Raw genomic sequence first — 57001 nt, 5'->3', positions numbered from 1 at the left:
CTGGCCCAGGACTGCCAGGACGGCCATGCCTTCGAGGACGTCCAGGTGGGCGCAATCCAGGCCGTCCAGCGCTCGCAGAACGGACATCTGCGTACTGGCGCGGGCCGCGAGGGCGGCGAAATCGGGGACCGGAGGGTGGCACAGGTCCGGGCGCAGCGAGAACAGCCGCTCCAGGCGATGGTCCGGCCACCCGGAGAGGTGGTCCGTCAGCGTGGCGGCCCTCATGCGCACCGGGGCCGGTTCAGGCGCGGCGTCTCAGGACGGCCTTGGCCACCACGTAGGTGAGCATCAGGACGAAACCGAGGGGGAGGCCGTAGAGACCGAACCAGTAGAAGAGGGGCCAGGCCGTGACATCGAGGAAGTAGGAGACCAGCAGCAACACCGTGGCCGCGAAGGAGACCGCGGTCAGGGTGGCACCCACGATCAACAGGGCCCTCAGCCAGAGCGAGGTCTCCGTGGTGGACGGGGCCGCGGTGGTGGGGGAGCCGTGGACACGGGCGTCGGGGGAGACGATGGGGCGAACGGACATGGCCGCCAGTCTACGCCGGGTGCGCGCCGAGGCCCTCTTGAGGGGAGGCCGCGGGAGAATTCCGGGGGTGAGAGGGTATCCTGAAGGGGTTACAGACTTTCCCTTCCGACCGGTACGGGCCGCGGCACAGTGGGGTAGGGCCGCCCGGACCACGAACGTCCGAGGACAGGACCACCCCGCGAGCCGGCAGCGCAGCCAGGGCTCGGGGGTCTGCCGGACCACGAGGGTCCGCGGCCACCGAAGTGGCCCGGGGCGCTGATCCGACCGGGCGGCCACGGCACGCCGACAGGGCCGGAAGGGGTACCCAGGAGAGATAAGGACATCAAGAATGCCGACCGGCAAAGTAAAGTTCTACGATTCGACCAAGGGCTTCGGCTTCATCCACACGGATGAGGGACACGAGGTCCACCTGCCCGCCTCCGCACTGCCGGAGGGCGTGACCGAGGTCCGGGCCGGCACCCGCCTGGAGTTCGGTGTGGCCGAGGGCCGCCGTGGCCCCCAGGCCCTGAGCGCCCGCATCCTCAGCGATGGTCCGTCCGTGGTCCGGGCGACCCGCCGCAAGCCGCAGGACATGGCCGTGGTGGTCGAGGACCTCATCAAGTGGATGGACATGGCCTCCAACAGCCTGCGCAAGGGCAAGTACCCGCAGAAGGCCCAGGCCGAGAAGATCGCCATGGCCCTGCGCAAGGTGGCCGATGAACTTGAAGCCTGAGACCTCCGCCCCTGAGGACGCCGGGGCTGCTGCCGCCGAGCAGGTGGCCACCGACACCGTGCAGTCCGCGGGCCGGTCCGTGCGGATCCCGCCGAAGCCGACGCGGGCCCCGCGCAAGCGCACCCCGAAGCTGGACGACCTGCTGGCTGCGGCCGTGGCCGAGGCCCGGGCGGCGCTGGAGGGCCTGGCCGAGGACGGGGACATCGGTGAGCACGTGGGCGCCGTGGCGGACGACGACCGCCTGGTCACCCATCGCTTTGCCGCGACCCTGTCCGGCTACGGCGGCTGGGAGTGGTTCGCCACCCTGTCCCGGGCACCCCGCAGCAAGGTCGTCACCGTGTGCGAGACCGGACTGCTGCCCGGGGCGACGGCGATTCTGGCCCCCGATTGGCTGCCGTGGTCCGAGCGCGTGAGCCAGGAGGAGAAGATCCGCCTGGACGCGATCGCCGCCGGGGAGGACCCGGAGAAGGCCGTGGCCCGCGCCCAGGGCGAGCTACAGGACGAGCAACAGCAGCAGGACCAGCAGGACGAGCCCCGGGACGAGAACTCCGCACCGCAGGGCTGAGGGCCGCAGAACCGGCCCGAAGGACAACGACGGCGGCGCACCCGGGTGGGTGCGCCGCCGTCGTTCTCTGTCAGATGTGACTGTCAGGTGCGGCTCAGGCCCAGGGCGCTCAGGAGAGGCGCTCGACGACGTGGTCGATGCAGGCCAGCAGGGCCGTGACGTCATCCGGGTCGATGGCGGCGAAGGTCGCGATGCGCAGCTGGTTGCGGCCGAGCTTGCGGTACGGCTCCACGTCCACCACGCCGTTGGCCCGCAGGACGGTGGCCACGGCGGCGGCGTCGACGCTGTCGTCGAAGTCGACCGTGGTGATCACGGCGGACCGGTCCTCGGGGCGGGTGACGAACGGGGTGGCGAAGCTCGAGCCCTCGGCCCAGGAGTAGACCCGGTGGGAGGAGTCCGCGGTGCGGGCCGTTGCGAAGTCCAGGCCGCCGTTGGAGTTCATCCACTGGATCTGATTGTCCAGCATCACCAGGGTGGCCAGGGCCGGGGTGTTGTAGGTCTGATTCTTGACCGAGTTGTCCACGGCGGTCTTCAGGTCCAGGAAGTCCGGGATCCAGCGACCGGAGGCCTTGATCTCCTCCACCCGGGCCAGCGCCGCGGGGGAGAAGAGCGCCAGCCAGAGGCCGCCGTCCGAGGCGAAGTTCTTCTGCGGGGCGAAGTAGTAGGCGTCGGCCTGGGACACGTCCACCGGCAGGCCACCTGCGGCGGACGTCGCGTCCACGAGCACCAGGGCGTCATCCGCGGCGCCGGACACGCGCTGCACGGGAGTAGCCACGCCGGTCGAGGTCTCGTTCTGCGGCCAGGCGTAGACGTCCACGCCGTCCTCGGCCTGCGGCTCGGGGCGGGTGCCCGGCTCCGAGGTGAGGATGGAGGAAGCCTCCAGGAACGGGGCCTGGTCCGTGGCCTTGGCGAACTTGGAACCGAACTCCCCGAAGGACAGGTGCTGGGCCTTGCTGCGCACCAGGCCGAAGCTGGCGGCATCCCAGAAGGCGGTGGAGCCGCCCACGCCGAGGATGACCTCGTAGCCTTCCGGGGCGGAGAACAGCTGCGTCAGGCCCTGGCGGACGCTGCCGACCAGGTTCTTGACCGGCGCCTGGCGGTGGGAGGTGCCCAGCAGCTTCGGGCCGGCTGCCACCAGGGCCTGCACCTGGTCCGCGCGCACCTTGGACGGGCCGGCACCGAACCGTCCATCCTGCGGCAGCAGGTTCTGGGGGATGGTCACCTCGGGTGTGCTCATGGGATCTCCTGACGTGTCGGTAGGTCTCGGCCGGGCCGCGAAAGGCCATTCTCCCGCACCGCGGGGCCCGGGGGCGCCACGTGTCGAGGAGGGCCTGCTCGGCCCGTGGCGGAACCCACCCCCCCGATCGCGGCCGCACGACTAGGATGGATGGTGGACTTCCCGTGTCCGCGCCCGCCATGGTCGGTGGGCAGTGACGGACACGACGCAACGTTGGGGACCTGGAGAGGAACATCAGCCGTGACGGACCTGATCGATACCACCGAGATGTATCTGCGCACCATCCTCGAGCTCGAGGAGGAGAGCATCGTTCCGCTGCGCGCCCGCATCGCCGAGCGCCTGGACCACTCCGGTCCCACCGTGTCCCAGACCGTCGCCCGCATGGAACGTGATGGCCTGGTGCACGTCCGCAACGACCGGCACCTGGAATTGACCGAGGACGGCCGCGAGAAGGCTGTGGGCGTGATGCGCAAGCACCGCCTCGCCGAACGCCTGCTGGCCGACGTCATCGGCCTGGACTGGGCCTATGTGCACGAGGAGGCCTGCCGCTGGGAGCACGTCATGAGCGAGCAGGTCGAACTGCGCCTGCTCGAGCTGCTCCACAACCCGGCGGAGTCGCCCTACGGTAACCCGATCCCGGGTCTGGGCCACCTCCAGGTCCCGGCGCCGGGTCACGGCTCCCCGTTCGACCGAGGCGAGCGGCTCTCGGTCGTGTCAAGCCAGCCTGGCCGCTATACCGTGGTGCGCCTGACCGAGGCCATCCAGACGGACCCTGAGCTGTTGGGAGAACTGGCGCTGGCCGGCGTCCGCCCCAACCAGGACATCGAGATCGTGGCCAGTGACGGATATGTCACAGTCCGGCCCGCGGAGGCTGTCGAGGGCGGGGTGGCTCTCGAGGTGAACGGGGAGACCGCCTCTCACATCATCGTGGAGCGTCGCCAGCTCTGAACCGCGGTGGCCGCCGGGTCAATTGCGGATGACCAGCGGCGTTGTGGCATGATGTGAGGCGGTGCAGGCCGCGCCAGGCCTCGGCCGGCGGCGCAGCAATGAAGATTCCGGTTGGTGGACCGGTGTGGCAACCACGCCGACGGACCACCGGAATCCCTTGAAGAAGGCACTGGCGTTACAGCTTCTGCACCGATTCGTGATCTGACATTGATCTAAGAATCCGCGGAATCACGCGGCTCTCAGCCCGATTTCCCGAGTTTTCCCCACGCGCCGTGACCTCAGCGTGACATCTATAAACTTTTGATATACCTTGGATCCAGCGCTTCGGACAGTCCTGATCGAAGCGACAGACCGTTGGTTTGCCATTCCCCCCGCGACCACGGTGCACACAGCAGTCGTCAATCATGGCGGGGGCGGGCTCTGTCCGGAGGCACGTGAGAGAGGTAATTTACGTGTCGAAGCGCAGCTCCGCAGCACGCCACCGCGCCGTTCCGGCTAACTCCAACCCGCTGGAGGCCATCTCCAAGGCCGTCTCGTCGAATGCCGGGACCGTCGGTCGCCAGGCCGCCGTCGTGGCCGCCGCCTCCGGGCTCGTGCTGTCGATCGGTATGCCGGCCCAGGGTGCGGCCCCGGCCGTCCGCGAGACCACCAGCATCCCGGCCCCGGGCCTGGACATCGAGCGCGCCGCGGTGACCACCGTTAACGTCGCCGCTGCCAAGGACGCGAAGGTCGAGCTCGACCGTGCCCCGGTCACGTCCAAGCCTGCACCGGAGCCCGAGCCGGCTCCGGAGCCGGAGCCGGAATACACCGCAGCCTCGCAGAGCGAGTCCATCGAGCAGAGCGAGCAGACCGAACGGTCCACCTCCTCGGAGTCTTCTACTTCTTCTTCCCGCGAGTCCGCCGAGGAATCCTCGCAGGAGTCCTCCGCGACCCAGGTGGCCGCCGCAGAGCCGGCCCCGGCCGCGCAGAGCTCCAGCGTGGGCGGCGTCGTGGGTGCTGCCTACGCCGGCGTGGGTGTGCCGTACGTCTACGGCGGCAAGACCACTTCCGGCTGGGACTGCTCGGGCTTCGTGTCCTGGGCCTACCGCCAGGCCGGGATCAACATCCCCTCCTCGACGTCCGCCATCCGTGGCTCCGGGCTCTTCGTCCAGACGTCCAACCCGAAGCCGGGCGACCTGGTGTTCCAGAACGGTGGCGGCCACGTCGGCATCTACGTCGGCAACGGCCAGATGATCGGCGCCCAGAACCCCTCCGTGGGCACCTTCCAGCACTCCGTGACCCGGAACCCGCTGATGGGGTACTACACCTACGTCGGCTGACCACCGACTGCATGACCCGGCCCCGAGGGCCGGTGAATGACGACTGCTACGAGGACCCCTCCGCACGGAGGGGTCCTCGGTCGTTTCCACCGTGAAGGGGACGTGAAGGCCCCGTGAACACTCTCGGCGACACGCCCGGCAGCGGGGGTGCCTGAGCCGCAGGGGGTCTCGGCGGCGCGTATCCTGAGTCTGATCGTCAACCCGATTCATCCCCGCAGACGCCGGATGGCCGGGTCGGTACCCGGTGGACGGTCCGGCGCCCGCGGCACAGACGAAGCCGCGAGGTACGTCCCATGCGCACTCTGGTCCTGAATGCCGGCTACGAGCCGCTGTCCGTCGTCAGCTACCGGCGCGCCATCCTGCTGGTGGGCACCGGCAAGGCGAGCGTGCTCGCCGATGGCGGGGATCCCGTCGTCGGACCCTCCACCACCGTGCGCCGGCCAGCCGTCATCCTGCTCACCCGGTACGTCCGCATCCCGCACTCCGATTCGACGCCCGTGTCCCGCCGCGGGGTACTGCGCCGCGACGGTCATCTCTGCGCCTACTGCGGACGGACCGCCACCACGGTGGACCACGTCCACCCGCGGTCCCGCGGCGGCGAGGATTCCTGGGAGAACCTGGTGGCCTGTTGCCTCACCTGCAACAACGCGAAGGGGGACCGCACCCTGGCCCAGATCGGCTGGGTCCTGCGCGTCACGCCGGCCCGCCCGCGCGGCGCCCAGTGGAGGATCCGCGAGCTGGAGAAGCCCGCCGAGCAGTGGACGGACTTCCTCGCGGCAGTGGCCTGATCCGGCTGTGTCTGGAGCTTTGGTAAGGCTGTCCACACCGGCTCCGCAAAGCGCCCGGACCTAGACTGGTGCGGTGTCCGAGACCCAGCCTGCCGGCCCCACCCCATGAGCATGGAACGCGCGGCCATGCAGGCCATGCGCCGAGCCAGCCACGGTGACCCCTCCGGCGGACGGCGGCTCCAGCCGGGCACCATCCGGCGCACCCTGGACTTCGTCCGCCGGTACAAGGGCAAGCTGGTCTTCTACCTGATGCTCTCCGTGGTCGGTGCGGTCCTGGGTGTGGCCTCGCCGATCCTGGCCGGCGACGTGGTGGACGCGATCGTGGGCGGCGGGAACGCCGACCGCGTCGTCCAGTTGGCCCTGCTGATCGCCACCGTGGCCGTCCTGGATGCCGTCCTGGCCGTGGTGACCCGCTGGCTGTCCTCAGACCTGGGTGAGCGGATCATCTACGACCTGCGTACGGCGGTGTTCGACCACGTGCAGAAGATGCCGATCGCGTTCTTCATGCGGACCCGGACCGGTGCGCTGGTCTCGCGGCTCAACAACGACGTGATCGGTGCCCAGACGGCGATCTCGAGGACCCTGTCCGGCGTGGTGATGAACTTCGTCTCCGTGGTGCTCACCCTGATCGTCATGCTGACCACCTCGTGGCAGATCACCCTCGTCTCGCTGGTGCTGCTGCCGCTGTTCTTCATCCCCGCCCGCGTGATGGGTGGCAAGATCGCCGAACTCAGCCGCAGCCAGGCGCACCGCAACGCGGCGATGGGCGATCAGATGACCGAGCGCTTCTCCGCCCCCGGCGCCACGCTGGTCAAGCTCTTCGGTCAGCCGCAGCGCGAATCGGCCGAGTTCGCGTCACGGGCGGACCGGGTGCGGGCCACCGGCGTGGGGATCTCCGTGCGCCAGTCCGTGTTCATGACCGCACTGACGTTGGTCTCGGCGTTGGCCTTGGCCGCCGTGTACGGCGTCGGCGGGCTGCAGGCCCTGGCGGGCCAGCTCAACGCCGGCGATGTGGTCACCCTCGCCCTGCTGCTGACGCGCCTGTACGGCCCGCTGACCGGCCTGGCGAGTGCACGTGTGGAGATCATGGGCGCCCTGGTCTCCTTCGACCGGATCTTCGAGGTCCTCGACCTGGAACCGCTCATCCGCGAGAAGCCCGAGGCGCGGGCCATCCCGGCCGGGCCCGTCACCCTCGAGGTGCAGGACGTCCGCTTCGCCTACCCGAGTGCGGACCAGGTCTCCCTGGCCTCCCTCGAGGACGTCGCGGTCTTGGACCGCCGGGGCGGCTCCGAGGTGTTGCACGGCATCTCCTTCACCGTGCAGCCCGGCCAGACCTACGCCCTGGTCGGCACCTCCGGTGCCGGCAAGTCCACCATCGCCTCCCTGCTCGCCCGGCTGTACGACGTCGGCTCCGGCACCATCCGCTACAACGGCACCGACCTGAGGGAGACCACGTTCGCGTCGCTGAAGGAGACGGTCGGGATGGTCACCCAGGACGGGCACCTCTTCCATGACACGATCCGCGGGAACCTGTCCCTGGCCCGGCCTGAGGTCGGCGATGCCGAGATCTGGGACGCGATCGACCGGGCCCGGCTGCGCGGAGTCGTCGAGTCCCTGCCGGACGGCCTGGACACCGTGGTGGGGGAGCGCGGCTACCGTCTCTCCGGCGGCGAGCGCCAGCGCATGACCATCGCCCGCCTGCTGCTGGCGGCACCGCGCGTCGTGCTGCTGGACGAGGCCACCGCAGCCCTGGACTCCACGTCGGAGAAAGCCGTGCAGGCCGCCCTCGCGGAGGCCCTGGAGGGGCGCACCGCCGTGGTGATCGCCCACCGGCTCTCCACCATCCGCTCCGCCGACCGCATCCTCGTCGTGGAGGGCGGGCGCGTGGTGGAGGAGGGCCCGCACGAGGCGCTGCTGGCCGCAGGCGGACGCTATGCGGAGTTGTACCGGACGCAGTTCGACGATCCGTCCACGGACACGCCACGGTGATGTGGTGCCCCCGACTGGATTCGAACCAGCGACCTGCCCTTTAGGAGAGGGCCGCTCTATCCTGCTGAGCTACGGGGGCCAGGGACCGTGGACGCCGGGCTGTCAGCCCGGAGCGCCGGTCCACCAGAACATCCTACGCAACGATCACGCTAGCGCGGCTTCGGCGACCCGGCCGCGATCTGCGCCTTGCGCTCGGCAACCGCACGACGGACCTTGCCGAGGATCATCAGCACCACCCAGAGGGCGATGGCCACCAGCAGCACCCACCGGGCCGAGGTGAAGGCCGAGGCCAACACGGCCCCCTCTCCACCGGCGTCCAGCGCCGACTCGATGAGCATGTTCTCCGCGATGTCCACCACGGCGAAGACGGCGCCGGCGGCGTACGAGAGCCAGCGGCCCGCGCCCCGCGGCAGGCACCAGGCAGCCACGGCGGAAACGCAGAGGAAGACGAACAGCGGGAAGATCACCCCGGCGGTCTTGTGCACCCAGTTCAGCTGGCCGTGCGCGGCCTCGTTCATCGCCCCGTCGAGCTGCGCGAGGGCCGCCACGTCATAGGTGAAGCGGTGATCCGGCATCGGCAGCCCCCCGGACAGGGCGGACATCTGCGGCAACACCATGATGTGCAGGTAAAAGAACATGAACAGCGTCGCGCCGATCAGCGCGATGACGAGCATGCCCGGACTGCCCTGTTGCTGGCCCGAGGCCTGCAGGTCCTGCTTCACCTGGCTGACGGACATCTTGGGGTGCCGGACGGGCCCGACGCCGGCTCGGCCGTCGTGATCCTGGCCCTTCGTCGGGCGCTGGGCGTCGGCCTGGGCCCGGGTCGGATGGCCGACGGGGCCCTTCTTCTGGTTCTTCTTCTGCGACACGGTGAACCTCCAGCCTCGATTATCCCAGCTGTCCGGGACGTCCGTGGCCAGTCTCAGCCGCCGTGGGCCGGGGCGGCCCGGAAAAAACTTCTCCGCGCACCCATCCGCACCGGGTGTGACTCCGAACACCCTGTATCGGAACAACAACGAGGAGAACGTCATGCGTAAGAAAATGCTCTTGGCCCCGGTGATCGCGCTGGGTGCCCTGACCCTGACCGCGTCCCCCGCCCTGGCCCACAGTGGCCATGGTGGTGAGGGCGGCGCCGCCGCCACCACGAGTACCCATGAGGGCTCGTGGTCGGGCCAGGCCACCCTCGACCCCTTGAACGGCAGCGGCACCACCGGGCAGGCCATGATCGAGCTGGACGGCAACGAGGCCACGGTCACGGTCAATGTCTCCGGGGCCGCGGAGACCTTCATGGACGGCCCGTTCCCGCACGCCCAGCACATCCACATCGACGGCCAGGGCGTCTGCCCCACTCCGGAGGCGGACACCGACGGTGACGGTGCCATCAGCGTCCCGGAGGGCCATCCCTTTTACGGGGACATCGGCACCTCCCTGACCACCGAGGGTGACACGAGTGCCGACTCGGCGCTCGCGGTCGAGCGGTTCCCGGGCGGATCTGCCTACAACTACGAGCGCACCTTCGAGCTCAATGACGCCACCGCCGCCTCCCTGGCGGACGGCACCGCCGTGGTGGTGGTGCACGGCGTGGACCCGGCCGAGCTGAGCGCGGAGGCGCAGGAGAAGCCGAGTGAACTCGACCCGTCCCTGCCCCTGGCGGCCACTCTGCCGGCTGCCTGCGGCACGGTGAACGTCTCGCAGATGGGCCAGATGCCGGAGGGTGGTGCTGATACCGGATCGCCGGTCCAGCAGTCTGACACCTCGGGGATCTTCCTGGGCGTCGGTGCCCTCGCCGTGGCAGCCCTGGGTGGCGGCGCGTGGGCGGTCAGCCGCCGGTCGAGCCGGGCCTGAGCGACCGGAGGCAGTCCACACCATGAAGTTCCCTACTACCGGTCGCCGCGCAGTCCTGGCGGGCTGCGCGGCGACCATCCTTCTGCTCATTGCCTCCTGCTCGGCACCGCAGGGCCCGTCCGGTGCGGAATCTGCCGGGCCGGGAGAATCCTCAACGAGCGCTGTGGCCGGACCTTCCGCGACGGCGTCTCCGACGCAGACGCAAACGCCGGCGCCGACGACGTCGCCCTCGGCCACCGCCGGTGGGCCCGCGGCCACGACTGACCCGCCGGAGCCCGAGCCGGAGGCCCTGCCCGCCTCGAAGCCGGTCACGATCTCCGTGCCGGGGATCGACGTCGAGTCCGAGGTGATGCAACTCGGCCTGCAGGACAACGGGGTGATCGAGGTCCCGCCCTACAACCTGGGCTCCCCGGCCGGGTGGTTCATCCACTCGCCGACCCCCGGGGAGGTCGGGCCCTCCGTCATCCTGGGTCACCGCAACGGCATCGAGGGCGGTCCGGGGATCTTCGCCGACCTCCCGCAGACCGAGGTGGGGGACTCCGTCGAGGTCACCCGGCAGGACGGCTCGGTCGCCACCTTCACCGTCTACCGCACTGAATTGTTCCGCAAGGACGAGGGTTTCCCCACCCTGGAGGTCTACGGCAACACCGAGGGACCGGAGATCCGGCTGATCACCTGCGACGGGCTGAATCAGGAGACGGGGATGCTGGAGGACAACTTCATCGTCTATGCGACCCTGGACACCTGAGGTCCCACCTGCGACGCCAGGGAAGGAGCATCGGCGGCAGCCGGCCGCTGTGGACGGACCCCTCGGGCGTCCGGCCCGCTCGGTAGACTGGACGCCACCATGCCCCAGAATTTCCAGACCTCCCTGCCCGGCCTGTTCACCTCCCGCACCACCGAGCCAGTCGGCGCGGATCCGGAGGCCTTCACCTCTGCTGCCCCGGTGCACCGCGCCCCCACGGCCGACGAGTTGCTGGAGGGGCTGAACGAACAGCAGAAGCAGGCCGTGGTCCATACCGGCGGCCCGCTGCTGATCGTCGCGGGCGCCGGTTCGGGCAAGACGCGCGTACTGACGCACCGCATCGCCTACGCCCTGGCCACCGGACGGGCCCGGCCGCACGAGATCCTGGCGATCACCTTCACCAACAAGGCCGCCGCGGAGATGCGCGAACGCATCTCCGCCCTGATCGGTCCGGCGGCCCAGAAGATGTGGATCTCCACCTTCCACTCCTCGAGCGTGCGCATCCTGCGCCGAGAGGCCGCCACGGTGGGCCTGAAGTCCAACTTCTCGATCTACGATTCCGCGGATTCCCTGCGCCTGGTCACCTCGATCGTCAAGGCACATGACCTGGAACCCAAGAAGTTCACGCCCAAGTCGCTGCTCAACAAGATCAGTGCGCTGAAGAACGAGCTCGTGGATGCCGAGGAGCACTCCTCGACCGTCTCGGAGTCGGACCCGTTCGCCCAGGCGGTCTCCACCGTGTACCTCGAGTACACCCAGCGGCTGCGCCAGGCCAACGCCATGGACTTCGACGACCTCATCGGCATGACGGTCAACATCTTCGAGGCGTTCCCCGCCGTGCTGGACAACTACCGCCGCCGTTTCCGGCACGTGCTGGTGGACGAGTACCAGGACACCAACCACGCCCAGTACCGCCTCGTCCGCCTCCTGACGGGTCCGGCCCACGAGCCGGAAGGAGTCGAGACAGCCGGCGGTGAGCTGACCGTGGTGGGCGACTCGGACCAGTCCATCTACGCGTTCCGCGGCGCGGACATCCGCAACATCGTGGAGTTCGAGCAGGACTACACCCAGGCCACCACCATCAAGCTCGAGCAGAACTACCGTTCCTCGCAGACCATCCTGGACGCGGCCAACGCGGTGATCTCCAAGAACCCGAAGCGCCGGCCCAAGAACCTGTGGACCGCGGAGGGGGCGGGGGAGAAGATCATCGGCTACGCGGCCGAGAACGAGTCCGCCGAGGCGGAGTGGATCGCCACCACCATCGACCGCCTGCAGGACGAGGACGGGATTCGGCCTGCCGACGTCGCCGTGTTCTACCGGACCAACGCGCAGTCCCGTTCGCTGGAGGAGCGCCTTGTCACCAAGGGCATCCCGTACCGGGTCATCGGAGGCACGCGGTTCTACGACCGCAAGGAGATCAAGGACGCGCTCGCCTACCTGCGCGTGCTGGAGAATCCCGACGACGACGTGAACCTGCGCCGCATCCTCAACGAACCCAAGCGCGGGATCGGGGATCGCGCCGAGGGCGCGGTGGCGGCCCTGCAGGCGCGCCACCGGTCGACCTTCTTCGAGGCCCTCCGGCAGGCGGACCAGGCGCCCGCGATGGCCAGCCGATCGGTGAAGGCGGTCAATGGATTCGTCCAGATGATGGACGACCTGTCCCAGGTGGCCGCCACCTCGAGTGCCGCCACCGTACTGGAAGCGGTGCTGGAGCAGACCGGCATGCTCACGGCCCTGCGCTCCTCCGAGGACCTGCAGGACGAGTCCCGGGCGGACAACCTCGGCGAATTGGTGGCCGTGGTCCGGGAGTTCGAGAAGAACAACCCCGGCGGGACGCTGGGGGACTTCCTCGAACAGGTGGCGCTGGTGGCCGATGCCGACCAGCTGCCGGACGCCTCGGACGAGGAGGGGGCGGAACTGGCCGAACAGCTCGGCCAGGTCACGCTCATGACCCTGCACACAGCCAAGGGCCTCGAGTTCCCGGTGGTGTTCCTGACCGGCATGGAGCACGGCGTGTTCCCGCACTCGCGGTCCATGACGGACGAGAAGGAGCTGGCCGAGGAGCGCCGGCTGGCCTACGTGGGGCTGACCCGGGCACGGAAACGCCTGTTCGTCTCCCGTGCGGAGGCCCGGTCCCTGTGGGGGCAGCATCAGTTCAATCCGCCCAGCCAGTTCCTGGGAGAGATCCCGGAGACCCTGCTGGACTGGGAACGTGAGGGCTCCGCGCGCCCCGCAGGTTTCGCCGGAGGGGTGTCAGGTGGATGGGGTGGCGGTTCCATCGGCGGCCACGGCGGGCAGTACGGCCAGTCCGGCTCTCAGTCTCGCTATCCTCAGCGGTTCTCCGGCTCCCACTGGGGAGCCGGCGGACCGACCTCCAACCGGCCCGCCCGCGCGTCGGGCAGCTATGCGGAGGACGCGGAGCTGAAGGTCCCCCAGCGTGGGGCCGCCCGCACCCGGGTGCAGCCGCAGAAGGAGATGATCTCGCTGAGTCCCGGCGACCATGTGGAACACGGGACCTTCGGCCGCGGCACCGTCCTGAGCCTCGAGGGTCAGGGGGACAAGATCGTGGCCAAGGTGAGCTTCAGCGGCACGGAGAAACGGCTACTGCTGAGGTACGCCCCGTTGAGCAAGGTCGAGTGACCGCCCGGCGGAATAACCGACCGGGCCTGCCGTGGACTAAGGTATGGGATGGAACGCCCGGGGAATCCCTGGGCTTCCGGCCGGCTTCCGCCGTGCCGGACATGCTTCGGTCGATGTCAGGGGTGGAAACGCCCTTCGTCACTGCACTGTGGTGTGCCTGATGCCGCTCGCGGAATCCGACCGTCCCCGTTTTCGACGTAGAAGGACTGCAACCCGTGGACCTGTATGAATACCAGGCGCGCGATCTGTTCGAGGCACACGGCGTTCCCGTGCTGGCTGGCATCGTGGCGCAGACCCCGGAAGAGGCCAAGGCGGCCGCTGAGAAGATTGGCGGCGTGACCGTCGTCAAGGCCCAGGTGAAGGTCGGTGGCCGCGGCAAGGCCGGCGGCGTGAAGGTCGCCAAGACCGCCGATGAGGCCTTCCAGTACGCCAAGGACATCCTGGGCATGGACATCAAGGGCCACACGGTCCACCAGGTCATGATCGCCCAGGGCGCCGACATCGCCGAGGAGTACTACTTCTCCGTGTTGCTGGACCGCTCCAACCGCACCTACCTGGCCATGTGCTCGGTCGAGGGTGGCATGGAGATCGAGCAGCTCGCCGTCGAGCGTCCCGAGGCCCTGGCCAAGGTTCCCGTCTCCGCGCTGACCGGCATCGATGCCGAGACTGCCGCCACCATCGTGGCGGAGGCCAACTTCCCCGAGGAGCTGCGCGGCAAGGTCGCGGACGTCCTGGTGAAGCTGTGGGACGTCTTCGAGAAGGAAGACGCCACCCTCGTGGAGGTCAACCCGCTGGTCAAGACCGGTGCCGGTGACATCGTCGCCCTCGACGGCAAGGTCACCCTGGACGAGAACGCCGAGTTCCGCCAGGAGGGTCATGCAGCACTGGTGGACAAGCGCACCGAGGACCCGCTGGAGGCCAAGGCCAAGGCCAACGACCTCAACTACGTCAAGCTGGACGGCCAGGTCGGCATCATCGGCAACGGCGCCGGCCTCGTGATGTCCACGCTGGACGTGGTGGCCTACGCCGGTGAGAACCACGGCAACGTCAAGCCCGCCAACTTCCTGGACATCGGCGGTGGCGCCTCGGCCGAGGTCATGGCCAACGGCCTGGACGTCATCCTGAACGATGAGCAGGTCAAGTCCGTGTTCGTGAACGTCTTCGGTGGCATCACCTCCTGTGACGCGGTGGCCCACGGCATCGTCAAGGCCCTCGAGATCCTGGGCGAGGCCGCCACCAAGCCGCTCGTGGTGCGCCTGGACGGCAACAACGTCGAGGAGGGCCGCCGGATCCTCTCCGACGCCAACCACCCGCTGGTGACCCTCGCCACCACCATGGACGAAGGCGCCGACAAGGCCGCTGAACTCGCCAACACCGCGCTGGCTGACAAGTAAGGACCCCTCAACTCATGTCGATCTACCTGAACAAGGATTCCAAGGTCATCGTCCAGGGCATCACCGGCGGCGAAGGCACCAAGCACACCGCCCTGATGCTCAAGGCCGGCACCAACATCGTGGGCGGCGTGAATGCCCGCAAGGCCGGCACTACCGTGACGCACAGCCGTGCGGATGGCTCCGAGGTCGAACTGCCCGTCTTCGGTTCCGTGGCCGAGGCCATGGAGAAGACCGGCGCCGATGTCTCCGTGGCCTTCGTGCCGCCGAAGTTCGCCAAGGACGCCGCCATCGAGGCCGTCGAGGCCAAGATGCCGCTGCTCGTGGTCATCACCGAGGGCATCCCGGTGCAGGACACCGCCGAGTTCTACGCGCTGGCCGAGTCCCGCACCGACGCCGACGGCAAGCCGACCACCACGATCATCGGCCCGAACTGCCCCGGCGTCATCACCCCCGGCGAGGCGCTGGCCGGCATCACCCCGGCCAACATCACCTCCAAGGGTCCGATCGGGCTGGTCTCCAAGTCCGGCACCCTGACCTACCAGATGATGTACGAACTGCGTGACCTCGGCTTCTCCACCGCCATCGGCATCGGCGGCGACCCGGTCATCGGTACCACCCACATCGATGCCCTCGCGGCGTTCGAGGCGGACCCGGAGACCAAGGCCATCGTGATGATCGGCGAGATCGGCGGCGACGCCGAGGAGCGTGCGGCCGACTTCATCAAGGCCAACGTCACCAAGCCCGTCGTCGGCTACGTGGCGGGCTTCACCGCCCCAGAGGGCAAGACCATGGGCCACGCCGGCGCCATCGTCTCCGGCTCCTCCGGCACCGCACAGGCCAAGAAGGAGGCCCTCGAGGCCGCCGGCGTCAAGGTGGGCAAGACTCCCTCCGAGACCGCCGACCTGATGCGGCAGCTCCTGAACGGCTGAACCGACACCTCATCAACGACGCCGGCCCCCTCCTTCCGCTGGAAGGAGGGGGCCGGTGTTGGTCTACTGAAGGGCCCGACTCTCAGAGAGCCGAGACGATCCAGATGATCAGGGCGATCGCGACCAGGATGCCCACGATGGTCCAGACAAGGTTGCTTCCACGCATGTTGCTACCTCCGTTCTTGTAGATCCTTCTCGTTCATCCTTGCACGGGAAGCGCCCACGTCAAACAGCGGAGCTTCAGTGGGTCCAGTGCGGCGGCGAATGCGGCAGACTGCGGGGCTACGCGAGGTTGGCGCCGAACAGCAGGCCCAGCAGGTAGGTGACGGCGGCGGCGCCGAAACCGATGAGCAGTTGGCGCAGGCCCCGCTTGAAGGGCGAGGCCCCGGAGAGCAGTCCGACCACGCCGCCGGTGCACAGCAGGGCCAGACCCACGAGCACCGCGGACAGTGCCACGGCGGGGAGCCCGCCCATCCCGAACAGATAGGGGATGACCGGGATGATGGCGCCGGAGGCGAAGAAGCAGAAGCTGGAGAAGGCGGCACTCCACGGGCTGCCGATGGCCTCATGGTCGTCAGAGTAGTCCACCGGACCCTGGGATCCGTCCGGGTGGGCGGAGAAGGACGGATTGCAGTCACAGCTGAAGTAGCCGAGCCGTTCCTGGGCGCGGTGGACGGCGTCCTCCTCGTCCATGCCGCGGGCCCGGTAGACGAGGACCAGTTCGTTCTGGTCCAGGTCGAGGTGCTCGGCGGCCTCGAGCGTCACCTGGGTGGGGGAGGACGCCTCCAGCAGTTCACGCTGCGACCGCACGGACACGAACTCGCCGGCGGCCATGGACAGGGCCCCGGCCAACAAGCCGGCGATGCCGGTGAACAGCACCACCGAGTTCGCCACCCCGGTGGCCCCGATGCCCATCACGAGGGCGAGGTTGGACACCAGGCCGTCATTGGCGCCGAAGACAGCAGCCCGGAAGTTCCCGGCGAGCTGCTCGCGTCCCCGGGACGCCAGCCCGCGGACGACCTCCTCGTGGATGGCCTCGTCCGCGACCATGGCCGGCGTGGCGTGCTGGTCCTTGGCATAGGGCGAATCGGATTCGGCGCGCTGGGCCAGGGCGAGGATGAACACCGAGCCGAAGACCTTGGCCAGCCACCGCAGCAGGATCCGGTGCGGGGACGGTCGCGGCGGATTCTGGGCGTACTCACCGAGCAGCAGCCGCCAGTGGTCCTCGTGGCGTTTCTCCGCCGTGGCCAGCCCGAGGAGGATCTCCCGCTCCGGGCTCTCCTTGCGCCGGGCGATGACCCGGTAGATCTCCGCCTCGGCGATCTCGTCCGCCAGGTAACGGCGCCACCGCCGGATCTGATCCCGGGTGGGCTCGGCCTCTACCGTGCCGGGCCGGGAGCCGGGGCGGGGGGAGGACGATGCTTCGGGCATGGGAAACGAGGCTCCAGTCAGCGCAGGTGGGTGCCGGATTGCCGGCCCGTCCAGTCTACTCTGGGGGCATGGCAACACCAGAGCGTCCAGACCAGCCCGCGCGCGGTGCGGTGGCACAGAAGATCCTCAGCGGCGGCCGGGAACCCGACCCTCGATTCACGCTCGCGAATGAGCGCACCTTCCTGGCCTGGATCCGTACCTCCCTGGCGCTGCTGGCGGGCGGCATCGCGGTGGAGGCGTTCACCGGTTCCGTCTTCGACCCGCTGACGCGCACGGTGCTCGGGACGGTGCTGCTGGGACTGGCCGCCCTCTTGGCCCTGACCGCCGGATTCCGCTGGGTCCGCGTGGAGCGCGCCATGAGGCACAGCCGGCCGCTGCCTCTGCCGCTCATCGTGCCGGTGCTGGCCACCGGGGGTGCGGCGGCCGCCGTCGTGCTGCTGGTGTTCCTGCTCATCCGGCCGGCCTGAGCCGTGCGCCGGCCTCCCGCCCGGCCGCCTGCCGCGGCCCTGCACCAGGATCCCGGGCTGCAGCCCGAGCGGACCGTGATGAGTTGGGACCGGACCCTGCTCGCACTGTTCGTGGCGGCGGCGATGTTCCTGCGCTGGTACGCCACGGTCGGCCTCGCGGCACTGGCACCCGCCGGGCTGTGTGGGCTGGCTGCGATGGCCATCCATCTCACCCAGCGTCGGCGGTACGGGCAGCAGTCCCGCGGCGTGGCCCGGGAACGGGTCGAGGCCGATGTCTTCTCCGTGCTGTGGATGGTGGTCCTCGTGGTGGCCCTCGCCGTGCTCGGGGTCCTCGCGATCTGGGTGATCTGACCCCTCAGCGGTGGCCGGAGTGTTGTTGGTCACCATCGTCGCGGTTTACGGTGAGCCCATGGTTACCGTCAGGCAATCTCGGTGTCGTTGGACTGCGCCAGTGGAATGGGACCCTTCTCCATGCCATGGAGCATGGCCATCGATCCGAAAGAGCCTGACATGCTCAACATCCCCCGAGTGACGGAGAACGGCCGTCTCGGACCGGTGAATTCAGCCGTGGTGCCCCGCTACAGTGGCGCCCCGACCTTCGCCCTGCTGCCGCGACTCGATGAGGTCGAGGGGGCCGGCCGGCAGGCCGACGTCAAGGTCGTCGGGGTGCCTTTCGACTCCGGCGTCTCCTACCGTCCCGGCGCCCGGTTCGGGCCGGGACACGTTCGGCAGTCCTCCCGCCTGCTCCGCCCGTACAACCCCGCCACCGACACCTCGCCCTTCGCACAAGTTCAGGTGGCCGACGCGGGGGATCTGGCGGTCAACCCCTTCGATATCCAGGAGGCGATCAAGGCCATCCAGGCCGACGCGCTGGAGCTGACCGAGGACGGGGCGTTGCTGATGACGCTCGGCGGGGACCACACGATCGCCCTGCCGTTGCTGCGGGCTGCCGCCGAACGCGCGGGATCCCCGGTGGCCCTGTTGCACTTCGACGCCCATCTGGACACCTGGGACACGTACTTCGGGGCCGAGTACACGCACGGCACACCCTTCCGGCGTGCTGTGGAGGAGGGGATCCTGGACACCGACGCCATCAGCCACGTGGGCACCCGCGGCCCCCTGTACGGGAGGAAGGACCTGGAGGAGGACCGGCGCTTCGGCTTCGGGATCATGACCAGTTCGGATGTGTACCGCCTCGGCGTGGACGAGATCGTCGCCCGGCTGCGTGCCCGTGTGGCGGGCCGGCCCCTGTACATCTCCGTGGACATCGACGTCCTGGACCCGGCTCACGCGCCGGGCACCGGCACCCCGGAGGCCGGGGGCATGACCAGCCGGGAGCTGCTGGAGATCCTGCGCGGCCTGCGCGGCCTCGAGGTGGTGGGAGCCGACGTCGTGGAGGTGTCCCCGGCCTACGACCACGCTGAGCTGACCGGGATCGCCGCCGCCCACGTGGCCTATGACCTGATCGGCCTGCTGGGGGAACGGGCGTGACCGACCGGAACCGCTCTCGTCGCAACGGCGGCGACCTCGTGATCGAGACCTTGCGGGCCCTCGGCGCCCGCACCGTCTTCGGGATCCCCGGCCAGCACGCGCTCGGACTCTTCGACGCCCTCTCCCGCTCGGAGCTGCGCTACGTCTCCTCCCGGGTGGAGAACAACGCCGCCTTCGCCGCGGACGGGTATGCCCGGGCCACCGGCGAGGTCGGGGTGCTGTTCCTCTCCACCGGGCCCGGGGCCCTGACCTCCCTGTCAGGGCTGCAGGAGGCGTACGCGACCGCGGTCCCGATGGTCGTCGTCGCCTCCCAGATCCCGCTGTCCGGACTGGGAGCCCGCCGCAAGGGCATGCTGCACCAGCTCGATGACCAGAAGGCCTCGGCGCAGAACGTGACCAAGACGCAGTTCAGCGTGCACCACCCCTCCGGGATCCCGTCGGCCATCCAGGACGCCTGGGCCGCGGCCATCACGGTGCCGCAGGGTCCCGTGTGGGTGGAGGTACCGCAGGACGTACTGCTCCGCGAGGTCATGGTCCCGCCCGTGAAGGACGCGCTGGCCGTGCCCTACGACCACCCGCCCCGGCAGGAGCTGATCGAGGAGGCCGTGCGGTGGCTGGCCACCTCCCGCCGGACCGCGATCGTCGCCGGGGGAGGGGTGCGCCGCTCCACCGCGGACGCGTGCCGCCACCTGCTGCGCGTCGCCGAGTTGCTGGACGCCCCCGTGGTCTGCACCCCCGGCGGCAATTCGGTCTTTCCCCACGATCACCCGTTGTCCCTCGGCTCCTGGGTGGAGGACCGTCACGTCACCGACCTGCTCGAGGACGCCGAGGTGCTGCTCGTCGTCGGCTCCTCGCTGGGGGAGGTCACCTCCAACTACTTCACCCTCGAACCTCGCGGCCGGCTCATCCAGGTCGACGCCGAACCCCGGGTCCTCGAGTCCAACTTCCCCACGCTCGGCGTCAGGGCCGACGCCGGCCAGGCTCTGGCCAGCATCTCTGCCAACATCTCGGCCGTGCTCGCCGGGGCCGAGGACTCGGCGCACGCCGACTGGCACGGCCGCAGCGCCGCCGAGGTGGTGGCCGAGACCAACCGCAGGGTCGAGTCCCGGCTGGACGGGCAGGACCTGTGCCGCGAGCGGAGGTTCCTGGCGGACATCAGAGCCGCCGTCCCCGCGGAGATGCAGACGTACTGGGACATGACGATCGCCGCGTACTGGGGATGGAACTGCTGGGACGCGCAGTCGGGCGAATTCCACTCCGCCCAGGGTGCCGGCGGTCTGGGCTACGCCTTTCCGGCCGCGATCGGCGGAGCAGTTGGACTGGCCGACCTGGCCGACGCGCCGGAGGCCGGCGCGGAGGAGGTCGCGCCCCGGGTGCTGGCGGTCGCCGGGGACGGCTCGGCCATGTACTCGATCGCCGAACTGGCATCGGCGCAACAACACGGAGCGAACGTGACCTGGCTGATCGTGGACGACGGCGGCTACGGGATCCTGCGCGACTACATGAAGGGAGCCTTCGGCCAGGCCACGGCCACGGAGCTGTACCGGCCGGACTTCGTGGCCCTGGCCCGGTCCTTCGGGGTCCCGGCCGAGGAGGTGCCCGTGGAGGAGGTCGGCCCGGCACTCACCCGGGCGTTCGAGCGGCCGGGACCGGCCGTCGTCGTGGTCAGGACCCTGTTGAGGATGTGGGCGCCCAGCCACCTGGGGTAGCCGCCCACCACGCAACTGATCCCCGGCGATGCGTCAGCTGCCGGGGATCAGTTGTTGCGGTGTGCGTCCTGCTGCTAGTCGAAGCGCTCGGGATGCTCACCGAAGATGAAGTGCCGACCGGTGACCCGGTTGACCGTGACCTCTACGAAGAAATCCTTATACGTGGGGACCCAGGGGTCAATAGCCAGTGACTCGGCGAACTCGATCTCTTCCTCCAGTTCCAGCACGCGGGCGGTGCCGCGGGCCAGAACCGACCATGCCTGGTCCGAGAGGATGCCGTCCGCCTCGAAGATGACCTTGGGGTTGATGGTCAGCTCGGCCAGCTTGTTGCCGGGTGCCGTGCGGAAGTAGACCTTACGGTCCGCGGTCTTGAAGTTCACCGGCACCAGGTCCAGCTCGTCGTTCACCCGCAAGCCCAGCCGCCCGTGGCGCGTGTTCTCCAGCAACTGCCAGCACTGGTCCTCGTCCAGGACGAGGATCGCCTCGTCATCCGGGTGTTCGAACATCATGGCCCGTCCTCCTTCATCCCCTGCGGGGTGCCGTGCCCGGGCCGGGACCGTGGGTCGGAACGGGGAGATCCCGGTCAGCGGGCACTTTCATTGTCCCGTGCCGAGAGGGTTCCTGCCAGGGATGGCTCCGGTGAACCTCACCATGAGCATCATCGACGTGGCCGGAGAGCGGGCAGGAGGGGCATCATCGCCGGTAGCCGGCGGCCCGGCGGGCGGTCACGGTCTCCTCCAGCACGCGGACCGCCGTCGGCGCAGCCCGCCCCGGGGCCACGGCCACGTAGCAGGGGGCCAGGTGGGCGGGCCGGCGTTCGGGGCCGCCCGTGTCATAGAACAGGGCAAGGTAGTGGCCGCCGGCCCGGCGCACCAGCAACTGGCCGACGCCGACGTCCCAGGGGTTGGTGTCCACCCCGAGCGTCACGTCCGCCCAGCCGATCGCCGTGAAGGCCAGTTCCAGGGCGCCGGAGACGGTCCGGCGGACGGTGGCATAGGAATCGACCAGGCGGCCGAAGCGTTCGAGCGCCACGGAACCGTCCAATTCCAGGGCCTCGGCGGAGGGATAGGAGGTCACGAGGTTCATGGCAGCCTCGGCGGGAGCCTCGACAGCGTCCACGGCCTCGGCCCCGAAGCGCACGCCGTTGAGGTATGCCCCGGCATCGTCGGCGGAGAACTCGAGCCCGTTCACCGGGTCCAGCACCACGCCGGCCACGACCTCGCCGTCCACGGCCGCGGCGATGGAGACGGAGAACATGGCGAATCCGTGGGCGAAGTTGGCGGTGCCGTCGATCGGGTCGATGATCCATTCGAGGCGGTGCGCGTCGGCGTCGGGCGCGGGATCGAGGCCTCGGATGCCACCCTCCTCGCCGATGAAGCGGCTGCCCGGCACGGCCTCGCCGAGCAGCCGGACCAGTTCGTCCTCGGTGGCCCGGTCATGCACCGTGACCAGGTCATGCGAGGAGCGCTTGGTGGCCAGGTTGAGGTCGGCAGGGGTGGAGCGGAAGGCGCGGACCAGGCGGGGGGCGCAGGCGGCCGCTGCGGTGATGGCGATGCGGCGCAGTTCGCAGGGTGCTGGAAGGGCGCTCGACATGAGACCAGCCTATCCGCCGGGTCTGGCCACCGGGTCTGGCCACCGGGTCTCTCCGCCAGGCCCCGCCATCGGGTCCAGGGACCTGCGCCGGGAGCGGACACTGCGGGACCCGGTGTGAACTCCGCCCGTGACGTGGTGAATACTGGGAGCATGGCTGACCGGATTCCCGCACCGCACGCTGCTGCCGAGGACGCTCCGCCGTCCCCCCTGGTGGAAGAACGGGAACCGCTCATCACCGAGCACGTGGCCACCATGCTCCAGGACCGGTGGCACGCCTTCCGTCGCAAGTCCGCCGTGCGGCGAGGACTGATGCCCACCGTCATGTCCTTCACCGGCTACGGGACCACTGGCTGGATCCGGGTCCTCTCCCGCGTGGTGATGGCCCCGGACGAGGCGTTCGAGAACGGGCGCCGCCTGGCCAAGATGGTCGAGGACGGCATGCGCGGCTGGCACAACTTCACCTCACCTCCCGTGCCCTATGCCCTCGTGCAGATCACCGCCGGCGGCCAGAGCTTCACCGTCCGCGCGGACCGCGGCGGCCTGGTGGACGCCGTCGTCGAGATCCAGCTCGAACCGGGCTGGCAGACCGTCACCCTGCAGTCCAACGGCAGTGAGCCCGCCACGAGCGACGTGTACATCGTGGACGACCACGTGGTCACCGGCGTGGTCTCGGACGTGGACGACACCGTGGTGGTCACCTATCTGCCGCGGCCCTTCCTGGCCGCCTGGAACTCCTTCGTCCTGGATGAGCACGCCCGTACGCCCACGCCGGGGATGGCCGTGATGCTGCACCGGCTGCTGGAGGCGCAGCCCGCGTCCCCGGTGATCTACCTGTCCACCGGCGCGTGGAACGTGGCCCAGACCCTGTCCCGGTTCCTCTCCCGCAACCTCTACCCCTTCGGGCCGCTGTTGCTCACCAGCTGGGGGCCCACGGAGGACCGCTGGTTCCGCTCCGGGATGGAGCACAAGGTCTCCCAGCTGGATCGGTTGGCGCGGGACTACCCCGGCGTGCGGTGGCTGTTGATCGGCGACGACGGCCAGCATGACCCGGAGATCTATGCCGACTTCGCCCGCCGGCACCCGGACAAGGTGCGCGCGATCGTGATACGGCAGCTCACGCCTTCGCAGGCCGTCCTGGCCGGCGGCCGTGCCAACGACCCCCGTGACACCACGCCGGGTGTGCCCTGGTGCTACGGGCCGGACGGCGCCACCCTGTCCCGCCAGCTCGAGGCCCTCGGCATCCTGGACGCAGCCCGGCCCGAGGCCCAGCCGCAGACCTGGCCGATGACCGCCCAGCTGTCCGTGGTGGCCCCGGAGGCCGGCCATGGACGTTGAGCCTCTGACCGGCACGGTCGGACCACGGCCCGACGGCGCCGGCCCCGGCGTCCGGGTGGACATCGCCCTGCGCTGGGGGGACATGGACGCCTACGGCCACGTGAACAATGTGCGGATCGCCTCCATCCTCGAGGAGGCCCGCATCCACGCCTTTGGTGTTCCGGCGGGCACGGGCGCCACCGGACGAGGGGCGCCGGTGTCCCTGCTGGACGGGGTGCCGGACACCGTGCAGACGCTGATCTCCGAGCACCGGATCCGCTACCGGCGGCCCCTCGAGTACCGCACTGTGCCAGCGCAAGTGTGGGTGTGGGTGGCGGCCGCGAAGGGTGCCTCGATCGAGGTGGCCTACTCCATCCGGGACGGCGTGGACGGCACCGAGTGCGTCACCGCGGTGACCACCATGGTGTTCGTGGATTCTGCCGCGGGACGTCCTGTGCGGCTGACCCAGGAGCAGCGGGAGGCGCTGACCGGCCTCAGATGACGCCCTGGGCCAGCATGGCGTCGGCGACCTTGACGAAGCCGGCGATGTTGGCCCCCACCACGTAGTTGCCGGGGGCGCCGTAGCGGTCGGCGGTCTCGAGGCAGCGGTCGTGCAGGTCGGTCATGATCTGCTCGAGCTTGTCATGCGTGTACTCGAAGCTCCAGGTGTCCCGGCTGGCGTTCTGCTGCATCTCCAGGGCGGAGGTGGCCACGCCGCCGGCGTTGGCGGCCTTGCCTGGGCCGAACAGCACGCCGGCCTCGATGAACCGCTCGGTGGCCTTCTGGGTGGAGGGCATGTTGGCGCCCTCCGCCACGGCGACCAGGCCGTTCTTGATGAGGATCTGCGCCGCCTTGTCATCCAGCTCGTTCTGGGTGGCCGAGGGCAGGGCCACGGTGCCCGGGACGTCCCACACGCTGCCGTCGGCGACGAAGCGGGTGTTGCCGCCGCGCTGCTCGGCGTACTCGGCGATCCGGCCGCGCTGGACCTCCTTGATCTCGCGGAGCAGGTCCAGATCGATGCCGGCCTCGTCCACCACGTAGCCGGAGGAATCCGAGGCGGTGATGGCCGTGGCCCCGAGCTGCTGGGACTTGGCGATGGCGTTGAGGGCCACGTTGCCGGAACCGGAGACGATCACGGTCTGGCCGTCCATCGACTGGCCCTTCGTGCGCAGCATCTGGTCCGCGAACATCACGGCGCCGTAGCCGGTGGCCTCCGGGCGGACGAGCGAACCGCCCCAGGACATCCCCTTGCCGGTGAGCACACCGGACTCGAAGCGGTTGGTGATGCGCTTGTACTGGCCGAACAGGTAGCCGATCTCCCGGGAGCCCACGCCGATGTCCCCGGCGGGCACATCGGTGTACTCGCCGATGTGGCGGTAGAGCTCGGTCATGAAGGACTGGCAGAAGCGCATGATCTCGGCATCGGAGCGGCCGGCCGGGCTGAAGTCCGAGCCGCCCTTGCCACCGCCGATCGGCATGCCGGTCAGGGCGTTCTTGAAGATCTGCTCGAAGCCCAGGAACTTGATGATGCCCAGGTACACGGAGGGGTGGAACCGCAGTCCGCCCTTGTAGGGGCCGAGGGCGGAGTTGAACTCCACGCGGAAACCGCGGTTGATCTGCACGGAACCGTTGTCATCCACCCAGGGGACGCGGAAGATGATCTGGCGCTCGGGCTCGCACATGCGGCGCAGGATGCCTGATTCGACGTACTCGGGATGGCGGTTGACCACGGGACCGAGGGCTTCGAACACCTCGGTCACGGCTTGGTGGAATTCGCTTTCGCCGGGGTTGCGGCGGAACACTTCGTTCCGCAGGTTTTCCAGACCCTGTTCCATGTCCGTCCTCGCTTTCCTCGGTGGCGTCCCTGTGATGGGAGGGCATCCCCTGGCAGGGAGCGGCCGGGACCACTGTACCGGCAGGTACGCGGCCTGCGGAAAGCGTGACGAGGGTCCGACGCCGGCCGGCCGGCTCCGGAGGGAACCCGGCGGTTTCCGCCGGGCCGGGGTCCGCTCAGGCCTCCGGCGGGGTGGCGGGTTCGTCCTCCGTGTCGATGCTGGCCCGCTGCTGCACGGCATAGCGGTGTCCGTGCACGGTGCCATGGTTGATGATCGCGTCGATCCGGGCCACGTCCTCGGCCGTCAGGATGACCTGCTCGGCGGAGCGGTCCTCCGCCAGGTGCGCCGCCGACGTCGTGCCCGGGATGGCCAGGACGTCCGGTCCCTGGGCCAGCACCCAGGCGATGGACAGGGCCGCGATGGTGGTGCCCAGGCGTTCGGCCTCGGCGCGGAAGGGCTCCAGCAGGGAGAGGTTGGCCGGGTAGTGCTCCGCCGAGAAGCGTGGCATCCGGTGCCGCATGTCCCCCTGGGGAAGGGCCGCAGGATCCTGCACCGTGCCGGTGAGGAACCCGCGTCCCACGGGGGAGAAGGCCACGAGGGCGGCACCGGTGCGGCGGCAGGCGTTCAGCAACCCCCATTCCGGGTTGCGGGTCCACAGGGAGTACTCGTTCTGCACGGCGGCCACGGGGTGCACGGCGTGGGCGCGTTCCAGCGTGGCGGCGGAGACCTCGGAGAGGCCGTAGGCGCCGATCTTCCCGGCCCGGACCAGCTCGGCCAGGGCGCCGGCGCTCTCCTCCACCGGCACGTCTGAATCGAGCCGGTGCAGGTAGTAGAGGTCGATGAAATCGGTGCTCAGGCGGCGCAGGGAGTCCTCGACCTGGTGGCGAAGGGTCTCCGGGCGGCCGTCGATGCCGCCGGCCGAGTCCTTGGACGCGCCGGTCAGTCCGCCCTTGGAGGCCAGGAAGACGTCCTTCCGGCGGGCGCCGAGGGCGCGGCCCACGAGCTCCTCATTGCGCCCCGCGCCGTAGAGGGTGGCGGTGTCGAAGTGGTCCACCCCGGCGTCCAGGGCGGTGCGGACCATCGTGACGGCGTCCTCGTCCGAGAGGAAGCATGAGTACCCGTGGTTGAGGTTCATACAGCCCAGGCCGACGGGCCGGACGGTGCGCCCGGCCAGGGCGCGCGGGGAGGACAGGTCGGTGGTGAGGGTGGGGGCAGGGCTCATGAGGCCACCCTAAAGTGTCCGGCCGGCTCAGCGCGGCAGCAACCACCGGTCCCACCCGGAGCTCTGCTCCAGGTAGGTGCGGACGTAGACGTCGTTCTGACGGCGCCGGACGCGGATGGCGCGCTCGTAGTACCCGACGAGTTGTTCGCAGAGCACCGGCCAGGTCCGTCCCTGTACCGACCGGAAGGCGGCCTCGGCGAAGGCGCCTCGCTTGACGTCGTCGTGGGCCAGGTCCCGGACCCGCTCGCGGAGGTCGCCCAGGTTCCCGGGCCGGTACAGCCAACCGGTGCGGGAGGCGTCCACGAGGTCGAGCGGGCCGCCGCGGCCCACCGCGACCACGGGCACGCCGGAGGCCATGGCCTCCTGGATGGTCTGGCAGAAGGTCTCGGACTCCCCGGGGTGCACGAACAGGTCGAAGCTGGCCACGTGGCGGGCCAGATCCTCGCCGCTCTGGAAGCCGGCGAAGTGCGCTCCGGGCAGTTTCTTCCGGAGCGAGTCCTTGAGCGGTCCGGAGCCCACGATCACCAGGCGGGTGCCCGGCAGGTCGTTGAGGACGGCGAGGTCCTCGACCTGCTTCTCGGCGGCCAGGCGCCCGACGAAGCCGATGAGTCGTTCGCCGTTCGGGGCGAGTTCGGCGCGCAGTCCCTCGTCTCGCTTGGCAGGGTGGAACCGGCTGGTGTCCACGCCACGGCGCCACAGGTGGACCCGCTGGATGCCGCGGCCGTGCAGCTGGTCCAGGCAGAAATTGGACGGGGCCACGGTGAGCGTCGCGAGATCGTGGATGCGCTCCACTTGCTGCCAGAGGACCTCCTCAAGCCAGGGGAAGCCGTACCGGGCCGCATAGTTGGGCACTTCGGTCTGGTAGACGCACACGCTGGGCAGGCCCAGGGCGTGGGCTGCCTGGACGGCGCGCCAGCCGAGGACGAAGGGGGAGGCGATGTGGACGACGTCGGGGGCGAAGTCCGCGAGGATGCGGCGGACCCGGTTGACCGTCCCGGCGGCCACCCGGACGCTGGTGTACCCCTGCAACGGGATGGAGGGCAGCCGGTGCACCGGATACCCCTCCACCTCGGCCGGGGCCTCGTCCTCCATCCATGAACTGGAGGGGGCGATCACCAGGACATCGTCACCCCTCTCCCGCAGGTGGCGGAGGACTTGGAGGATGGACTGGGTGACACCGTTCATGTGCGGCAGGAAGGATTCTGCGACCACAGCGACTCTCACGGTCCCATGATGACGGTCCGACGCCGACGGGAGGCTCGCGGTGCGGTGGAACCGAGGTGGCGGTCCGGTGAACTCTCGGTGAGCCGCGCCGACTCGGGGGTGATTCCGGTACCGGCCGTCAGCCGGGTGGCACCATGGACGATGACATGAACGCTCGAACCAGCCGCGCCCTGAAACCCCTGCCGTTGCCCCTGTGGATCCAGGGGGCGATCGAGGCACTCATCGCTGCCGTGATCTCCGCGATGCTCGTGCTGATCCCGCTCGTGGTCATCTGGTCCGGCGGCGGATTCGCCGCCACCGGCATCGAGTTCATCGCCCGGCTGGGCGGACAGGCCTGGCTGGCCATCCACGGGGTGCCGTTGCACCTGAGCCTGGAATCGGGGACAAACTCGGACGCCGTTCTGACCGGCACCTTCTGGTTCCTGCCGTGGGGACTGGTGCTGTTGCCGTTCTTCCTGGGGTGGCGGGCCGGGCGGCGACTGGCCAGGGCCTCTTACCGGGACCAGATCTGGCAGGCGCTCGCCGGGGGCGCGGTGGCCTATGCCGCCGTCGGCCTGGCCACCTCGCTGCTGGTGCCCAACGCCGCCGTGGCGATCAACCCCGCCTGGGGGACGCTGATCCCTACGGCGGTCATGGTGCTCGCCCTGCTGGCGGGCGCCCGCCGGGAAGCCGGCTCCTGGGCACGGCTGATCGGCGTGGACCTGGCCGATCGGATCGAGCGGCTGTCCCAGCACTCGCGGTGGGCAGGCTCCTACGTGTGGTCCGTGGTCCGAGCAGGGGCCGTGGGCCTGGTCGCCTCCTTCGGACTCGCCGCGGCCCTGATGGCCGTCCAGATCGGACTGCACTGGGCGGACATCGCCCAGGTCTACCAGGAGTTGAACGCAGGGATCTGGGGCGGTGCCGTCGTCACCGTGGCCCAGCTCGGCATCATGCCGAATCTGGCGATGTGGACCCTGGCGTGGACGACCGGGGCCGGATTCAGCCTCGGGACCGGTTCCGTGGTGGCACCCCTGCAGACCCTGGTCGGGCCGCAGCCGGCCGTCCCCGTGCTCACCGCCCTGCCCGTGGGGCTGGAGCCCGCGTGGTCCTGGCCGTTCCTGCTCCTGCCCGTGGCCGGCGGCTTCCTGGCCGGCTGGTGGCTGCTGCGGGAGGGGGAGAACCACTTCGACGAGTGGCTCTCCCTGAAGATCTCCCGGCGCTGGGCATCACTGTCCCTGTCCACCCTCGCCCTCGGCGTGTTCGTGGCACTGGCGACGGCGGCGCTCGCCATCCTGCCCTTCTGGCTGTCCACCGGTTCGCTGGGCGTGGGCCGGCTGACCGGTCTCGGCCCCACCGCCTGGCTCGCCGCAGTGATGCTCGGTGGCCTCGTGGGGTTGGGAGCCATGTTCGGATACCTCGTCTCACCGGCCTGGGAGAAGTACCAGTACGTGGTGCCGGAGGGCTGGGCCGATGAGGCTGACGAAGACGACGAAGAGAACGAGGACGGCGAGGCAGGCGAGGAGCCGGACGCTGGCGGGGGCTCCGGGCGGCGGTAGCCCGGCAGCTTCACGTCTACTGGCTACCTACTGGCTACGGAGAGAGTTCCCCGCGCCCGGCAGGGCGGTCCCGCCCAGCTGTTCCGTGTAGGTCGTGCTGCAGTTCTCCAGGGCGCGGTCCGTCAGCGCGGAGGAGGTGCACTCCTCGAACTGCTCGGTGGCATCCCAGAAGACGATCTGCGCGGAGGCCACGAATCCGAACATGGCGCAGCCGGCCATCGCGGCCGCCGTGGCAAAGCGAAGGACCCAGGGGGACTTCACGTGGGCGGTGCGCACGAGCGCCACCACACCCCAGACGAGTCCTGCCAAGGCGAAGGCCAGGGAGACGGCCTTCCACGGCAACGTCAGCACGGAGGACAGGTAGGTGAGCAGCAGCATCCCGGCCACCCAGAGCAGCGCATCGCGGAGGGAGCGGTACTTCTTCAGTTCTGGGTCAGTGCTGCTGGGTTCGGTCTGGCTCACCGTCCCACCCTACTGGGGTTCAGGCCAGTCCCTGCTCCGCCAGCCAGGCGGTGGCCAGATCGGCGCTCGAGGACTGGTCCTCCACGGACTGGCGGTTGAGGTCGATGAGCTCCTCGGCGGAGAGCTGGGCGTTGACCTCTTCGATCACGGCGGCTGCGTCCTCGTCCACGGCCTCCGAGACGATCGGCGTGACGTTCTGCGGCAGGATCAGGTTCTCCGGGTCCTTGAGGGTCACCAGGTCCTGGCTCTGGATCGACGGGTCCGCCGAGTAGATGTCGGCCAGCTGGACGTCACCGTCCACCAGGGCCTTGACGGTCAGGGGGCCGCCCGAGTCCTCCACCGGCACCAGGCTGACGTCCACCCCGTAGACCTCCTTGAGCCCCTCCGGGCCATAGGGACGGGTCTCGAATTCGGAGTTCGCCGCCACCGTCAGTGGCTCGTCCACGTTCTGCAGGTCAGCGAGGGTGGTGAGGGAATGCTCCTCGGCGAACTCGCGGGTGACGTTGTACGAGTCCTGGTCCGTGGCCTCGGCCGGCTCGAGGGCGCGCAGGTTCTCCGGCAGGACCTCAGCCAGCGCGGCGTGGATCTCCTCGGGCGTACTGGCCGCGGACTCCGCATCGTAGTACTGGAGCAGGTTGCCGGAGTACTCGGGCAGGACGTCGATCGCCCCGGACTCGAGTTCGGGCAGGTACACCTCGCGCTGGCCGATCTGGTACTCGCGTTCCACGGTGAATCCTTCGGCCTCGAGGGCCTGGGCATAGAGCTCGGCGATGATCTCGTTCGAGTAGTACTGCTGGGAGCCGATGACGATCGCCTCACCCGCGCTGCCGCCGTCGTTCCCTCCGCCGGCCGAGCCGGATGCACCCCCGCCGAGCGGGTCCGAACTGCCGCAGCCCGTCAGGGCCACAGCGGAGATGGCGGCGAGGGCGAGCAGGGACCGGTGGGCGAAGGGCAAGCGGCGGGGCTGCGGAGTCATGGACATGAACCTACTGGGCCTGACCCTGCCGCGCCACCCGGACTCCGCGGGGGACGGCGGCCCGGCCGGCTGCGGCGAACAGCAGGTCCAGCGCGATCGCGAGCAGCACGACGATGAGGGAGCCGCCGAGCATCATCGCGTAGTCCTGCGTCTTGAGCCCGAGGAAGAGGTAGCGGCCCAACCCGCCCGCCCCCACATAGGCGGCCAGGGTGGCGGTGGCGATCACCTGCAGGGCAGCCGAGCGCAATCCGCCGATCAGCAGCGGCAGCCCCAGGGGCACCTCGACCCGCCACAGCACCTGGGCCTCGGTCAGGCCCTGCGCGCGCGCCGCGTCGACGACCTGCCGGTCCACGGCCTCGAAACCGGCATAGGCCGCAGCCAGGATCGAGGGCACGGCGAGCACCACGAAAGCGGTCATGGGGGCGGCGAGCCCGATGCCCAGCATCAGTCCCATCAGCGTCACGACGCCGAGGGTCGGCAGGGCGCGCGCGGCACCTGAGACCGCCACGGCTACCCCGCGGCCCCGGCCCGTGTGCCCCACCCACCAGCCGACGGGGACGGCGATCACCGAGGCGATGACGAGGGCCAACGCCGTGTAGCCGAGGTGTTCGAGCGAGCGGGCGCCGATGCCGGCGGGGCCCTGCCAGTTCGACGGGTCCAGGCACCAGAGGAGGGCCTCCCAGAGTTGGTTCATGAGGGGGTCACCGCCCGCTCGACGCCGCCGGCCCGGTGTGACCGGCGGCTGGTCCGGCGGGACGGGGTGCGGGCCCACGGCATGAGCAGCCGGCCCGTCAGCACGAGGAGGCGGTCCAGGGCCAGCGCCAAGGCCACGGTGAGGACGATGCCGGTGAGGATCTGGGCGAGGATGCCGCGTTGGAAGCCGTCCGTGAAGAGCAAGCCGAGCGAGGGGATGCCGAGCACGGCTCCCACGGTGCACAGGGACACGGTGGAGACGGCCACCACGCGCAGTCCCGAGAGGATCACCGGCCCGGCCAGGGGTAGGTCCACCGCCAGGAACCGCCTCAGGGGCCGATAGCCCAGGGCTGTGGCCGCGCTGCGGGCCTCGGGCGGTATCCCGTCCAGGCCGTCGGACACACTGCGCACCATCAGGGCCACCCCGTAGAGCGTCAGGGCCACCACCACGTTGACCGCGTCCCGCACGCCCGTGCCGATCAGCACGGGCAGCACGATGAACAGCGGCAGGGAGGGCAGTGCGTACATCAGCCCGGCGCCGGTGAGCACGGGGCCGTTGAGAGGCCGGTACCGGTGGGCGAGCCATCCCAAGGGCAGGGAGATGAGCAGGGCCAGCACGATCGCCGGCAGGGAGGTGGCCACGTGGGCCCACAACCGATCGAGGATCAGCGGCAGGTTGTTCAGAATCCAGCTCACTCGGCGAGCACCCCGGCGGGCCGGCCGTGCGGGTCCACCAGCAGGACCGAGCCGTCAGCGGCGGTCTCGCGGCGCAGGGTGCGCTGGCCGCGGTCCAGGCCCAGGAAGTCCCGGACGAAATCACTGGCGGGGGCGGACACGAAGTCCTTCGGGGTGCCCTGTTGAGCGATCCGGGCACCGGCCTGCAACAGCACGATGTGGTCGCCGAGGGTCAGGGCCTCATCCATGTCATGGGTGACGAAGAGGATGGTGGTGCCGAGCTGGTGGTGCAATTCCACCAGTTGGCGCTGCAGGTCGGCGCGCACCAGCGGGTCCACCGCCCCGAAGGGTTCGTCCATGAGTAGGATCTCCGGATCGGCGGCCAGCCCGCGGGCCACGCCCACGCGTTGTTGCTGTCCACCGGAGAGCTGGGCGGGGTAGCGGTTCGCGAGCTCCGGGGCCAGCCCGACCAGGTCCATCATGTCGGCCGCCTTCCTCCGGGCGGCCGAGCGGTCCATGCCGGTCAGGCGGGGCACGGTGGCGATGTTCTGTCCCACCGTGCGGTGGGGGAGCAGCCCGGAGTTCTGCATCACGTAGCCGATCCGCCGGCGCAGGGCCACCGGGTCCTGGCCGGCCACGTCCTGCCCGTCCACGGCGACCCGTCCCTCACTGGGATCGACCATCCGGTTGACCATCCGCATCAGCGTCGTCTTGCCACAACCCGAGGAGCCAGCCAGGACGGTCAGGGAGCCCCGCGGGACGGAGAGGCTGAAATCATCGACGGCCACTGTGCCGTCACGGAAGCGTTTGGTGACGGATCCGTAGGAGATCATGCGCCAACCCTACTGGGATCGGGGCTGCTCGGTGCCGCTCTAGGATGGATTCCATGCGCATTGTGGCCCTTGCCTCCGGCTCCGGATCCAACCTCCAGACGGTCATCGACGCCGTGGTGGCGGGCACCCTGGACGTCGAGATCGCCGCGGTGGGCGCGGATCATCCCGGCGCCGGCGCGCTCGCCCGCGCCGCGGCGGCGGGCCTCGAGACATTCGTGGTGGATTTCTCGGCGTACGGCGACCGGGCCGACTGGAATCACGCGTTGACCGTCACCACCGCGTCCTATGCGCCGGACTACGTCCTGTCCAGCGGCTTCATGCGGATCGCGGGGGAGGAGTTCACCACCGCGTTCGAGGGCCGGTACCTCAACACCCACCCCGCCCTGCTGCCCGCCTTCCCCGGTGCCCACGGCGTGCGGGACGCGCTGCGCTACGGCGTCAAGGTCACCGGCTGCACCGTGCACATCGCCGACGCCGGCGTGGACACCGGACCGATCCTGGCCCAGGCCGCCGTGCCGGTCCTCGACACGGACACCGAAGAGGCCTTGCACGAGCGGATCAAGGTCCAGGAGCGGCAACTGCTGCTCACAGTCCTCGGCGAGCTGGCCGCCGGACGGACCCCGCAGGATTACGTCTCCCGCGCCTGAAGCGAGGCTCCGTTGGCATGTGCCCGCCATCACGGATAGCGTGTGCCGCAAGACACACTCACTATGAGCATAGGTATGGGACCAGGCATGGCACAGCAACGGACTCCAACGGCGGCGCCCGGCACCGGCACTGACTTGCGAGACCGCATCGAAAACGCGCCGATGGGGGCCTACCAGTGGCTCATCATCGGCATCTGCACCTTCCTCAATGCCCTGGACGGCTATGACGTGCTGGCCATGGCCTTCACCGCCACCCCGGTGACCGAGGAGTTCGGGTTGAGCGGATCCGAGCTGGGCTTCCTGCTCAGCGCCGGGTTGATCGGCATGGCCGTCGGCTCCCTGACCCTGGGCCCCGTGGCCGACCGCATCGGCCGGCGCAACATGACGATCCTCGCCGTGGTGGTCAACGCGGCCGGTCTGTTCCTCTCGGCCACGGCCAACAGCGCCTGGGAACTGGGGATCTGGCGGGTGGTCACCGGCTTGGGCATCGGCGGGATCCTGGTGGGGACCAACGTCATCTCCTCGGAGTACGCCAACCGGGCCCGGCGCGGCCTGGCCGTCAGCATCTACGCGGCCGGCTACGGCGTCGGCGCGTCCCTGGGCGGGACCACCGCGGTGTGGATGATGGACCAGTACGGGTGGCGCTCGGTCTTCACGCTCGGCGGTGCCCTGACCGTGGTGGCCCTGATCCTGGTGGTGGCCCTCATGCCCGAATCGGCCGCCTACCTCTACAACCGGCGCCCGGCCCGGGCCCTGGAGAAGGTCAACGCCATCGCGCGCAAGGTCGGCCAGCCACCGGTTGCGGCACTGCCGGAGGTGACAGGCCAGGCCAGCGGGCCGGCGCCGGGAACGGACGGTGACGCCGGGGCCGAGACGGGCATCGGTGCCCTGTTCAGCCGGCGCAACCGGAACATCACGATCATGGTGTGGGTCGCCTTCTTCGCTGTGATGTTCGGTTTCTACTTTGTGAACTCCTGGACCCCGCGGTTGCTGAACGAGTCCGGGCTGACGCAGAACCAGGGCGTGATCGCCGGCATCATGCTGACCATCGGCGGGACCATCGGCTCGCTGCTGTTCGGGGTGCTCACCGCGCGCTGGTCCACCCGGGCGACCCTGTTCTGGTTCACCATCGGCTCGGCCGTGGCGATCGTCCTGTTCATCTCCTCGGCCTCGATCGTCTGGGCCGTGTTCGCGCTCGGGGTCGTGGTCGGCATGCTGATCAACGGCTGCATCGCCGGGCTGTACGTGCTCACGCCGCAGTCCTACTCGGCCTCGGTCCGCAGCACCGGTGCTGGCTGGGCCATCGGCATCGGCCGCGCCGGAGCCATCCTGGCACCGATGGCCACCGGAGGCCTGCTCGATATCGGGTGGACGCCGCAGGCGATCTACATCGGCGTGGCGGGCGTGGTGCTCATCGCCACCGTGGCGCTGGGCTTCCTGCGCTCCGCCGACATCGAGGCGAACCGGGCTCCTCAGCGCTCCGCCTGAAGCCTGTCAGGACGTCAGCATCCGCTCCACAGTCGGGAGCGCTCAGGAGTTCAGGAGAGCGACAGGGCACGTTCCACGGAGGGGTGGGTCCCCAGCTCCGGGCGGTCCTCGGGATGCTCCAGATAGTGCCCGACGACGGCCGCCACCTCCCGCGGCTCGGACGCCCAGAGCTCCGGAGTCACCTGTCGCCACAGGTAGAAGCCCTCGGCGGGACCTTCGTGGAAGAACACGTGGTCCGGCGCCAGGGACAGGACCGACCGCCAGGTTTCGTCGCTGCGGTCCCGGACCCGCCCGAAGTGGCGTTCCTGCCAGACGATGCCGATGGGGGACAGGGCCAGCCCCAGACCCAGCAGGAACGCGATCGGCGGCGTCATCCACCGGGACCGTCCGGTTCCCGAAGCAGAGAATTCGCCCTGGAGCATCATCGAGCCAGACATGACGAGGATCAGCACCCCCAGTGCCGCGACCGCGATGCACACGCCGATCATGAACCCGGACACTTTGACGGGGTCGTGGGCGCTGGGAGCCGTGACCTGCCGGTACAACATCAGCGAGCCGCTGTACGTGCCCCACTGGGTCGTCCGGGTCCGCCGCGACAGTCTCACGCCTCCGTCACCTCCAGCTCCCGGCCCTTGGTCTCCGGGGCCAGGACCATCATCAGCACGCAGGCCGCCAGCACCAGCACGCCCGTGGCCGCGAAGGACCAGGCCAGGCCCACGGCTGGCACCAGGTAGGCGACGAACACCAGCGGACCGACCCCGGCGGCGATGCGGGAGACAGCCGAGGCCCAGCCGAAGCCGGATCCACGCAGCTCCGTCGGGTACATCTCGGACACGTAGGCGTAGAGCACCGGGATGGCCACCTGCACCACGAAGCCGAACGCGAGAACCAGGGGGAGCACCGCCGTCGGGACCTCCAGCAGGGCGGCCAGCACGACCAACAGGAACGAGGACACCACGGCCGTGAGCGCCAGCAGCCACTTGCGCCCGGTCTTCTCCACGAGCCAGGCGGCCACCACCACGCCCAGGAGCCCGACGGCGGCCATGGCGCCGGTCATGATGAAGGCCCGGGACTGCTCGTAGCCGGCCTCGATCAGGAACGTCGGCAGCCACTGCAGGGCGATGTAGTAGACGAGCATCAGGGTGAAGAACAGGGCCCAGGCGACCGTGGTGATGCGCCACGAGTACCGCCACAGCTCGGTCAGCTGCTGGCCCATCGAGGCAAAGGTCAGCCGCCTCGGCTCCGGGACGGGCGGCATCACGTACGCCCGCTCCTCGGCGCCGGTGCGGCGCACCATCTCGTCGATCACGGCGCGCGCCTGGCTCTCCCGGCCCTGCTGGATCAGGAACAACGGAGACTCGGGGACGTGCAGGCGCACGAAGAACACCAGGAGGGCGGGCAGGACCATCGCCAGCATCGGCAGCCGCCAATCACCCCACTGGGCCACCATCCAGGCGGAGAGGAAGCCGCAGGCGGCGGCCCCGATCGGCCACCAGCCGTCCATGGCGGTGAGCACGGTGCCGCGCTGCTTCCGCGGGGTGAACTCGCCCACCAGGGCGTAGTCCACCGGGATGCAGCCACCGAGCCCAAAACCGGCCAGGAAGCGGAACAGCACGAACCAGCCGATGTCCCCGGTCAGGGCGCCGGCCAGGGTGAAGAGCGAGAACATCAGCAGGGTCGCGGTGAAGGCCTTCTTGCGGCCGATCCTGTCCGCCACCGTGCCCCAGACGAAGGCGCCCAGGGCCATGCCGATCAGGTTGGCCGTCCCGATCCAGGCGGCCTGGCCCGCCGTCAGTCCCCATTCCTCCCGCAGCAGCGGGATGAGCACGCCGTTCAAGGAGACATCCCAGGCGTCGAACATGAAGCCGAGGCCGCCGATGAGGAAGACCCGCCCCTGGGTGTTCCAGCGCCAGGGCAGGTTCTGGACGATCTCCTCGCCCGTGGGCAGCGCCGAGGGGCGGTCGGTGCGGGCATCTGGTCTGGTCTCTGGACTCACCCGGCCATTGTTCCACCGTGGCTCTGAGATCATGGGTCCATGGGTGAAACGGTGCAGGTGGAGATCGAGCGGAAGTATGACGTGGACGGGCAGGCCTCCCTGCCCCGGCTCAATGGCGTGGGCGGCGTGGCCCAGGTGCGGTACCGCCCGCCCATGGCCCTCGAGGCCGTCTACTTCGACACGGCCGGAAGGGATCTCTCCGCCAACAACGTCACCCTGCGGCGGCGCACCGGCGGCACGGATGCCGGGTGGCACGTGAAGATCGGCAAGGGCGAGCGCCGGCTCGAACTGCACTCCCCGCTCGGCAAGGATGATGCGGCGGACGTCTCCGCCGGCCCGGTCACGGTCTCCGTGCCCGCCCGCATCCTGGACCTCGTCCAGGTCCACGTCCGCGGCAAGCAGCTCGCGCCGATCGCCCGGCTGAACACCCTGCGCTCCGTGGTGGATCTCCTGGACGGTCAGGGCCGCAGGCTGGCCGAGGTCAGCGATGACCAGGTGGCGGCCATGGCCGTGGGCTTCCGCGCCGAATCCCGAGTCCAGCACTGGCGTGAATGGGAGGTCGAGGTGGTCGACGCCGGCCTGGTCGCCGCCTCGGCGGGCGGCACGGACGCCTTCCTGGACGCCGTCGGGCAGGTCCTCCAGCCGGCCGGGGCACGGCCCTCCGGGGTCGGATCCAAGGTGGAGAAGGTGGTCGGCAAGGCCGTGGACCCACTGGATCCCCGGACCACACTGGCCGGGACCGGCACCACGGAGGACCCCGACGGCGGCGCCCCGGCGGTCCGTGGGGTCCTGGCCGCCACGGTGCGCGCCCAGCTGAAGATCCTCAAGGGCTGGGATCCGCTGGTCCGCCGCGATGTGGAGGATTCGGTGCACCAGTACCGGGTGGCCTGCCGCACCCTGCGGTCCCTGCTCCAGACCTACGCGCCGCTGCTGGAAGCGGATGCCACCGACGCCGCGATCGGGGACCTGAGGAAGCTCGGCAAGCTCTTGTCCGTGGCCCGTGACGCCGAGGTGGTGCGGGACCAGGTCCAGGAGAAGGTCGCCGCGTTGCCCGGCGGCCCCCAGGGTGCGATCGCCGGGATGATCCCCGGCAAGACCGTCAAGCGGTTGCGGGGCGTGAAGGCTGAGGCCTACGAGGCGGCCCATGCCCGGCAGGTCAAGCGCATGCGCAGCGGTTGGTACTTCGAGGTCCTGGACCGGCTCGACGCCTTCGCGCTCACCCTGCCCTTGAATCCAGAACTGACCGAGGGAGACACCGCTGCGGCCGCCGCCATGGTGCCTCTGGCCACCGCGCAGGTGGACTCCGTGCTGGCGCTCGCCGCCGCCGTCGGCAGTGAGCAGGACCAGGCCCGGCGCATCGACCTCATGCACGAGGTGCGCAAGGAGGCGAAGCGGCTGCGCTACGCCGTCAAGGCGGTCCAGGACGCCACCGGGCTGGATCTCGGTGCCGAACTCGTGGCCCGGATGAAGACCGCCAAGAAGCTTCAGGAGGCCCTCGGTGAGCACCGGGACTCGGTGATGTTCCAGGAGCACGTGCTGGCCACCTCAGAGGTCGCGGCCCGGAAGGGTGAGGACACTTTCGGCTACGGGGTGCTGTTCGCCGCCGAATTCGCCGTGCAGTCCCGCACCGAGACCGCGGCCGAGCGTCTGGTGGAGAAGCTGGCGCACCGGCATACGGACGGCGTTGAGGCCGCGGCAGACGGCGCGTCGGAGGCCTGACCGAACCGGCTGCGCAGGCCCCCCCAGGCGTCTGGGTGAGCCGGTCGGTCAGGTGAGCAGGATGACGTCCAGTCGGCGCGGGCCGTGGACCCCCTCCACGCGCTCGAGCTCGATGTCCGAGGTGGCCGAGGGTCCGGAGATCATGGTGATCGGCGCGGTGGGTTCCACCCGGGCCAGCGCCTCCGGGACCAGCTCGACGATCGACGCTGCGGGGACGATGCAGATGTGGTGGTCGGGGACCAGACTGATCGCCCGGCGCCCCTCCTCGGGGCGTCCGCTGAGGAAGATAGTCCCCGTCTCCGCGCAGGACACGGTGGATGACGTGACCACAGCATCCACCTCGTTGAGGTCGCGGACGCTCAGGACTGTCCCAGCATCTTCCATCCTGGACTCCACCAGCACCCGGCGCCCGATGGTGTCTTCGGGGAGCCAGCTCCGGTCCAACCCCTCGGGAATCACGTAGCGGGCCGAGGGCCCCAGCAGTTCCGCGATCCGTTCGGGCAGTGTCGCGGCGTTCTCGTGGTGGACGGTGGCCTTGTAGTCGACCAGCCGGTCCTCGAACATCTCCCGGATCTCGGCGGCCGGCCGTCCCGAGGTCCGGCGGTAGGCCCGCCGGACCTGCGGGGCATCCGGGGAGTCCTGGAGGGCCCCACGGATCCGGGCCAGAACCTCTGATTTCGCCTCGGTGCTCATGGGCTGTCCTCCTCGTCGGTGTGGTCCGCCCGATCGGGCGCTGGGACGTGGCGGGAGCCGCCGTCCTGGCGGACCCGATCCTCCGTCTCCGCGGCGTGGTCGGCCCACCAGTTGCGGAAGGACTCCCGCGGCGGGGCCGGGATGTCCCGTTCGTCGGTCCAGCCGCCGGCCATCCCCGGCAGCCAGCTGATGGCCCGGTCCCGCCCCGCCAGGGCGCGTCCCAAAGGGAGGGCCTTCTCGGCCAGTGCCATGCGACGGCCGGAGGACATCACCGTGGAGGCGCCCTTCATCATCACGTCCATCTCGGAGGGCACCCGCGGCAGTCGCCGGAAGAGCCGCCCGGCGAGGCCAGGGGAGGCCTCCTCCGTGGGCCTCTGCTCTGTCGGGGGCCGCTCCCCATGCCGGGTGCGGACATCCTCGTCGCGCAGGTGCACCAGGATCTCCGGGATGTTGATCTTCACCGGGCAGACGTCGTAGCAGGCCCCGCACAGGGAGGACGCGTACGGGAGGGAGGAGTTCTCCGCGGCGGTGATCCCGGTCATCTGCGGGGAGAGGATCGCGCCGATCGGCCCCGGGTACGTGGAACCGTAGGCGTGGCCACCCGCCTGCTCGTAGACCGGGCAGACATTCAGGCAGGCTGAACAGCGGATGCAGTGCAATGCCGAACGGCCCGCGGGGTCGGCCAGGACGGCCGAGCGACCGTTGTCCAGCAGGACCACGTGCACGTCTTGCGGGCCGTCTCCCGGTGTGACTCCCGTCCACATCGAGGTGTAGGGGTTCATCCGCTCGCCCGTGGACGAGCGCGGCAACAACTGCAGGTACACCTCCAGATCCTGAAAGGTGGGGACCAGTTTCTCGATCCCCATGACGGTGATGAGGGTGTCCGGCAGGGTCAGGCACATCCGCCCGTTGCCCTCAGACTCGACCACGGTCAGCGTCCCGGTCTCGGTCACCCCGAAGTTCGCTCCGGACACCGCCACGGACGTGGACAGGAACTTCTCCCGCAGATGAGCCCGGGCGGCCTCGGCCAGGTCGCGCGGCTCGGACGTCAGGCTGTCGTCGGTCTCCGGCATCTCGCTCAGGAAGATGTCCCGGATCTCGTGGCGGTTCTTGTGGATCGCGGGGACCAGGATGTGCGAGGACCGGTCGTGCCCCAACTGCACGATCAGCTCAGCCAGGTCGGTTTCGGTGGCGGTGATGCCGTGCTCCGCGAGATGGCGCTCGAGGTCGATCTCCGCCGTGGCCATCGACTTGACCTTGATGACGTCGGTGGTGCCGGTGGCCTCGATCAATTCCGTGATGATCCGGTTCGCCTCCGCGGCGTCGCGTGCCCAGTGCACGGTCCCGCCGCGCGCGGTGAAATTCTTCTCGAACTGCTCCAGCAACTCCGGCAGGTTGGCCATGACCTGCTCTTTGAGGGCGGACCCGGCGGTGCGCAGCTCCTGCCAGTCCGGAAGTTCCTCGACCACCCGTGCCCGCTTTCCGCGGATCGTGTGCGTGGCGTGGCGGATGTTCGCCCGCATCTGGATGTTGGCCATTTCCTCTTTGGCAGCGGTGGGGAAATCGACGTCGGCGTGCAGGTTGCCGTGTCCGTGGACGGGGCGGATGGTGGGCATCCCCAGGGCGGTACGGCTCATCAGAGGACTCCTCGATCGGCGGTGGGCGCGGTGGTGGGCGCGGGGGTGGACGGAGTGGAGGGCCGTGCCGGGGGGCAGGGTCTCCGGCTCGAGGGACTCGGGATGGACAACTCCACCGGTCCGGAGATCTCCAGCGGGTTCTGTTGCGTGGAGGCCAGGATCTCGGCGAAGTGCACGGTGGCCGCCTCGGTGCCGCGCCGTGACATGGCCCCGCCCAGGTGCAGGAGGCAGGAGGCATCGCCGCCCGTGCACAGCTCGGCGCCGGTGGACACGATGTTCTCGATCTTCTCCTCGGCCATCGCGGCGGAGACGTCCGAGTTCTTGAACGAGAAGGTGCCGCCAAAGCCGCAGCATTCATCAGCGTCCGGCAACTCCACGTAATCCAGGCCTCCCACGGATCGGACCAGGTCCTTCTGCCGGTCGTCCAGTCGCAGCAACCGCATCCCGTGACAGGACGGATGGTAGGTGACGGTATGTGGGAACCAGGAGCCCAGCTGTCCGGCGGCGTCGGTCACCCCGAGCACGTCCACCAGCAGCTGGGACAGCTCATAGGTGTTGCCTGCCACGGACTCGGCCATCCGTGCCAGATCCTCGTCCCCACCGGCCCGGGCGACCATCGGCTGCTGATGCCCCAGCGATGCCACGCAGGAACCGGACGGGGCCACCGCGACGTCATAGTCGGCGGCCGTGAAGGCCCGGACGTGGTTGCGGACCACCGGCAGTGCGTCATCCAGGTACCCACTGTTGACGTGCATCTGCGAACAGCATCCCTGACCGGAGGGGAACACCACCTCGTGGCCGAGCCGTTCGAGGATGCGCACGGTGGCCAAGGCGACCCTGGGGTACAGGGCATCCACGATGCAGGTGGCGAAGAGGGCAATTCTCATGGGACCTCCGAGAACGAGGGAGTGTGCAGGCACAACTGGGAGCCTGTGGTCAGACCACACTAGCACCATGGCATGCGTCACACAACGGCGTGGGGTGGCCCGGCGGAAGCGTGCTTGAGGCGATTGACGACTGTGATGCGCACCATATAACCTGTGTGGCCTGACCACTGTGGTCAGACCACAGTGCGGGTCGTCCCGCACCCGCCCACTCCAGGAGATACGCGTGGACACCTTCACCGCGACCACCGATGCCATCGGAGGCAGCGTGGCGCTCTCGGCACTCGTCGCCACCCTGCCCCTCATCACCTTCTTCGTCATGCTGCTCGGGGCCAAGGCCCGGGCGCATGTCTCCGGTGCAGCCGCGCTGGTCGTGGCCATCGTCATCGCCGTCATTGGTTTCGGCATGCCATGGGACCTCACTCTGCTGTCGGCCACCCAGGGCGCCGTCTTCGGCCTGTTCCCCATCGTGTGGATCGTGGTCCTGGCGCTGTGGTTCTACCAGGTGACGGTCCTCAGCGGGCGGTTCGAGGACATGCGCGCCATTTTCGACACGATCGGCGGTGGAGACCTGCGCATCCAGACCATCCTCATCGCGTTCTGCTTCGGTGGCCTGCTGGAGGCGTTGGCCGGCTTCGGAGCGCCCGTGGCCATCACCGCCACCATGATCCTGGCCCTCGGCCTGAAGCCCCTGAAGACCGCCACCGTGGTGCTCATCGCGAACACCGCGCCCGTGGCCTTCGGCGCCATCGGCATCCCGATCACCACGGCGGGGGTGCTGACGAATCTCGACCCGGCCGACATCGGCGCCGTCGTCGGACACCAGGCCCCGTTCCTGGCTCTGCTGGTTCCGTTCTTCCTGCTCGTCATCATCGACGGGTTCCGTGGCCTGCGGGAGGCCTGGCCCGCTGCCCTGGCCATCGGTGGCACGTTCGCCCTGGCCCAATGGTGGAGCGCCACACATTTCTCCTATGAACTGACGGACGTCGTCGCCGCGCTGGCCGGAATGGCTGCCGCCGTCGTCCTCCTGCGTTTCTGGAAGCCGCGGGGAGCCGATGCCGTGCGAGGACGCATGGGCGTGGAGAAGCCCGCCGCAACGGGGAACCTGACCCCGGTCCGCGTGTGGATGGCGGTCATGCCCTACATCCTGGTGGTCGCCGTCTTCGGCATCGCCAAGTTGTGGAAGGCCGGGGTGGACATCCCGGCCGCCCTGGCGGCCACGGACGTCGCGATCCCGTGGCCCGGGCTGGACGGCCGCCTGCTCAACCCGGAGGGCGAACCCCTCACCAGCACCGTCTACAACTTCCAGTGGCTCTCCAGCCCGGGGACGCTGCTGCTGATCGCCGGCCTGATCGTCGCCGGAGCCTATGCGGTCTTCGACGCCCAGGGCAGGTTCCGGCTGTCCTGGGGGAACGCCGTGATGGAGATCGGCCGGACGTTCTGGAAGATGCGGTTCGCAGCCCTGACCATCATGACCGTGCTGTCCCTGGCCTACGTCATGAACTTCTCCGGCCAGACGATCGCCATGGGGACCTGGGTCGCCGGACTCGGTGCGGCGTTCGCCTTCTTCTCCCCGGTCCTGGGGTGGATGGGCACAGCGGTGACCGGTTCGGACACCTCTGCCAATGCGCTGTTCGCCAACCTGCAGAAGACCGCGGCCCTGGAAGCAGGCTTGGACCCGCACCTGATGACGGCGGCCAACACCTCCGGTGGCGTGGTCGGCAAGATGATCTCCCCGCAGTCGTTGGCCATCGCGGCCACGGCGGTGAGCATGGAGGGCAAGGAGTCGGCCATCTTCAAGTCCGTGATCTGGTGGTCGGTCGGTCTCCTGCTACTGCTGTGCACCATCGTGTTCCTGCAGTCCAATGTGCTGGCGTGGATGCTGCCCGCGGCCTGAGTCCTAGACTGGTCAGCAGTCCCGTCACCCCAGGAGAAGAACGCCCGTGCCCGCACCCCGCGCCTATACGGCGATCCTCGCCTGGCTTGAAGACCAACTGCGCACGGGCGTGATCAGCGTCGGAGAGAAACTCCCCGGAGAGCGCCACCTGGCCGAGCAGTTCGAGATCTCCCGGGCCTCGGTCCGTGAGGCGATCCGGGTGCTTGATGCCATGGGCCTGGTCCGGTCGGCCACCGGGTCCGGTCCGTCGGCCGGGGCCGTGGTGATCTCCGAACCCTCGACGGCGCTTGCGTGGGCGTTGCGGATGCACATCGCCACGCAGGCCCTGCCGATCGGGGACATCGTGGAAGCGCGGTTGTTGCTGGAGACCCAAGCGGCCCTGGAATCGGAGAAGCGGCCGGACTCCCCGGAACGGCGGCGAATACTGGAGGAGGCCGCTCAGCTGCTGGATGAGATGGACACTCCTGGGCTGCCGGCTGACAGATTCCACGAAAGTGATGCCCAGTTTCACATCCTGCTGACCTCCCTGGCCGGCAACGTGGTGGTGGAGACCATGATGGCGTCCCTGCGCGAAGCCACCATCGGCTACGTCCAGGAGACCGTGTCCGGACTCGAGAGCTGGCCCGAGGTCAGCTGCACCCTCCAGGAACAGCACCGCGGGGTCCTGCAGGCCGTCCGAGAGCGGCGCGGGGAAGACGCGGCGGAGGCGCTGCGCCACCACATCACCTGGTTCTACGGGTTGAGCGACCACCGCTGAGGCACTGCGGGGCATCGGTGCCCCCTCCGGTTCATCCCCACCGCGGGGCCGCCCCACCGGCCTACACTGGTTCCGGCGTCGGGCCGCACGATCAACGCGCCCGGCCGGCGTCGTCCCCGCCCCGACCCGATCGCAGGAGCCCATCCGTGACCATCCAGCTCGACCGCGTCCCGCTCAAGCGGGCCCTGATTTCCGTCTACGACAAGACCGGTCTGGAGGAACTGGCCGCCGGGCTCCACGCCGCCGGCGTGCAGATCGTCTCCACGGGTTCAACGGCCCAGCGGATCGCGGGCGCCGGCGTGCCCGTCACCGAGGTGTCCGAGGTGACCGGTTTCCAGGAATGCCTGGACGGCCGCGTCAAGACCCTCCACCCGATGGTCCACGCCGGCATCCTCGCCGACCGCCGCCGCGAGGACCACGTGGCCCAGCTCGAACAGATGGACATCCAGCCCTTCGACCTGGTCGTGGTGAACCTCTACCCCTTCGTGGACACGGTCCGCTCCGGTGCCGGCCAGGACGAGGTCGTCGAGCAGATCGACATCGGCGGACCCTCCATGGTGCGGGCCGCAGCCAAGAACCACCCGTCCGTGGCCGTCGTCGTGGATCCGGGGAAGTACGGCGACGTGGTCTCCGCCGCACAGCAGGGCGGCTTCGACCTCCCGGCACGACGCCGGCTCGCGGCCCTGGCCTTCGCCCACACCGCCGCGTATGACAACGCGGTGGCCGCCTGGACGGCGGCCCAGTTCGAGGCAGAGGAGGAAGCCGGGGCCGGGGAAGTCAACCTCTTCCCGCCCTACGCCGGGGTGACCCTGCAGCGGGCGCAGACGCTGCGCTATGGCGAGAACCCGCATCAGTCGGCCGCGCTGTATGTGGAGGACGGTGCCACGCCGGGCATCGCCCAGGCCGAGCTGCTGCACGGCAAGGCCATGAGCTACAACAACTACGCCGACGCTGACGCCGCCCTGCGTGCGGCGTACGACTTCGACCAGCCGGCCGTGGCCATCGTCAAGCACGCCAATCCCTGCGGCGTCGGCGTCGCCGTCGAGTCCGGGGAGGATGCGATCGGCGAAGCGCACCGCAAGGCCCATGACTGCGACCCGGTCTCCGCCTTCGGTGGCGTGATCGCCGCCAACCGCGAGGTCACCGTCGGCATGGCGAACACCGTCCAGGGCATCTTCACCGAGGTCGTCATCGCACCGTCCTTCTCCGCCGAGGCCCTGGAGATCCTCTCGGCCAAGAAGAACATCCGCCTGCTGCGTCTGCCGGAGGGCTTCGCCCGGGATTCCGTGGAGTACAAGCAGGTCTCAGGAGGCATGCTGCTGCAGGCCCGGGACGCGGTGGACGCCGCCGGTGACGACCCCGAGACCTGGACCCTGGCGGCCGGCCCGGCCGCCGATCCGGAGACCCTGGCCGACCTCGCCTTCGCGTGGCGGGCCGTGCGGGCGCCGAAGTCCAACGCCGTGCTGTTGGCCAGCGGCGGGGCGACGGTCGGCATCGGCATGGGCCAGGTCAACCGCCTGGACTCCTGCCGCCTGGCCGTGGAGCGGGCCAACACCTTGGGGGCCGCCTCCACGGGCGCCCAGGAGGTCACCGCGGAGATCACGACGGCGGGTGGTGCGGAGAACGTGAGCGGCACCGGCGCGCCGGAGCGGGCCCGCGGGGCCGTGGCGGCCTCTGACGCCTTCTTCCCCTTCGCCGACGGCCTGCAGATCCTCATCGACGCCGGCGTGCGCGCCGTCGTGCAGCCGGGTGGCTCCGTCCGGGACGAGGACGTCATCGCCGCGGCCGAGGCCGCCGGCGTCACCATGTACTTCACGGGGGCACGGCACTTCTTCCACGGCTGAGGTTCCAGGGCTCAGGCGAAAGCCCCGGCGGTGGTGGCGGGCCGGTCACGTGAGGTGGCCGCGCCCGCCATTCCGGTAGATTGGGGGCCGATTCACCCATCACGACGACTCGGGCCGTGCCCACCGGCGCGCCCTGCGAGGAGAACCACGCTTCATGTCGAAGATCATCTACACCTATACCGACGAGGCTCCCATGCTGGCCACCGGCTCGCTCCTGCCGCTCGTCGAGGCCTTCGCCTCCACCGCGGGCGTGGGCATGGAGACCCGGGACATCTCCCTGGCCGCGCGAGTCCTAGCCGTCTTCAACGACGTGCTGCCCGAGGACCAGAAGGTCAACGACGCCCTCGCCGAACTGGGTGAGCTGGTCAAGACCGATGACGCCAACGTCATCAAGCTGCCGAACATCTCCGCCTCCGTGCCGCAGCTGAAGGCCGCGATCGCCGAGTTGCAGGCCGGCGGCTACGCGCTTCCCGCCTACCCGGATGAGCCGAAGACGGCCGAGGAGAAGGACGCCCGGGCCCGCTATGACAAGGTCAAGGGCTCCGCCGTGAACCCGGTCCTGCGCGAGGGCAACTCGGACCGCCGCGCCCCGAAGGCCGTGAAGAACTTCGCCCAGAAGCACCCCCACTCGATGGGTGCCTGGTCGGCCGACTCCAAGACCAACGTGGCCACCATGTCCGCCAACGCCTTCTTCCACAACGAGAAGTCCGTGGTCATCGGCGAGGACAGCACCATCCGGATCCAGTTCGTCGAGGGCTCCGGCGAGGCCGGTCAGTCCGGTCAGGCGATCGTGCTCAAGGACGACTTCCCGGTACTCGCCGGCGAGATCATCGACGGCACGTTCATGTCCGCCGCGGCACTGGACGAGTTCCTTGCCGCCCAGGTCGCGCGCGCCAAGGCCGAGGGCGTGCTGTTCTCCACGCACCTGAAGGCCACCATGATGAAGGTCTCCGACCCGATCATCTTCGGGCACGTGGTCAAGGCCTTCTTCCCCTCGCTGTTCGAGAAGTACGGTGCCGAGCTCGCCGCTGCCGGACTGTCTGCCAACAACGGGCTGGCGTCGATCCTCTCCGGGCTGGACTCCCTGGACCCGCAGGTCGCCGAGGGCGTCAAGGCCGAGATCGAAGCCGGCTACGCCAACGGCCCGGACCTGGCCATGGTCAACTCGGACAAGGGCATCACCAACCTGCACGTCCCCTCGGACGTGATCGTGGATGCCTCCATGCCGGCCATGATCCGTACCTCCGGCCACATGTGGAACAAGGACAACCAGGAGCAGGACACCCTCGCCGTGCTCCCGGACCCGTCCTACGCCGGCGTGTACCAGGTCGTCATCGACGACTGCCGGGCGAACGGCGCCTTCGACCCGACCACCATGGGCACCGTCCCCAACGTGGGCCTCATGGCGCAGAAGGCCGAGGAGTACGGCTCGCATGACAAGACCTTCGTCCTCGAGACCGCCGGCACCGTCCAGATCGTCGACGGCTCCGGCGCCGTGCTGATCGAGCATGCCGTCCAGGCCGGGGACATCTGGCGTGCCTGCCAGACCAAGGACGTCCCGGTCCGCGACTGGGTCAAGCTGGCCGTCACCCGTGCCCGGGCCTCCCAGACCCCGGCCGTGTTCTGGTTGGATGAGCACCGCGCGCACGACGCCAACCTGATCGCCAAGGTCAACGAGTACCTGCAGGACCACGACACCGAGGGCCTGCAGCTCGAGATCATGGCCCCGGAGCAGGCCACCGCCTTCACCCTGGAGCGCATCCGCCGCGGTGAGGACACCATCTCGGTCTCCGGCAACGTGCTGCGTGACTACCTGACCGACCTGTTCCCGATCCTCGAGCTGGGCACCTCGGCCAAGATGCTCTCGATCGTCCCGCTGATCAACGGTGGCGGCCTGTTCGAGACCGGCGCCGGTGGTTCCGCCCCGAAGCACGTGCAGCAGTTCGTCGAGGAGAACCACCTGCGCTGGGACTCGCTCGGCGAGTTCCTGGCCCTGGCCGTGTCCTTCGAGCACGAGGCCGTCTCCCACGGCAATGCCCGTGCCCAGGTGCTGGCCGACACCCTGGACCGCGCCACCGGCACCTTCCTGGAAGAGGGCCGCAATCCCTCCCGCAAGGTCGGAGAGATCGACAACCGCGGTTCGCACTTCTACCTGGCCATGTACTGGGCCCAGGAGCTGGCGAAGCAGACCGAGGACGCGGAGCTGGCCTCCAAGTTCACGGAGATCGCCACTGACCTGACCGAGAACGAGCAGAAGATCATGGACGAGCTCAACGCGGTCCAGGGTGCACCGGTGGAGATCGCCGGCTACTACTACCCGTCCAAGGAGATGGTGTTCGAGGCCATGCGCCCGTCCGCCACCCTCAACGCGATCGTGGCCAAGCTGGCTCGCTGACCCTTCGCAACTGGCGGTCGAGAACGCCCCGTTTCCCCGGAGAAGATCCGGGGAAGCGGGGCGTTCTCGACCTACAGATTCAGAGGGCTGGTGACGGGGCCGTCATCTGCCCGGCGGCCGTGGCGGCAGGTCCTCGTCCCGGCCGATCAGGACGTCCCCGACCGGTGCGCCCCGCTTCCGGTGACTGGCTTTGTTGAGGAAGTACGTGAGCACCCACAGGGCGATCCCGAGGACCATCAGTCCGCCGGCGATCTGGTAGACGATGCGATCCCGATCCACCCAGGGACCCGCCAGGAACAGGGAGAAGAGTCCCGCAAGGTAGGGCAGCACGGCGGGGGAGTTGAAGGCCCTCTTCGAGTGCGAGCCCGATTCCGGTTCCGCGCCCCTCCGGCGCCGCAGCACGATGCAGGCCACGTTCACCACGGTGAAGACGCAGAGCAGCAACAGGGCGGTGGTGCTGGAGAGGTTGGTGACGATGTTGCTCTCGGGGTCGCTGGTGACGTACCAGATGAGGAACAGGGCCAGGACGGTGGTGAAGATGATCGCGACCCAGGGGGTGCGGCGGGTCCGCAGTACCTGACCCAGCGGCCGCGGCAACACGTTCTGCTTGGCCATGCCGTAGACCAGCCGGCTGGCCATCAGCATGTTGATCAGGGCGGTGTTGGCCACGGCGAATACCGCCAGGAAGGGGAAGATCCGGTCCACGGGGAAACCCGGGGAGCCCTGCTTCACCACTTCGAGCAGCGCCTCGCCCTCGGCCTCGCCGATCGTGGACAGCTCGGTGGGGGACAGCACGGCCACGGCGGAGATGGCCACCAGCATGTAGAAGAGCACCGCGATGCCCAGGCCGGTCAGCATGGTTCGGGGGAAGATGCGGATGGGATCCTTGGTCTCCTCGACCATGTTCACCGAGTCCTCGAAGCCCACCATGGCGAAGAACGCGATGGAGGTGGCTGCGGTGACGGCGAGGAAGAGCCCCTTGTCATTGTTGTCCTGGAACACGAAGATCTGGCTGAGGTCCGAGCCGCCCTGGGCCATCGCGAAGAAGCCCACCCCGATCACGATGCACAGGGCCGTCATCTCCACCAGCGTCAGGACGACGTTGAACTTGATGCTCTCGCCCACCCCGCGCAGGTTGATCAACGCCAGCAGCACCATGAAGCCCAGGGCCACGCCCATCACCGCGCCGGGGCCGGCCTCGCCCATCCAGCCGTTGACCTCCAGCCCGCCGAAGAAGTTCTGCGCCAGCACGTTGGCCGAGGTGGACGCACTGGTGATGCCGGAACACACCACGGCGAAGGCCACCAGGAACGTGACGAAGTGGATGCCGAAGGCCTTGTGCGTATAGAGCGCTGCCCCGGCAGCCTGCGGATAGTGGGTGACCAACTCCAAGTAGGAGAAGGCGGTCATCGTGGCCACGGCGAAGGCCAGCAGGAACGGCAGCCACAGGATGCCGCCGACCATGCCGGCCATCTCACCGGTGACCGCGTAGATCCCGGCCCCCAGCACGTCGCCGACGATGAACAGCAGCAACAGCTTGGGCCCGAGGACCCGTTTGAGTTCGCCCTCGCCCTCCTCAGGAGGGGCGCTGGGGACGTCCGGCGTGGTGGTGCTCATGATTGCCTCCGGCATCTGCACAGGTCACACGGGTGTTCGCAGTGTGGCCCGCCCGGGATGCGGGGGTCAATGATTCATTGGTCACTCGAAGCGGGCGCCGGATTCCCGGCTCATCTGCTCCACCGAGGTGTAGGCGTCCCGCGCCAGGGCGGACCACAGCTTGATGGCCAGCTGCGGATCGGACTCCTCGAGGGCGGAGATCACCTGGGCCGTGAGCACCCGGGTGGTCACCGGACCCATGGCGCGCACCGTGGTGAGCTGCCGGCCGGCTTGGCCGAGCGCGATCTCGCCGAAGATCATGCCGGGGGAGAGATAGGCCTGCCGGTAGCGACGTCCGCCGGAGCCCTGGCTGGTGAGCTCGACCTGCCCCGCAGTGATGAAGTAGATCCCGCCGAACGGCTGCCCCGCCCGGCGAATGACCTGCCCGGCCCGGTAACTGCGGGTCTCCATGAACGCGGACAGGGTGAGGGCGTCCTCCTCGTTGAGCATCTCCAACAGCGGGGACCGCGTCGGCTCCTGGTCGCCGGTGGGCACCAGGTCGGGGGCATGGCGGGCCAGCATCCGCTGTTCGATCCACTCCAGCGCGAGGGACCGGGAGAGGAACAATCGGAATTCGGGCTCGACGGAGGCCTCCGCCGTGCCGTCCGCGTCCAGGTCGGCGGGGGCCAGGTCAGAGACGGCAGCGTCAGAGGTGAAGCTGTCGGCTCCACCTCCGCCGGCGTTCCCGCCGGAGGTTCCGGCTCCGCCGGCCGTGGACCCGGCAGGCGTGGACCAGGTGGTGGTCTCCGGCATCGGATCCGGCAGGGCCCCGTCCTCCGTGTCCGCCGCGTAGTCCAGCAGGGACTGGGTGAGCGCGGTGTCGTCGTCCACGAGGATCAGGTCGCGGCGGTCCTCCAGGAAATTGCGCACCACATGGGTAAGCATCCGGGCCGCGGCCTTGCCGAAGTCGTCCACCTTGCGCACGTCCACCACGAGGGTGCGGACGGAGGCGGGCAGGCCGACGGCGGCGCGGGCTAGGGTCTCGGCCTCGGCGAAGCCGATGTCACCGCCGATCTCGATGATGCGGCATTCCGGTCCGTGCTCCTCGAGGGCCTGGAGGGCCTCGACGCTGCGGGGGACACTGGAGGGCGCCTCGGACAGGTCGTACCGGGCCCGGATGGTGGAGCGGCCCAGGGGCGGGACATCACCGTAGTGCAGGCCGAAATCGGTGGCGATCTGCTTGATGGCCACGCCGCCGCGCACGGACATCCCATGCTCGTCCAGGGGCGGGGAGAAGACCCCGACGCCCATCTGCCCGGGGACCACCACGAGCAGCCCGCCACCGACCCCGGACTTGGCCGGCAGGCCGACCTCGATGGCCCAGGTGCCGGCGTCGTCATACATCCCGCACGTGGACATGACGGAGAGCACCCAGCGGACCACCTGCGGGGAGAAGACGCGTTCGCCGGTGGCCGGGTTCACGCCCTGGTTCGCCAGGGTCGCGGCCATCATGGACAGGTCCTTGGCCGTGACCAGGATGGAGCACTGGCGGAAGTAGTCCTGCACGGACGGCTCAGGGTCGGATTCGAGGATCCCGAACGAGCGCAGCAACCAGGCCAGGGCCCGGTTGCGGTGGCCGGTCTTGTCCTCAGCCTTGAAGACGGACTCCGAGACCTTCAGGTCCCGTCCGGCGGCGTCCGAGAAGGTGTTCACGATCCGGCCGATGCGGTCGCGCCCGCCGCGGCCCTTGATGAGCGAGGTGGTGGTGATCGCCCCGGCATTGATCATGGGGTTGTCCGGGCGGCCGGTGCCCGGCTGCAGGGAGATCTCGTTGAACGGGTCGCCGGAGGGCTCCACGTCGATCTTCTCGTGCACCTTGACCGGTCCGAGGTCCTCCAGGGCCATGCCGTAGGTGAAGGCCTTGGAGATCGACTGGAGGGAGAACGGGTGCTCGGCGTCCCCGGAGGCGTAACAGTGGCCCTCGACGGTGGTCAGGGCCAGCCCGAACAGGTTCCGGTCCATGGCGGCGGCCGAGGGCACGGCCTGGTAAGTGGTGCCCTCGTCCACGGGGCGGATCTGGTCGACCAACCGGTCAAGGTAGTCCTGCACGGGGGATCTCATGACCCCAGCCTAAAGGGCCTGGCGGTCAGTACCCCGCCTCCGCGTCCACCCGTCCCTCCAGTGCGGAGCCCTCGGCACGGGCGGCGAGGTTCCGCTCGCTGCGGGCGTTGATCAACGGGATGCACATCTGCGGGGTGTCCGCCGTGTGCGGGGTGATCAGGCAGCGCGGCTCGGCCCACAACGGGTGCCCGTCTGGGAGCGGCTCCGGGTCGGTGACGTCCAGTCCTGCACTGCGGATGGACCCGGCGGCCAGCGCCGCCACCAGGGCGTCGGTGTCCACGAGCGTTCCGCGCGCGATGTTGACCAGGATGGCCGTGGGGTCCATGAGCTCCAGTTGCCGGGCCCCGATCATGCCGCGGGTCTCGTCCGTGGCGGCTGCCGCGATCATCACGACGTCGGCGCCCGGCAGGACGTCGTCCAACCGGCCCTGGGTGACGGTCCGGTCCGCCCCGGGCACCTCGTCGTCGGTCCTCCGGACCATGGTGACGGTGGTGTCCCAGGTCTTGAGCAGGCGCAGGTACTCGCGGGCGATCCCGCCCCCGCCGACCACCACGCAGTTCAGCCCGTTCAGGGTGGTGCCGCCCCCGGGGCCCCATCCGGTGGCACGGACCCGTTCGGGCAGGTCCCGCAGCAGAGCGAGCGTGAGCGCGAGGGCGTGCTCGGCCACGGGCGGCGCATAGACACCTTTCGCGGAGGTCCACTGGATGTCCGTCCGCTTCCGGATCAGCGGCACGTACCGTTCGATCCCGGCGAACGGCAGCTGAATCCATCCGAGCGACGGGTTGGCGGCCAGGATGGCCTCCACGTCCTCGACCGGCACCGGGTACACCATCACCAGGGCGGTCGCGGACCCGTCTCCGTAGGGTGCGTCGGCATCGCTCGGCACCACCGAGCCGCCGACGTCGGCCGCAGCCTGCGCCGGTCCGGCATGCGCTTCGCGGTAGGGGCCGTCTCGGCGGGCATCGGCCGGTGGGTAGAACAGGACCCGGTCGGGTCCGGTGGCGGCGGGGTTCACGGCAGTCGACTCGGTCATGCCGCCATGCTGTCACAACCGCGGCCCGGCCGGGCCGTTGACGTGGGGTGTCAGCCCGGGGCGCGGGTGATGGCTTGATGCCGACGGGGCAGGTCCTTAGGGTCGGGGTCATGAACGGATCTGCGAACAACCCAGAGAACCAGACCGACCTCAACGCCAGTGGTGGGGGTGCGGGGGCCGGCCAGCTCGCCGCCGATGACCCCACGACCCGGCACCCGAAGATCTCCCCGCCGGAACAGGACCAGCCGGAGCCCGGACTGGATGTGAAGACCGAACCGGTGCCGGACATCGGCCTGGAGTCCTACCGGGGTCAGGGTCGCCTGGTCGGCCGCAAGGCCCTGGTGACCGGAGGCGACTCCGGGATCGGCGCCGCCGTCGCCATCGCCTTCGCCCGCGAGGGCGCGGACGTGGCGATCGCCTACCTGCCGGCCGAGGAGGAGGACGCCCGGCGCGTGGTCGAGGCCATCGAGGAGGCCGGCCGGACTGCGGCCGCGCTGCCCGGAGACCTGATGGACCGGCCGTACCGGGAGGGAGTCGTGGACGCCGCCGTCGAGAAGCTCGGCGGACTGGACATCCTGGTGAACAACGCCGGCAAACAGGTGATCTCCGACTCCCTGGAGGACCTGAGCGATGAACAGGTGCACGAGTCCTTCCAGATCAACATCATGTCCATGTTCACGCTGTCCCGGGCCGCCCTGAAACACATGGGCCCCGGTTCCACCATCGTCAACACCACGTCCATCCAGGCGTACGAGCCGTCCCCGAACCTGCTCGACTACGCGTCCACGAAGGCGGCGATCAACAACTTCACCAAGGGCCTGGCCCAGCAGGTGGCGGAACGGGGCATCCGCGTCAACGCGGTGGCACCGGGGCCGGTCTGGACCGTCCTGCAGGTCTCGGACGGCCAACCCAAGGAGAAGCTGCCGAAGTTCGGGCACAACACCCCGTTGGGCCGTGCCGGTCAGCCGGTGGAGATGGCGCCGGCGTTCGTGTTCCTGGCCTCCGGCGAGTCCAGCTACGTCACGGGTGACACCCTCAACGCCAACGGCGGCACACCCACGCCGTGATCCACACGGCGTGATCCACGCGGGCCACGTGCGGGCGCCCACGGCGGGCGGTCCACAATGGGAGGATGAGTTTCCGCACCCGGTCCGGCCCCTTCGACCTCGATCGCCTGGGCGCCGGCCTGGTCTTCAGCGATTCCCTGCCGGACCTGCGCCGGGCTCTGGTCTCGGAGCGCCTCGCCGTGGTGCAGGCACCGCCGGGCACCGGCAAGACCACGCTGGTGCCGCCGGCCGCGGCGAACCTGCTGGCCGCACAGACCGAGCCGGCGGGCCGGACGCCGCAGAAGGTCCTGGTCACCCAGCCACGGCGGGTGGCGGCCCGCGCCGCCGCTCGCCGCCTCGCGGCCCTGGACGGGACCGGCGTCGGGACCCGGTCCGGCTATGTGGTCCGGGGGGAACGCCGGACTGGCGCGGAGACCCTGGTGGAGTTCGTGACTCCCGGGGTGCTCGTCAACCGGCTGCTGAACGATCCCGAGCTCGCGGGCATCGGCGCCGTGATCCTGGACGAGGTCCACGAACGCGATCTCGAGACGGACCTGCTCTTCGGCATGCTCGGGGAGGTGGCCCAGCTGCGCCCCGAACTGCTGCTCGTGGCGATGTCCGCCACTCTGGACGCGGCGCAGTTCGCTGCCCGGCTGGGGGAGGGCACCGGCCGGCCCGGCCCCGCCCCGGTGGTCGACTGTCCCGCCGCACTGTTCCCCGTGGATGTCCGCTACCGCCCCCACCTCGGTCGCCGCCAGGACCTCCGCGGGGTGAGCCGGGACTTCCTCGACCACGTCGCCCGGTGCGCCGCGGAGGCCCATGCCGAGGTCCGTGGGGCCGAGCCGGGAACCGACGCACTCGTCTTCGTTCCCGGGGCCCGGGAGGTCGCGGAGACGGTGTCCCGGTTGCGGGAACTGACCTCCGGTACCGAGATCCTGCCCCTGCACGGTCAGTTGCCGGCCGCCGAGCAGGACCGGGCCGTCGGCGGGCGGGAGCCCTCCGCCCCTGACCGGCCCCGCATCATCGTGTCCACGTCCCTGGCCGAGTCGTCGTTGACCGTGCCGGGGGTCCGGCTCGTGGTGGACGCCGGGCTGGCCCGCGAACCCCGCCGGGACACCGCCCGCGGCATGACAGGACTGGTCACGGTGGCCGCCGCTCAGTCCTCTGCCGACCAGCGGGCCGGCCGTGCGGGGCGCCTCGGCCCCGGCACCGTGATCCGCTGCTACGACCGCAGCACCTACGGGACGGCACCCGCGCAGCCGACGCCCGCGGCCGCCGTCGCCGACCTCACCGGGGCCGCCCTGGTGCTGGCCTGTTGGGGTGCGCCCGCGGGTGAGGGGCTCGTGCTGCCGGAGCCGCTGCCGGAGGCCTCCCTGGCCGAGGCACTGGAGACGCTCACCGCGCTGGACGCCATCGACCCGGCCGGCCGCGCCACCGACCACGGTCGCCGCCTCGCCGCGATCCCCGCCGAGCCGCGGTTGGCCCGCGCCCTGCTCGACGGCGGCCGATTGGTGGGTGCCCGTGCCTCCGCCGAGGTGGTCGCCCTGGTCTCGTCCGACGTGCGGCCCGAGGGGGCTGACCTGACGGTGTCCCTGCATCGGCTGCGTGCGGCGGGTCGCGGAGACGCCGAGGCCGGCCGGTGGCGTCGGGAGACCGAGCGCTTCGAGCGGTTGGCCGGCCGTGCTGGTCCGGTGGATTTGGGGAGCACCAGGGTGCCGCGGGAGTCCACGGTGGGGGCCGTCGTCGGGCTCGCCTGGCCCGAACGTCTGGCGCGACGGGTCCCGGACGCCTCCGGCGCCGGCGGGGGCAGCGGTCGCCAGTCCAGCGGGATGTACCTGCTGGCCTCGGGGACCAGGGCCGCCCTGCCTCCGGGCAGCCCTCTCGCCGGGGCAGACTGGCTGGCGGTCGCTGAGGTCTCACGCGCCGAGGGGAGGGCCGCCGCCGGCACGGGAGCCGTGATCCGGGCCGCGGCCCCGGTGGATGCCGATCTGACCGAACAGCTCGCCGGACCCCTCTACCGAGACGAGCGCACCGCCACGTGGCAGGACGGCCGGGTGGTCGGCCGGGCCGTGAAGGCGGTGGGGGCCATCGTGCTGTCCGAGACGCCGGTGGCACCCGACCGCGAGTCCGGCCGCGCCGCCGTCGTGC

At 69.7% G+C, this 57001-nt stretch carries 50 protein-coding genes and 1 tRNA gene (2 of these 51 running past the window's edge); 27 read left to right on the top strand and 24 right to left on the bottom strand.

The window, feature by feature from the left end; genetic code table 11:
* Positions 1 to 225 carry the 5' portion of a helicase-associated domain-containing protein gene (locus IEX49_RS03260; RefSeq protein ID WP_188804042.1) on the bottom strand. The gene continues 2151 nt to the left of window position 1, outside the view, so 225 of the gene's 2376 nt are visible here — the first part of the coding sequence; its start codon is at positions 223 to 225; the stop codon falls past the left edge of the window.
* 16 nt (positions 226 to 241) lie between these two features.
* On the bottom strand, positions 242 to 529 hold the full coding sequence (locus IEX49_RS03255; RefSeq protein ID WP_229672117.1) for a hypothetical protein: 288 nt from the start codon (positions 527 to 529) through the stop codon (positions 242 to 244).
* 328 nt (positions 530 to 857) lie between these two features.
* Between IEX49_RS03255 and IEX49_RS03250 the strand changes: the two genes are divergently transcribed.
* Both IEX49_RS03250 and IEX49_RS03245 read left to right on the top strand, forming a co-directional pair.
* On the top strand, positions 858 to 1241 hold the full coding sequence (locus IEX49_RS03250; RefSeq protein WP_188804040.1) for a cold-shock protein: 384 nt from the start codon (positions 858 to 860) through the stop codon (positions 1239 to 1241).
* Complete coding sequence (locus tag IEX49_RS03245; protein WP_188804038.1) at positions 1225 to 1806, top strand: DUF3027 domain-containing protein; 582 nt, start codon at positions 1225 to 1227, stop codon at positions 1804 to 1806. The genes IEX49_RS03250 and IEX49_RS03245 overlap by 17 nt, the downstream gene beginning before the upstream one ends.
* Before the next feature lie 109 nt (positions 1807 to 1915).
* Here the strand turns inward: IEX49_RS03245 and serC are convergent, their stop codons facing one another.
* A complete protein-coding gene (serC, locus tag IEX49_RS03240; protein WP_188804037.1) occupies positions 1916 to 3043 on the bottom strand; it encodes a phosphoserine transaminase in 1128 nt (375 codons plus the stop codon).
* Positions 3044 to 3283: 240 nt separating this feature from the next.
* Between serC and IEX49_RS03235 the strand changes: the two genes are divergently transcribed.
* The 4 genes from IEX49_RS03235 (at position 3284) to IEX49_RS03220 (ending at position 8087) form a co-directional block, all read left to right on the top strand.
* Entirely contained in the window at positions 3284 to 3991 is a 708-nt protein-coding gene (locus IEX49_RS03235; RefSeq protein ID WP_188804035.1) for an iron-dependent transcriptional repressor DtxR, read from the top strand.
* A gap of 452 nt (positions 3992 to 4443) precedes the next feature.
* Positions 4444 to 5310 carry a C40 family peptidase gene (locus tag IEX49_RS03230; RefSeq protein ID WP_229672116.1) on the top strand — a complete coding sequence of 289 codons (867 nt, stop codon included), beginning with the start codon at positions 4444 to 4446 and terminating at the stop codon, positions 5308 to 5310.
* Positions 5311 to 5603: 293 nt separating this feature from the next.
* Entirely contained in the window at positions 5604 to 6098 is a 495-nt protein-coding gene (locus IEX49_RS03225; RefSeq protein WP_188804031.1) for an HNH endonuclease, read from the top strand.
* A 105-nt stretch (positions 6099 to 6203) separates the two neighbouring features.
* Complete coding sequence (locus IEX49_RS03220) at positions 6204 to 8087, top strand: ABC transporter ATP-binding protein (protein WP_188804029.1); 1884 nt, start codon at positions 6204 to 6206, stop codon at positions 8085 to 8087.
* A gap of 2 nt (positions 8088 to 8089) precedes the next feature.
* Here the strand turns inward: IEX49_RS03220 and IEX49_RS03215 are convergent.
* Both IEX49_RS03215 and IEX49_RS03210 read right to left on the bottom strand, forming a co-directional pair.
* A tRNA-Arg gene (locus IEX49_RS03215) sits at positions 8090 to 8166 on the bottom strand.
* A gap of 70 nt (positions 8167 to 8236) precedes the next feature.
* A complete protein-coding gene (locus IEX49_RS03210; protein ID WP_188804027.1) occupies positions 8237 to 8956 on the bottom strand; it encodes a hypothetical protein in 720 nt (239 codons plus the stop codon).
* Positions 8957 to 9071: 115 nt separating this feature from the next.
* Between IEX49_RS03210 and IEX49_RS03205 the strand changes: the two genes are divergently transcribed.
* The 5 genes from IEX49_RS03205 to sucD all read left to right on the top strand — a co-directional run bounded on the left by IEX49_RS03205 (position 9072) and on the right by sucD (position 15640).
* The gene (locus IEX49_RS03205) at positions 9072 to 9932 is read left to right on the top strand and encodes a hypothetical protein (protein ID WP_308421903.1); all 861 of its coding nucleotides are present in this window, start codon (positions 9072 to 9074) and stop codon (positions 9930 to 9932) included.
* A gap of 22 nt (positions 9933 to 9954) precedes the next feature.
* On the top strand, positions 9955 to 10680 hold the full coding sequence (locus IEX49_RS16725; protein WP_229672115.1) for a class F sortase: 726 nt from the start codon (positions 9955 to 9957) through the stop codon (positions 10678 to 10680).
* Positions 10681 to 10779: 99 nt separating this feature from the next.
* Positions 10780 to 13317 (top strand): UvrD-helicase domain-containing protein, encoded by a 2538-nt coding sequence (locus IEX49_RS03195; protein ID WP_188804023.1) that lies wholly within the window; start codon positions 10780 to 10782, stop codon positions 13315 to 13317.
* A gap of 215 nt (positions 13318 to 13532) precedes the next feature.
* Positions 13533 to 14711: an ADP-forming succinate--CoA ligase subunit beta gene (sucC, locus tag IEX49_RS03190; protein ID WP_188804021.1), complete on the top strand. Its 1179-nt coding sequence runs from the start codon at positions 13533 to 13535 to the stop codon at positions 14709 to 14711.
* 14 nt (positions 14712 to 14725) lie between these two features.
* Complete coding sequence (gene sucD, locus IEX49_RS03185) at positions 14726 to 15640, top strand: succinate--CoA ligase subunit alpha (protein ID WP_115932999.1); 915 nt, start codon at positions 14726 to 14728, stop codon at positions 15638 to 15640.
* Positions 15641 to 15922: 282 nt separating this feature from the next.
* On the opposite strand, the gene IEX49_RS03180 is transcribed toward sucD, so the two are convergent.
* Positions 15923 to 17071, bottom strand: coding sequence for a VIT1/CCC1 transporter family protein (locus IEX49_RS03180; protein ID WP_188804019.1), 1149 nt, complete (start codon positions 17069 to 17071; stop codon positions 15923 to 15925).
* Between the two features lie 68 nt (positions 17072 to 17139).
* Between IEX49_RS03180 and IEX49_RS03175 the strand changes: the two genes are divergently transcribed.
* From IEX49_RS03175 to IEX49_RS03160, 4 genes are all read left to right on the top strand, one after another.
* Positions 17140 to 17538: a YidH family protein gene (locus IEX49_RS03175; RefSeq protein WP_188804017.1), complete on the top strand. Its 399-nt coding sequence runs from the start codon at positions 17140 to 17142 to the stop codon at positions 17536 to 17538.
* Between the two features lie 3 nt (positions 17539 to 17541).
* Entirely contained in the window at positions 17542 to 17889 is a 348-nt protein-coding gene (locus IEX49_RS03170; protein WP_268237693.1) for a DUF202 domain-containing protein, read from the top strand.
* A 159-nt stretch (positions 17890 to 18048) separates the two neighbouring features.
* The gene (gene speB / locus IEX49_RS03165) at positions 18049 to 19029 is read left to right on the top strand and encodes an agmatinase (RefSeq protein WP_188804278.1); all 981 of its coding nucleotides are present in this window, start codon (positions 18049 to 18051) and stop codon (positions 19027 to 19029) included.
* A complete protein-coding gene (locus IEX49_RS03160) occupies positions 19026 to 20738 on the top strand; it encodes a thiamine pyrophosphate-binding protein (RefSeq protein ID WP_188804015.1) in 1713 nt (570 codons plus the stop codon). The genes speB and IEX49_RS03160 overlap by 4 nt, the downstream gene beginning before the upstream one ends.
* A gap of 74 nt (positions 20739 to 20812) precedes the next feature.
* On the opposite strand, the gene IEX49_RS03155 is transcribed toward IEX49_RS03160, so the two are convergent.
* Together IEX49_RS03155 and IEX49_RS03150 are read right to left on the bottom strand one after the other, a co-directional pair.
* Entirely contained in the window at positions 20813 to 21247 is a 435-nt protein-coding gene (locus tag IEX49_RS03155) for a pyridoxamine 5'-phosphate oxidase family protein (protein WP_188804013.1), read from the bottom strand.
* Between the two features lie 184 nt (positions 21248 to 21431).
* The gene (locus IEX49_RS03150; protein WP_188804011.1) at positions 21432 to 22331 is read right to left on the bottom strand and encodes an inositol monophosphatase family protein; all 900 of its coding nucleotides are present in this window, start codon (positions 22329 to 22331) and stop codon (positions 21432 to 21434) included.
* 150 nt (positions 22332 to 22481) lie between these two features.
* On the opposite strand from IEX49_RS03150, the gene IEX49_RS03145 reads away from it, so the two are divergent.
* Both IEX49_RS03145 and IEX49_RS03140 read left to right on the top strand, forming a co-directional pair.
* Positions 22482 to 23666: an App1 family protein phosphatidate phosphatase gene (locus tag IEX49_RS03145; protein WP_188804009.1), complete on the top strand. Its 1185-nt coding sequence runs from the start codon at positions 22482 to 22484 to the stop codon at positions 23664 to 23666.
* Positions 23656 to 24147, top strand: coding sequence for an acyl-CoA thioesterase (locus IEX49_RS03140; RefSeq protein WP_188804007.1), 492 nt, complete (start codon positions 23656 to 23658; stop codon positions 24145 to 24147). Before IEX49_RS03145 ends, IEX49_RS03140 begins: the two co-directional genes overlap by 11 nt.
* Here IEX49_RS03140 and gdhA read toward each other — a convergent pair.
* From gdhA to IEX49_RS03125, 3 genes are all read right to left on the bottom strand, one after another.
* The gene (gene gdhA / locus IEX49_RS03135) at positions 24140 to 25480 is read right to left on the bottom strand and encodes an NADP-specific glutamate dehydrogenase (protein ID WP_188804005.1); all 1341 of its coding nucleotides are present in this window, start codon (positions 25478 to 25480) and stop codon (positions 24140 to 24142) included. The genes IEX49_RS03140 and gdhA overlap by 8 nt on opposite strands.
* 175 nt (positions 25481 to 25655) lie before the next feature.
* On the bottom strand, positions 25656 to 26702 hold the full coding sequence (locus IEX49_RS03130; protein ID WP_188804003.1) for an aldo/keto reductase: 1047 nt from the start codon (positions 26700 to 26702) through the stop codon (positions 25656 to 25658).
* A 27-nt stretch (positions 26703 to 26729) separates the two neighbouring features.
* The gene (locus IEX49_RS03125) at positions 26730 to 27926 is read right to left on the bottom strand and encodes a glycosyltransferase family 4 protein (RefSeq protein WP_188804001.1); all 1197 of its coding nucleotides are present in this window, start codon (positions 27924 to 27926) and stop codon (positions 26730 to 26732) included.
* Between the two features lie 146 nt (positions 27927 to 28072).
* Here IEX49_RS03125 and IEX49_RS03120 point away from each other — a divergent pair, with 146 nt between their 5' ends.
* Positions 28073 to 29461, top strand: a complete 1389-nt coding sequence (locus IEX49_RS03120) for a cell division protein PerM (protein WP_188803999.1) — start codon at positions 28073 to 28075, stop codon at positions 29459 to 29461.
* A gap of 27 nt (positions 29462 to 29488) precedes the next feature.
* Here IEX49_RS03120 and IEX49_RS03115 read toward each other — a convergent pair whose 3' ends face one another.
* From IEX49_RS03115 to IEX49_RS03095, 5 genes are read right to left on the bottom strand one after another with little or no spacing between them, the layout of a single operon-like run.
* Entirely contained in the window at positions 29489 to 29923 is a 435-nt protein-coding gene (locus tag IEX49_RS03115; RefSeq protein WP_188803997.1) for a hypothetical protein, read from the bottom strand.
* Between the two features lie 19 nt (positions 29924 to 29942).
* Positions 29943 to 30905 (bottom strand): ABC transporter substrate-binding protein, encoded by a 963-nt coding sequence (locus IEX49_RS03110; RefSeq protein WP_373286662.1) that lies wholly within the window; start codon positions 30903 to 30905, stop codon positions 29943 to 29945.
* Positions 30906 to 30909: 4 nt separating this feature from the next.
* Positions 30910 to 31593 carry an ABC transporter permease gene (locus tag IEX49_RS03105; RefSeq protein ID WP_188803993.1) on the bottom strand — a complete coding sequence of 228 codons (684 nt, stop codon included), beginning with the start codon at positions 31591 to 31593 and terminating at the stop codon, positions 30910 to 30912.
* Positions 31590 to 32288: an ABC transporter permease gene (locus tag IEX49_RS03100; protein WP_188803992.1), complete on the bottom strand. Its 699-nt coding sequence runs from the start codon at positions 32286 to 32288 to the stop codon at positions 31590 to 31592. Before IEX49_RS03100 ends, IEX49_RS03105 begins: the two co-directional genes overlap by 4 nt.
* Positions 32285 to 33100 (bottom strand): ABC transporter ATP-binding protein, encoded by an 816-nt coding sequence (locus IEX49_RS03095; RefSeq protein WP_188803990.1) that lies wholly within the window; start codon positions 33098 to 33100, stop codon positions 32285 to 32287. Before IEX49_RS03095 ends, IEX49_RS03100 begins: the two co-directional genes overlap by 4 nt.
* 53 nt (positions 33101 to 33153) lie before the next feature.
* Between IEX49_RS03095 and purN the strand changes: the two genes are divergently transcribed.
* On the top strand, positions 33154 to 33747 hold the full coding sequence (purN, locus tag IEX49_RS03090; RefSeq protein WP_188803988.1) for a phosphoribosylglycinamide formyltransferase: 594 nt from the start codon (positions 33154 to 33156) through the stop codon (positions 33745 to 33747).
* A gap of 87 nt (positions 33748 to 33834) precedes the next feature.
* Positions 33835 to 35235, top strand: coding sequence for an MFS transporter (locus IEX49_RS03085; RefSeq protein WP_229672114.1), 1401 nt, complete (start codon positions 33835 to 33837; stop codon positions 35233 to 35235).
* Positions 35236 to 35285: 50 nt separating this feature from the next.
* Here IEX49_RS03085 and IEX49_RS03080 read toward each other — a convergent pair whose 3' ends face one another.
* Positions 35286 to 35840, bottom strand: a complete 555-nt coding sequence (locus tag IEX49_RS03080; RefSeq protein WP_188803986.1) for a hypothetical protein — start codon at positions 35838 to 35840, stop codon at positions 35286 to 35288.
* Complete coding sequence (locus tag IEX49_RS03075) at positions 35837 to 37231, bottom strand: MFS transporter (protein WP_229672113.1); 1395 nt, start codon at positions 37229 to 37231, stop codon at positions 35837 to 35839. The genes IEX49_RS03080 and IEX49_RS03075 overlap by 4 nt, the downstream gene beginning before the upstream one ends.
* Before the next feature lie 39 nt (positions 37232 to 37270).
* Between IEX49_RS03075 and IEX49_RS03070 the strand changes: the two genes are divergently transcribed.
* Complete coding sequence (locus IEX49_RS03070; protein WP_188803982.1) at positions 37271 to 38950, top strand: CYTH and CHAD domain-containing protein; 1680 nt, start codon at positions 37271 to 37273, stop codon at positions 38948 to 38950.
* Positions 38951 to 38998: 48 nt separating this feature from the next.
* On the opposite strand, the gene IEX49_RS03065 is transcribed toward IEX49_RS03070, so the two are convergent.
* Genes IEX49_RS03065 through IEX49_RS03055 form a run of 3 tightly spaced genes read right to left on the bottom strand, consistent with a single transcriptional unit; the run spans position 38999 to position 42167 of the window.
* On the bottom strand, positions 38999 to 39643 hold the full coding sequence (locus tag IEX49_RS03065) for a LutC/YkgG family protein (RefSeq protein ID WP_188803980.1): 645 nt from the start codon (positions 39641 to 39643) through the stop codon (positions 38999 to 39001).
* A complete protein-coding gene (locus IEX49_RS03060; RefSeq protein ID WP_188803979.1) occupies positions 39640 to 41280 on the bottom strand; it encodes a lactate utilization protein B in 1641 nt (546 codons plus the stop codon). Before IEX49_RS03060 ends, IEX49_RS03065 begins: the two co-directional genes overlap by 4 nt.
* Positions 41280 to 42167, bottom strand: coding sequence for a (Fe-S)-binding protein (locus IEX49_RS03055; RefSeq protein WP_188803977.1), 888 nt, complete (start codon positions 42165 to 42167; stop codon positions 41280 to 41282). The genes IEX49_RS03060 and IEX49_RS03055 overlap by 1 nt, the downstream gene beginning before the upstream one ends.
* A gap of 223 nt (positions 42168 to 42390) precedes the next feature.
* Here IEX49_RS03055 and IEX49_RS03050 point away from each other — a divergent pair, with 223 nt between their 5' ends.
* The 4 genes from IEX49_RS03050 to IEX49_RS03035 all read left to right on the top strand — a co-directional run bounded on the left by IEX49_RS03050 (position 42391) and on the right by IEX49_RS03035 (position 49057).
* Positions 42391 to 44061, top strand: a complete 1671-nt coding sequence (locus IEX49_RS03050; protein ID WP_188803975.1) for an L-lactate permease — start codon at positions 42391 to 42393, stop codon at positions 44059 to 44061.
* 46 nt (positions 44062 to 44107) lie between these two features.
* Complete coding sequence (locus IEX49_RS03045; RefSeq protein ID WP_188803973.1) at positions 44108 to 44818, top strand: FadR/GntR family transcriptional regulator; 711 nt, start codon at positions 44108 to 44110, stop codon at positions 44816 to 44818.
* A gap of 146 nt (positions 44819 to 44964) precedes the next feature.
* A complete protein-coding gene (gene purH, locus IEX49_RS03040; RefSeq protein WP_188803971.1) occupies positions 44965 to 46662 on the top strand; it encodes a bifunctional phosphoribosylaminoimidazolecarboxamide formyltransferase/IMP cyclohydrolase in 1698 nt (565 codons plus the stop codon).
* Positions 46663 to 46816: 154 nt separating this feature from the next.
* Positions 46817 to 49057, top strand: coding sequence for an NADP-dependent isocitrate dehydrogenase (locus IEX49_RS03035; RefSeq protein WP_188803968.1), 2241 nt, complete (start codon positions 46817 to 46819; stop codon positions 49055 to 49057).
* 102 nt (positions 49058 to 49159) lie between these two features.
* On the opposite strand, the gene IEX49_RS03030 is transcribed toward IEX49_RS03035, so the two are convergent.
* The 3 genes from IEX49_RS03030 to IEX49_RS03020 form a co-directional block, all read right to left on the bottom strand.
* Positions 49160 to 50674, bottom strand: a complete 1515-nt coding sequence (locus IEX49_RS03030) for an APC family permease (RefSeq protein WP_188803966.1) — start codon at positions 50672 to 50674, stop codon at positions 49160 to 49162.
* 81 nt (positions 50675 to 50755) lie between these two features.
* A complete protein-coding gene (glsA, locus tag IEX49_RS03025) occupies positions 50756 to 52774 on the bottom strand; it encodes a glutaminase A (RefSeq protein ID WP_188803964.1) in 2019 nt (672 codons plus the stop codon).
* A 25-nt stretch (positions 52775 to 52799) separates the two neighbouring features.
* On the bottom strand, positions 52800 to 53807 hold the full coding sequence (locus tag IEX49_RS03020; protein WP_188803962.1) for an NAD(P)-dependent oxidoreductase: 1008 nt from the start codon (positions 53805 to 53807) through the stop codon (positions 52800 to 52802).
* A 110-nt stretch (positions 53808 to 53917) separates the two neighbouring features.
* On the opposite strand from IEX49_RS03020, the gene IEX49_RS03015 reads away from it, so the two are divergent.
* Positions 53918 to 54874: an SDR family oxidoreductase gene (locus IEX49_RS03015; protein ID WP_188803960.1), complete on the top strand. Its 957-nt coding sequence runs from the start codon at positions 53918 to 53920 to the stop codon at positions 54872 to 54874.
* Between the two features lie 65 nt (positions 54875 to 54939).
* Positions 54940 to 57001 carry the 5' portion of an ATP-dependent helicase HrpB gene (gene hrpB / locus IEX49_RS03010; protein WP_188803958.1) on the top strand. The gene runs 683 nt beyond the window's last position, so 2062 of the gene's 2745 nt are visible here — the first part of the coding sequence; it begins with the start codon at positions 54940 to 54942; the stop codon falls past the right edge of the window.

Origin of the sequence: Citricoccus zhacaiensis (assembly GCF_014645315.1) — a bacterium.
In the GTDB taxonomy this organism is placed as follows: domain Bacteria; phylum Actinomycetota; class Actinomycetes; order Actinomycetales; family Micrococcaceae; genus Citricoccus; species Citricoccus zhacaiensis.
This window is presented reverse-complemented; position numbering and strand designations above follow the sequence as displayed.

What these genes read in the sequence shown, in the direction of transcription:
- IEX49_RS03255 (WP_229672117.1), bottom strand. Translation starts at nt 529, where the DNA reads ATGTCCGTTCGCCCCATCGTCTCCCCCGACGCCCGTGTCCACGGCTCC.
- IEX49_RS03250 (WP_188804040.1), top strand. Translation starts at nt 858, where the DNA reads ATGCCGACCGGCAAAGTAAAGTTCTACGATTCGACCAAGGGCTTCGGC.
- IEX49_RS03245 (WP_188804038.1), top strand. Translation starts at nt 1,225, where the DNA reads ATGAACTTGAAGCCTGAGACCTCCGCCCCTGAGGACGCCGGGGCTGCT.
- serC (WP_188804037.1), bottom strand. Translation starts at nt 3,043, where the DNA reads ATGAGCACACCCGAGGTGACCATCCCCCAGAACCTGCTGCCGCAGGAT.
- IEX49_RS03225 (WP_188804031.1), top strand. Translation starts at nt 5,604, where the DNA reads ATGCGCACTCTGGTCCTGAATGCCGGCTACGAGCCGCTGTCCGTCGTC.
- IEX49_RS03220 (WP_188804029.1), top strand. Translation starts at nt 6,204, where the DNA reads ATGAGCATGGAACGCGCGGCCATGCAGGCCATGCGCCGAGCCAGCCAC.
- IEX49_RS16725 (WP_229672115.1), top strand. Translation starts at nt 9,955, where the DNA reads ATGAAGTTCCCTACTACCGGTCGCCGCGCAGTCCTGGCGGGCTGCGCG.
- IEX49_RS03195 (WP_188804023.1), top strand. Translation starts at nt 10,780, where the DNA reads ATGCCCCAGAATTTCCAGACCTCCCTGCCCGGCCTGTTCACCTCCCGC.
- sucD (WP_115932999.1), top strand. Translation starts at nt 14,726, where the DNA reads ATGTCGATCTACCTGAACAAGGATTCCAAGGTCATCGTCCAGGGCATC.
- IEX49_RS03180 (WP_188804019.1), bottom strand. Translation starts at nt 17,071, where the DNA reads ATGCCCGAAGCATCGTCCTCCCCCCGCCCCGGCTCCCGGCCCGGCACG.
- IEX49_RS03175 (WP_188804017.1), top strand. Translation starts at nt 17,140, where the DNA reads ATGGCAACACCAGAGCGTCCAGACCAGCCCGCGCGCGGTGCGGTGGCA.
- speB (WP_188804278.1), top strand. Translation starts at nt 18,049, where the DNA reads ATGCTCAACATCCCCCGAGTGACGGAGAACGGCCGTCTCGGACCGGTG.
- IEX49_RS03155 (WP_188804013.1), bottom strand. Translation starts at nt 21,247, where the DNA reads ATGATGTTCGAACACCCGGATGACGAGGCGATCCTCGTCCTGGACGAG.
- IEX49_RS03150 (WP_188804011.1), bottom strand. Translation starts at nt 22,331, where the DNA reads ATGTCGAGCGCCCTTCCAGCACCCTGCGAACTGCGCCGCATCGCCATC.
- IEX49_RS03145 (WP_188804009.1), top strand. Translation starts at nt 22,482, where the DNA reads ATGGCTGACCGGATTCCCGCACCGCACGCTGCTGCCGAGGACGCTCCG.
- IEX49_RS03140 (WP_188804007.1), top strand. Translation starts at nt 23,656, where the DNA reads ATGGACGTTGAGCCTCTGACCGGCACGGTCGGACCACGGCCCGACGGC.
- gdhA (WP_188804005.1), bottom strand. Translation starts at nt 25,480, where the DNA reads ATGGAACAGGGTCTGGAAAACCTGCGGAACGAAGTGTTCCGCCGCAAC.
- IEX49_RS03130 (WP_188804003.1), bottom strand. Translation starts at nt 26,702, where the DNA reads ATGAGCCCTGCCCCCACCCTCACCACCGACCTGTCCTCCCCGCGCGCC.
- IEX49_RS03120 (WP_188803999.1), top strand. Translation starts at nt 28,073, where the DNA reads ATGAACGCTCGAACCAGCCGCGCCCTGAAACCCCTGCCGTTGCCCCTG.
- IEX49_RS03110 (WP_373286662.1), bottom strand. Translation starts at nt 30,905, where the DNA reads ATGTCCATGACTCCGCAGCCCCGCCGCTTGCCCTTCGCCCACCGGTCC.
- IEX49_RS03105 (WP_188803993.1), bottom strand. Translation starts at nt 31,593, where the DNA reads ATGAACCAACTCTGGGAGGCCCTCCTCTGGTGCCTGGACCCGTCGAAC.
- IEX49_RS03095 (WP_188803990.1), bottom strand. Translation starts at nt 33,100, where the DNA reads ATGATCTCCTACGGATCCGTCACCAAACGCTTCCGTGACGGCACAGTG.
- purN (WP_188803988.1), top strand. Translation starts at nt 33,154, where the DNA reads ATGCGCATTGTGGCCCTTGCCTCCGGCTCCGGATCCAACCTCCAGACG.
- IEX49_RS03085 (WP_229672114.1), top strand. Translation starts at nt 33,835, where the DNA reads ATGGCACAGCAACGGACTCCAACGGCGGCGCCCGGCACCGGCACTGAC.
- IEX49_RS03070 (WP_188803982.1), top strand. Translation starts at nt 37,271, where the DNA reads ATGGGTGAAACGGTGCAGGTGGAGATCGAGCGGAAGTATGACGTGGAC.
- IEX49_RS03065 (WP_188803980.1), bottom strand. Translation starts at nt 39,643, where the DNA reads ATGAGCACCGAGGCGAAATCAGAGGTTCTGGCCCGGATCCGTGGGGCC.
- IEX49_RS03060 (WP_188803979.1), bottom strand. Translation starts at nt 41,280, where the DNA reads ATGAGCCGTACCGCCCTGGGGATGCCCACCATCCGCCCCGTCCACGGA.
- IEX49_RS03055 (WP_188803977.1), bottom strand. Translation starts at nt 42,167, where the DNA reads ATGAGAATTGCCCTCTTCGCCACCTGCATCGTGGATGCCCTGTACCCC.
- IEX49_RS03035 (WP_188803968.1), top strand. Translation starts at nt 46,817, where the DNA reads ATGTCGAAGATCATCTACACCTATACCGACGAGGCTCCCATGCTGGCC.
- IEX49_RS03030 (WP_188803966.1), bottom strand. Translation starts at nt 50,674, where the DNA reads ATGAGCACCACCACGCCGGACGTCCCCAGCGCCCCTCCTGAGGAGGGC.
- glsA (WP_188803964.1), bottom strand. Translation starts at nt 52,774, where the DNA reads ATGAGATCCCCCGTGCAGGACTACCTTGACCGGTTGGTCGACCAGATC.
- IEX49_RS03020 (WP_188803962.1), bottom strand. Translation starts at nt 53,807, where the DNA reads ATGACCGAGTCGACTGCCGTGAACCCCGCCGCCACCGGACCCGACCGG.
- IEX49_RS03015 (WP_188803960.1), top strand. Translation starts at nt 53,918, where the DNA reads ATGAACGGATCTGCGAACAACCCAGAGAACCAGACCGACCTCAACGCC.